Below are 57,671 nucleotides of genomic sequence, written 5' to 3'. Positions count from 1 at the left end.
GCTAAGTAGGAGTAATCTATATGTTAAATTTAAGGAGTTAACAGGGCTATCATCTAGTGCATTTATTAGAAATATTCGTCTTAAAAGAGCTGTTCAACTTTTAGAACAAAGTGATTTTTCTGTAAAGGAAATTATGTATATGACTGGATTTAATACCTCTTCATATTTTTCACAATGCTTTAAGAAACAGTTTGGTATGCTACCTAGAGATTATATCAAAAAAATTAAGTCTGAAAAGGCGCAATCCCTAGAGTAATTTCTCATATTTATTTTTGTTTTATTAGCCCTATTTGTTTAGGTTCTATTTTTTTGAAATTTGAGGTATTTAAAGGGTTTAAATCCTAATAAACCCATTTGTAACAAAATTAAATTCATATCTAAAGTTCGATAGTGGTTAAAATTTAAACATTTGCTACACTAATATTAAACGAACTAAATAATGAATTTAAAATTATTCTATTATTGCAAGTCTAAACTCCTTGTTGCACTGACCATATGCTTTTTGAGTTTTAGCTTTGCAAATGCGCAAACTATTACTATTAATGGAAATGTGGTGGCAGAAGGCCAACCACTTCCAGGAGTAAGTATTTTAGTAAAAGGCACTAATAAAGGTGCTGTTACAGATTTTGATGGAAACTATACTATTGATGCCAATTCTAATGCAGTTTTGGTGTTTAGTTATTTAGGGTATGAAACCAAAGAAGTTTCTGTAAACGGACGTACAACTGTTAATGTAACGCTTCAAACAGATTTATCTACGTTAGATGAAGTGATAGTAGTTGGATACGGTACACAAAAGAAAAAGGAATTAACTGGTGCGGTGGTGCAAGTAAAAGCCGAAGTGTTAGAGCAAACAACCACCTCTGATATTGGAGCAGCACTTCAAGGTCAAATTTCTGGGGTAAATATTACTTCTAGTTCTGGTGCACCTGGTGAAGAAGCTAATATTTTAATTCGTGGATTCAGTTCTCTTATAGATGGACAAAATAGTCCACTTTATGTTGTAGATGGTATTCCTTTTGATTCAGATCCTCAATTAAGTATCAGTGAGATTGAATCTATTGATGTATTAAAAGATGCTGCTTCTGCTTCTATTTATGGTACACGTGGAGCGGGTGGTGTAATTTTAATTACAACTAAGCAGGGTAAAGTTGGTCAAATGGATATTCGTGTAAATTCAGAATACGGTCAACAACAAATTGCATCTACTTTCCATAATATGACAAAGGAAGAGTATACATATCTTCATTTGTTAAGAGGAGCCTTAAACACAGATAAATCACAAGGTGGGGTAGATGGTGATATTCATAGAAATTCAAGTTACTTTACTAATAACACCGATATTGGTGACGTTTTATTAAATGATAATGCGGTTATTCAAAACCACTCTGTTAATGTATCTGGTGGTAAAGAAGGCTTAACATATAACTTTAATGCTAACTTCTTTCAACAAGAAGGGGTTTTTTATAATTCAGATTATAAAAGATTCAATGTGCGTTCTAATACCAAGTTTACAAAGGGTAGATGGACAATAACCACAGGTTTAACATTTAAAAGAGATGATAAATTGGTGCCATGGCCTGGAATGATGAATAGAATTAGAGATTATCAATCGTTTAAGCCTGCAGTAGATTTAGATGCTAACACCATAGCAAATATTTCAGAGGTCAGTACAGAAGATCCAACAGCAGATTGGAGACTTAATGAAGCTAGAGCTTTGGCTAATGCCTTAAGGAGTATTAAAACTGAGGAAAATAGAGCAGGAAATAGTCATGCTGGAAATATTCAGTTTGAATTAGATTTGAGTGATGCTTTAAAAGTTACTGGTCGTTTTGGTATTACATATAATGATCAGAAATGGGTAAGAATCGTACCTAGATATGATATTTATAATACAGAAGGTAATCTAATTAATAACCCTAATAATGTTACTTCTCAAAGAGTTACAGATCTTACATCCTCAAAATTAACTTCAGAGCAGTTTGCTACTTATAATAAACAGTTTGGAAATCATAACTTTACTGTTCTATTGGGGACGTCATTTGAAAAATCTGAAAATGAACGCTATCAATTAGAAGTTAGAAATAATTTAAACCCTGCAATTACGGTTTTAGATAATTACGAATTAATTTGGGATATAGGCTCAGGAGGTCAAGATTTCACAAGAACCTTAATAGGCAACATTGCTAGATTACAATATAATTTCGCTGGAAAATACCTTTTAAGTGCCAGTGGTAGATATGATGGGTCTTCTCAATTTGGTGAAGATAACCGTTGGGGATTCTTTCCTTCAGTTTCAGTTGGGTGGAATGTTGATGAAGAACCATTTTGGGATTCTTTTAAGCATGTAGTTAACTCATTTAAAATTAGAGCGGGTTACGGTACAACAGGTAATGACAGGTTCTCGCCATATAGTAATCAAGCCGTTGTAGAGCCTGCTAGAGATTATGTGTTTGGAAGTAATAGTCCATCAGGTGATTTAAACAATGCTGGTAATGAACAAGGCGCATTGGGTACTACGCAATTAGAATATGCCAATCAAAACCTTAAATGGGAAACCAATGTTGAGCAAAACTTAGGGTTTGATTTTGGTTTGTTTAAAAACAGATTTACTATTTCGGCCGATATTTATAAAAACGAAAAGAAAGATTTATTATATCAAATTGTTAATCCACCATCTACGGGTGTATCTGGTGCATTCAGAAACACGGTGTTTAATGTTGGTAATATGGAAAACAAAGGGTTTGAGCTTGCCGCAAAATATAACCATAGAGGTAATGGAGGCTTTAGTTGGAATGTTTCAGGTACGTTTACTACAAATGAAAACGTGGTTACAAAGACCAGTATAAATAATCCAATCATTTACCTAGATAGAGGTTATATTTCAGACAGAGGTACTAGAGAAATAGTTACGGTAATTACAGAAGGGTATGAGGCTGCAGCTTTCTTTTTAAGAGAAACAGCAGGTATTATAAAAACACCTGAACAATTAGCAGAATATAGGCTAATAGAACCTAGTGCTCAAATGGGTGAGTTAATGTATGTAGACCAAAATGCAGATGGAGCCATTGATGATAATGATAGAGTATATGCCGGTAGTGGTACACCAGATTTTGAAACGGGTTTAAACTTCTCTGCCAGATATAAAGGCTTTGATTTTTCTATGCAATGGTACGGGGCTTTTGGAGCAGAAGTAATGAATGGTAGTAAAGCTTATTCTTATCAAGGAGGTGTACATAGAGATTTATTCTATTCTTGGACAGAGCATAACACAAATGCTAATATTCCTTGGTACAACGGAAACAACACCAGGTCTTATAGGGGAGGTTCTGACTTTTTCTTGGAAGACGGTGATTTTGTGAGACTTAGAAACTTGTCATTAGGGTATTCTATACCAAAAAAGTTGCTTAAAGATATAGGATTAAGCAAATTGAGATTATATATACAAGGACAAAACTTGTGGACTATAACAGACTATACCGGTTTTGATCCGGAAGTAGGAGGTAACGGATTAAGTACTCGTGGAATTGACCAAGGAAGATATCCATTATCTTCTCAGGTTAAGGCAGGAATCCAACTTCAATTTTAATTTTAACAAGATGAAGATGGAAAATATACATATAGAATTTAAAAAAATAGTTTTAACGATGAAAAAGACATTTTTAAAAGGAATAATTCCTCTACTTGTTTTTGCCTGTGCATTTCAGGCATGTGTAGATGAATTAGATCAAGTGAACCCAAATGCTTTGACATTGGGTACGTTTTGGCAAAGTACAGCAGATTTAAACACAGGTTTAAATGCAGTATATGCAGCCATGAGAGACGAGGATATTTTAGGAATTTTATGGGATTATACGCGTACTGATATTGCAGTGCCTTTTTCTCATAGAAGTAATGCAACTGGTAACCCTATACACGACCAAACATTTGATTTATCAACAAACCAAGTTCAAAATAAATGGGATGCTTGTTTTTTAGGTGTGTTTAGAGCAAATCAGGTGATTGATGCTTATGATAGATTGAGCCCATCAAATGATGAAACTGCCGACTTAATATTAGCACAAGCAAGAGCATTAAGAGGATATTTTTATTATACCTTGCATCACTCTTATAATAATGGTTCAGTACCTATATTTAGATCTGTTCCAAAAGATTTTGATGAGTTTCAATTAACATTCTCATCATCTGACGAGGTACAAGCATTTTACAGAGAAGATCTTCAATTTGGGTTAGATAATTTACCAGGAACCTATAATGCGTGGCAAGCCGATGTTGGTGGTGGTAATTTAGGCAGAATAACTGGTGGTTTTTGTGAAGCCCTAATAGGTAAAAGTTTTGTGAATGACAATGACTTTGCAAGTGCAGAGGTGTATTTAAGAAATGTCATGGATAACTATACTTATGAATTGCAAGATGATTTAGCCAATTGTTTAACAGGTCAAGCCGAGTTTAATAATGAATCTATATATGAGATTAATTATTCTTATGATGCCAATCCTTTAGGTCTTGATGAGCAAAACTTGGCACAAAGAATCAGTCATAGTTTAAACGATGGAAATCAGGTGCAATTAACGTCTTGGTTAACTCAGAAATATAGAAATGAAAGACCGGACCCTGCAGACCCAGCAAATTTGGTGAATAGAAATATTTATGACAGTAGTGGTGACTTAATAGGAGTACACGAAAATGTAGTGAGAATGTATAGTTGGCGAATGGCTAATTCATTATCTTCTGTTGATGATAGAGATACACCAATGTACGGTGTGGAGATGGCAGAATATGGTAGAGAACAAATGGCAGCTACTCATGCTAGACAATATCCAAACTTTATTAAGAAGTTTACAGGATGGACTACTAATAATGGGGGTGTTGGTGAATTAGAGGGACCTGAATATGATAATCGGTCTGATATTAATATCCCAATAATGCGTTTGGCTGAGGTGTATCTTTTATATGCCGAGTGCATGATAGAAAAAGGAGACCTTTCAGAAGCTTTAAGATATATTAATCGTATCAGAAAGCGTTCGCACTTAATATTACTAGGAAGTTCTTCAGACCCTAGTGCAGAATTTGCAGGTTCAGCTACTTATTACAATGATATTGATTTAGATCTTACAAATGGAGAAGAAGCGGTAACATTAACAAACTTAATGGAACATTTAAGGTTTACAGAGAAACCATTAGAGTTAGCTTTAGAAGGAGATAGAACCATTGATTTAAGACGTTGGGGTGTTTGGAAACAACAGCTAGAGTATATAGCACAGTTCCAATATGATGCTTGGCATTTTAGAAATAACAGAATGGGAAAAAACCCAACCAGATGGCGTTGTTTTGCTATGCCTGCAGGTGTGATACCTTCTTATGACTCTTTTGCCGATAGTGAATTTATTCCTGATTATGCATTTAGGGTACCAACAAACCTTCAAATAAATGGTAATAGAAGAACTAATGAACCTTTTTTAAGAGACCACTTAATTGGATCACAGAATTTCATTGAAGATGTACACTCTTATCTTCCAATTCCGCAAGATGAGATTAATGCTAACTTAAATTGGGACCAATAATTTAAAGTTTCAGATTAAAAAACTGAAAGTTTAAAACAAAATATAAGATTATGAAAAAAAATAAAAATATATTAAAATCATTGTTCTTGTTATTATTACTTCTGGTAGTTTCTATAGGGTGTAGTAAGGACGAGGAATACGAAGCACCAGGTTCTTTTGTAGATTTATCAATTACCTGGACATCCGGAGCATCGGCAACAAGAGAATCTGAGGTGAATAGATTTTTCTCCTTTTCTGATTTATCAGCTGGAGCAGAATATCAAGAATGGAGAATTCCAGATAATGCGTTTTTCTTAGAGGGACCAATACCTAATAATTTGGATAACCACGATGCATATATAGCAGAACCTTCAAATGAAAAAATTTCTACTGAAAAAACAGTTCATGTATTATGGAAAAAAGGGGATTCTTTGACGCAAGTAGGGTATTATGGTGTGTTTCCAGATTCTACATCTTTCAGATTTCCTGCTTATTGGGATTCTGCAACAGCAAGTACAATAGAGGATACCATTAAAACCGTTAAAATAAATAACAAATGGGTTGCAGAATACTGGTTTACCATTGATGTTTATGATACGGTAAGGGCTACACCACAAGTAAGGTATTTAGACGAGACCGTTTTAGATCACGAAAATACGGAGGCCATTACGGTTGTATTTGGAGATAAAATGATCTTTGAAGATTTAAGTGGTTTGTTAGCAGACAATAATGCAAGGCCTAATACAGCAGTTTGGAGAATGCACACGCTTGAAGAAGATGAAGAAAACCAAACTAATGTACAAAGAAGAACCCATGAAAGGGTAGTGTTAGATGAACGCGTTATTGATACCATAACCTTTAATGATTTAGGTGAGTTTCGTGTAGAATTAAAAGCGACTAGGGATAGAACACAAACGCTAAGACAAAGCGAAAATTCTTATGATATTCCAACAATATTTAATGTTGTGCCATTATCTGTTCCTTTAACACAAACAGGAACTGTTGTTGAGACTGATATGGATGTGGTAGAGGTAACTTTAAGCCATAAAATTATGCCGCTAGAAGGAGCTGTTGTAGATAATTTTATTGTTGAAGTTGATGGTGTAGAAAAAGTAATCACATCAATTACAAGAAATGCAAATGGTAATAAATTATTGGTTGATTTAACAGATGACCCTATACTTCCTGAAGATGCTAGTAAAACGGTTACTATTTCTTATGATGGAGCAAGTGATTTACTTAAATCATTTGATTTAAGACCACTTGAAGCATTCTCTGATGTTGACATTGACGTGTATGTGCCAACACCTATGATTCAAATGGGAAGCATTGTTGAAATTGATGGAGATATTATCCAAGTTGGTTTTGATCAAGAAATAGATCCTGCTTCAATCTCTGGTTCTGCAGATCCTGCAGCAGGTTTTATTGTAATGCTTAACGGAGGTGCTGCAACAGTAAACTCAGTTGCTGTTAACGGTTCAGATCCAATGATTCTAGATATTACAATTGTCGAAGGTGCATACCAAGATGATTTTATTACAATGGCGTTTACAGGTCCAGGAGACATAAGATCTATTGGTGGTGGTGCTATTTCAGATTTTACTGCTGTAACTATTGAGCCTTATATTATGAATCTGTATACAGATGGAGGGCTTGAAGGAACATTAGGAGACTATTGGTTTGAAGGAGCTAGTGGAGCCGGAGCTACGGTAGAGTTTAGTACAGAACAAGCTTACTCAGGTTCTCAAAGCCTTAAAATGACTAATGACAAACCAAGACTTGAATCTGGCAGGGATCTTAATTATGAAGCAGGAGAAACTTATATCATCTCTTATATGAGATATATCCCGTCAAGTGTTGATTTTGATGCCGGTTTTAGAGCTGCAGATGCAGGCGAAAAAATCTGGTATGATTTAGGAAGTGGTAATAGAGCTATAACCCCTAGATGGTTTACAACGGGTGATCCGGTTAAGGATACTTGGGAGCTGGTTGAAGTTGAAATTACTCCAGGTGCATTAAGTAATGTTGGTATAAGATTCCAACCCGTACCTACTTCAGGAACAGTTTATTCATTATACTTTGATGACTTTAAAATTTATAAGAAAGACTACAGACCATAAAATTAAATTGTATAGTTTTTGTAAATAATATTAAAACCCTTGGGAATTGCCTCAAGGGTTTTTTTAAAGTATCTTTCGGCATCAATTAAACACGTAATTAATACAATGAAAACCGCTTTTAAATTATTATTTTTCTTATTAATTCTTCTAACAATTCAGAGTTGTAAAACGCAAGTAGCAGAACTGCCAGCTCCAAATATTGTTTGGATTACTTCAGAAGACAATTCAAAACATTATATAAAACTTTTTGATGAAAATGGTGTTGCTACGCCTAATATAGAATCATTAGCTAGTCAAGGCGTGGTTTTTAATCATGCCTTTTCAAATGCACCAGTTTGTAGTGTGGCGCGTTCAACACTTATTACAGGTAGTTATACACCAAGAATTGGGGCCCAATTCCATAGAAAAATTCAACAAGTACCTATGCCAGAAGGATTGGAAATGTTCCCAGCTTATTTAAGACAAGCGGGGTATCATACAACAAACAATTCCAAAGAAGATTATAATTTGGTTAAAAGTGATAGCGTTTGGGATGATTCTTCAAAAAATGCTACTTGGAAAAATAGAAAAGAAGGGCAGCCATTTTTTCATGTTTTTAATTTAGGTGATTCACATGAAAGTAGACTTCATTTCACTGAAGAAAAGATGAAGAATAACCCAACTGTAACAGATGTTAATACTGTTTTTGTACAGCCAAATCATCCCAATACAGATTTGTTTAAGTATACCAACGCTTTTTACAGAGACAGAATGGTTCATATTGATAAGCAATTAGGAGATGTAGTTAAGGAACTTGAAGATGCCGGTTTAATGGATTCAACCATTATATTCTATTACGGAGATCATGGTGGTGTTTTACCAGGTAGTAAAGGTTATATTTATGAAACTGGTTTACACGTACCACTAGTGGTAAGAGTTCCTGAAAAGTATAAACATTTGATTAATGCTGAAATAGGAGGAAGAGAAGATGCCTTTGTAAGTTTTAAAGATTTTGGTCCTACCGTGTTGAATTTGGCAGGAGTGGATGTTCCTGAAGGGATGGACGGAAAACCATTTATGGGTAAAAATGTAACTGAAGACTATCTAAATACTTGCGATGAAACCTATGGTTATGCCGATAGATTTGATGAAAAGTATGATATGCTTAGAACCCTTAGAAAAGGAAAATACAAATACATGCGTAGCTATCAGCCATTTAATTTTGATGGTTTGATGAATAATTACAGATATAAGCAATTAGCATATCAAGAATGGGCAGATTTGTATGAAGATGGAAAACTTAATGATGTACAATCAGCTTTTTTCAAAGAAAGACCAGTGGAGTTATTATTTGATGTAGAGGCAGATCCTTATGAAACAAAAAACCTTACCAATAATGAAAACCTTAAAGAAACTTTATTGGAATTAAGAGGGAAATTAAATAATTGGGTGGAGAGCATGCCTGATTTATCATTCTATCCAGAACATTTTTTAATTGAAAATGCTTTTGATAACCCAGTAGAGTTTGGACAAAAGCACAAGGTAGATATTAAACGTTATATAGATATTTCAAACCTAAGTTTATTAGACTTTGAAGAAGCCAAATCAGGAATAGATGCAAGCTTAAAATCTAGTGATCCTTGGGAACGCTATTGGGGTTTAATTACTTGTAGCATCTTTAAAGAACAGGCTAAAGATTTTGTATCTACTATTATTGATATTTCAAAAAATGATTCAGAATTAATTAATAAAGTTAGGGCTGCAGAATATTTAGGTTTAGTAAAGCATACAGAACCAGCTGAAGTTATGACTAAAGCACTATATGAATCTAAACAAGCAGCAGAAGCATTACTGATAATTAACTCAATTGTTTTTATGGACCAGGGAGAACATAAATACAAGTTTAATATTGATATTGAAAAAATTGATAAAGATATTCTTAAGGTAAAAGAGTTAGAAAGAAAACTAGATTACATTTCTAACGTAATAAACTCTTAAAAATAAATCTGCATATAAAAGATTAATATATTTTAAAAGCCTATGAGAAATCATAGGCTTTTTTTAACCATATCAAATAGTTATTAAAACATTTGATGCATTACTAGCAGTTCTAAATTTTTAGTTTTGCTAAAAGCCTAACATATTTATCAAAATAACTACTCATGAAGTATATAAATAGTCTATTTGCAATAGCCGTTATATTAGTAAGCTGTTCAGATAAAAAATCTAAAATAGTTAAAGAAGAATTTAAAAAACCTAACGTAATCATTGTCATTACAGATGATCAAGGCTATGGTGATATTGGAGCGCATGGGAATACCGTTATTAAAACGCCTAACATGGATGAAATGTATAATGAGAGTTATAGGTTTACAGACTTTCACGTAGGGCCAACATGTGCACCAACTCGTTCTGGTTTAATGACTGGTAGATATGCTAATGCTGTGGGAGTATGGCATACCGTAGGAGGTTGGTCTTTATTAAGAGAGCAAGAAAAAACTATGGCAGATATGTTTACCGAAGCTGGTTACGTAACAGGTGGATTTGGTAAATGGCATTTAGGTGATAACTATCCGTTTAGACCAGAACATAGAGGTTTTCAAGAAACAGTGATGCACGGTGGTGGTGGTGTTGATCAAACCCCAGATTATTGGGGGAATACTTATTTTGATGATACTTATTTCCATAACGGAAAGCCTCAAAAATATGAAGGTTATTGTACCGATGTGTTCTTTAGGGAAGCGACTAGGTTTATTGGAGAGAATAAGGAAAAGCCATTCTTTTGTTATATATCAACTAATGCACCTCACGGTCCATATCATGTACCGTTAAATTATTATAATATTTATAAAGATTTAGGTGATGATGTTTTGGCAGATACTCAAAAGCGTTTTTATGGTATGATTACTAATGTTGATGATAATTTAGGAAAACTAAGATCAACTTTAAAAGAATTAGAGATTGCTGATAATACCATTCTGATTTTTATGACAGATAATGGAACATCAGCTGGGTATTATAATAAAAAAGGGAAAGTAACCGGTTTCAATGCTGGTATGAGAGGTGCCAAAGGAAGTGAATATGAAGGAGGTCATAGAGTCCCATTTTTTATCCATTGGAAAGATGGCAATATTTCCTCGGGTACAGATATCAATGAGTTGTCAGCTAATTTAGACGTTATGCCTACGTTGGCAGAGTTGTGTAGAATAGATCTGCCAAAAGGCCATTTGGAATTGGGAGGTCAAAGTTTGGTGTCTTTCATTGAAGACCCAAGCAAAAGAGATAATAGAATGTTAATTACCGATTCTCAAAGAATTCAAGTGCCTGAAAAATGGAGGAAATCTTCAGTAATGCAAAATAAGTGGAGATTAGTTAATGGTAAGGAATTATATGATCTTGGAATAGATAAGGGTCAAAAGCGCGATTTGGCGGAAAGATATCCTGAAAAAGTAGAAGAAATGAGGGCTTACTATGAAAACTGGTGGAAGGAAGTATCCGTTCAGTTTGATGAAGAAATCTATTTTAAAGTAGGAATTCCAGAAGAAAACCCTATTACGCTTACATGTCATGATGTGCATGCCGATAATGGTAGTCAACCATGGAATCAAAGATATATTAGAAGTGGAAGCAAAGGAAAGGGGTATTGGAGTATTGACGTAAAAGAAGAAGCCGATTATGAGGTGTCTTTAAGACGATATCCAATTGAAGCTGATGTGTTAATTAATGGAACGGTTCCGGCAATTACCAAAGAGGAAAAACCAGGGTTACATAATGACTACGTTGAAGGTGTAAAATTAAATTACATCAAAGCATCTATAAAAATTGGGGATGGCATTAATGAAACTGTAGCGGTTTCTAATGAAGACAAATCGGCTGATTTTAGAGTGCACTTAAAAGCAGGTAAAACTAAAATGAACGCAAGTTTTTTCAATGCTGAAGGCGAAGAAAATGTAGCTTATTACGTGTATATAGAGAAGAAATAAGAACAATAATATTTCTGATGAATAGAGTTTAAAGGCATCCGAAAAGGATGTCTTTTTTAGTTCAAAATAATTAAAAAACCCATTTGTTATATTTTTCATTCATTTTCCTGCTTTTTAAGGTTTTTGTAAGTATTAATTTTACATCAATTAAATTAAAAATAGATTAATGGCTAAGATTTTTACGTTTTGCAAGAGTATTGGTTTACTTCTTTTTTTATTGCCAATTTACGGTTCTTCACAAATATTTAGCAGTGGATTTGAAAATAGTTTAGCAACAGAGTGGGATGTGGCTACAAGTGGTACAGGGTTGGACGTTTTTGCTATAACAACTGCATCAAAAAGAACAGGTAATAATGGCTTTCACGTGAAGTTTAGTGCTAGCGGACAAAAAGGGAATTTATGGACATTAAAGAATATCAATTGGGAACTTGGAAAAACTTATAGAGTTTCATATTATTTCAAAGTGATTTCTCCTGATAATGGTAACGATTCACATATAAAAACATTTGAAGGTGGTGGAACTAAGTTTGGAGCTCATCTTTATGGAGATAATGTAATTAATAATGCCACAACAGCTACAGATTGGGTAAAGTTTGAAGATATCATTAATCCCGAAAAAAATGATACGGGAGGTTATATATTGTTCACGTTTAGACCAACTGCAAGCGGAGAAGGAGAATATTATTTTGATGATTTTTTAATTGAAGAAATAGTGCCTCCATCAGGTTTCTTTGTGGATATTAAAACAATAGATGTTGTTTCAGAGCCTACTATTGAATGGGTGCAGTTTGGTCCTGGAATGAGTGGTAATAACAGGTGCTTTTATACCCATCCCACAGATCCAAATACGCATTATACAAGTCCGAATATGGGGAATTCATATCGCTCAACAGATAAAGGGTTTACCTATGAAACCATTATGAATGAGGATGCCCGTTCGTACAACTCGGTATACCGTGGCCCTGTTGAAATGTACTCATTAGATTTTTCAAGGCAAGATGCTGATTTTGGATTTTGTACGGGTAAATATAAAGGAAGCCTTTACTCTACAACAGATAAAGGGAAAACTTGGACGCTTCTGGAATCGACAACCATAGATTCTAATTATTTATCTGTTGTGGCAGTAGACCCATCCGATGAAGGTATTTGGTTTTTAGGTGCTGGAAGAATACGAGATTATGCTCGTTTATCCTATCCTCAATCTAATCCAAAAGGAGCTTATCTTGATGGTTCTGCAAATGGTAAAATTTGGAAAAGTACAGATAAAGGTCAAACCTGGACTTTATCAAATACTGGAATGAATACCAGTGCGGATACCGAAATAGAAACCATTTTAGTAGATCCAGTTGATAATTCAATTATATACGCTGGTACCAATTACGGATTCTATAAAAGCACAAATGGTGGTGCTACGTGGTCTTTAAAATCCAATGGTATAGATAATGACATGATACGTTCTATGGATTTACACCATGACACCACAACCAATCAAATAACTATTTATGCTTTAAGCAATATTACTTGGAAAGCTACCTCAGGAGGGAATTCCGTTGAGAATGATCAAGGTGGGGTTTTTAAAAGCACAGATAGGGGAGAGACTTGGACTAATGTAAGCAGTAATTTAGCTCTTGACTTAAACACTTTTAGTGGTGATGGTGATAGTAATGTTGAAACAGATTATTATCAGTCTGTGGCCCATTATTTCGGTCTAGCTTCAACAGCTGCTGCTGAAGCTGCTTATCCAGTTTTACCAACTAATATTACCTCAAGATTCAATATGATTACCGTGGATCCAAATGATGTAAATAATGTCTATTTGGTTAATGATTTTTCAAATGTATCCAAAGGAAATTTTGGTCCAGGACAAATATGGAGAACAACAAACGGCGGAACTAGTTGGATCGTGACTTTTAGAAATGGTAAAAACTGGAACAATGGAATACATGATGCTTTTTGGGTAACGCAAAGGAACAACCCCATAGGAACCAATATCACCATGAAATATAAAAGTGATTGGATCAATAGAGATAACTACGAAAGAAAAGGCTGCAATTTCACAAAGTTTAACGCAGATGGTACGGTCCTTTATACACAATTAGCTAAGGTGGGTTTTGTATCATATGATAAAGGCGATACTTGGGTGGATATTGATGATGAAGAAGCAGATGAAGCTGGGTCAACTTTAAATGGTTGGGTTGGCGCCGGAAACAGTAATGTGCCGGGGCACGGGTTTTACCAATCGGCTTTATGGCCGGGGAAAGTATTTTGTCCTTCTGGTGAAAATAGTTTGTGGATTACCAATGATGAAGGAGAAACGGTTAGATTTGGTGCGCAAGGTGGGTCAGTGATGCATCTTGTTTATAATAACAATGGCGTTAGGCAAGAACATTCAGTAAGCTCAGTAACCGTACATCCAACCGATAAGGATACTTGGTTTGCAACCTTCTTTAGGCAAGCTGGTAGAGGAGAAGTATATAAAACCACCAATGCCGGTGAAGATTGGACCTCTATTGGTACTCCAATCCCGCAACCGTGGGACCCAGCACCTCCAGGAAGTGGTGATCAGGCCGTACATCAATTAGGCTTAATGATTGATAAGAATAACCCAAATAACATGTATTTCTGTGTACCTAAATCCAGTTTAAAGTTAGAATGGGTTGGTGATAGCTGTCAAAGTTGGGGTGTCCATAAATCATCAGATGGGGGAGTAACTTGGTCAGAAATAAACACAGGCTTGCCAACTTCTTTAGATGTGGCCAGAATAGCTTTCGATCCTAATGACAGCAATACTTTGTATGCTGCTGTTATAGATAGTGGTGGCGGATTGTTTAAATCTACCAATGGCGGAACTTCTTGGGCTGAAGTAGTTTCAACTACAGCAATATCTGGTGCCTCGGGTATCAATGATATCCATTTTGATGAAGATGGTAAGGCCTATATCACCGCTGGTTTTAAAAATGTTGGTGTTGACGACGGCGGTTTATGGGTGAGCGATGATAATATGGCTACTTGGACTAAAATATTTGATTACCCTTGGACCAATAGAGTTGAAGTGTCAAAATTAGATACACAGACCATAATGGTGTCTACCTTACCCAATACGAATGTTGATAGAAGAAATGCCGGTACTTTCTTATCTAAAGATGCAGGACAAACTTGGGTAAAGTTTAATAAAGGAAATGGGCAGTCAGACCGCGTTAATGATATTGCCATAGATTATACCATTCCCGGTAAATATTATGCCTCTACAAGAGGTAGTGGCTGGTATATGGCCATGGATCCTAATCCTAATTCTTTAAGTACAGAAGATGACTTTAAGACTAACGAAGTTTTTGTTTATCCAAATCCTACCTCAAGAGAATTAAACATTAAAGGTTTCAATGGAGATGTAAATGTGAATATTTATGCCATTGATGGAAAACAGTTGCTTAGTTTTAAAGGTGCTGCAAGTAATTCATTTGATATTTCATCACTTACTCAAGGATTATATATTTATTCAATTTCTAGTAGTGGGGTAAAAGTAAAGTCAGGAAAAATTATTAGGAAATAATAAATCAATAATTAGTAAGTGGTTTTGGGTTTTCTTAAGCCCTATTTCGTACTGTGAGGTACACTTAATTTACCATTAAATACCTGTTTTTTACATTCATTATAGATATTTGATTATTCAACAAATTGTCTATATGAAAAAGTACTACATTATAGTTCTTCTTGTTATTTCTATATCTTCCTGCTTTGCTCAAAAAGTAAAGGAGTTGGGGTTTGAAAACAATGGTGATAACTGGCAAAGTGACTCTTCTAACTATTGGAAAGTAACTACAGAAAAAGCTTCAAGTGGTTCAGGTGCTCTAAAATTTGAAATCCCGGAAGACCATCAGTTCCAATCGAGTGCCCTTTACAGTATTGAAACTGGGCATACTATTCATAAAATAAGAACTGCAAAATTTAATAGTGAAGATTACATTATAGCAAGCTCCTACGACGGAATTGTTATGGCGGTAGCTTTTGATGGTAATATTCTATGGAAGAATAAGTTGTCTGGTTTTATGGTTCATGATATGTGGTGTGAGGATATTGATGGTGATGAGCATGAAGAAATATTGATAGCCAATGCCAATGGCACTATTTATTGTTTAGATCAGCAAGGAAAAGTGGTATGGGAATATAGTAAAAATGAAGTACCCATGTATTCGGTATGTGTCGTTAAGAAAGATGGTACACCCTATGTAGTATCTGGTAGTTTAGACTTAAATGTATATTATCTTTCCGCATCTGGTGAATTGGTAAGGGATTTAAAGTCAGAATCTTATTCACAGGAAAAAACTTGGGGAACTACAACGGCTAAGGATTTTGTTCATTATGCTAATTTTTTAAGAAAATATCAGAAGGATGATGATAACGATATTTTGGTAATGCATGTCAGCAACAATCCTTCTCAGGACAGAGGGGCTATTTATCTTTTCGACCCCTTGGCTGATAATCCTATAAAACGTATTGAAACTTCAAGCTCAGGCCCTATTGGGGAATTAAGAATATCAGATTTTAATAATGATGGAAACAAAGAGATTCTTCTAGGGGTTTCAAACCATCAAAATAACGCCGGCGTTTCAAGGGTAAATTTGATAGATGATTCTACGGATCAATATGATATAACAAAACTTGGATTCGGGTATTCTGTCGTTCAACCTGAATTAATCCTAGATGGTTCTAATCAAAAATATATGTTTTTTGTTGGAAATCATATCGTATTACTTGATACAGATTTAGACCCTAATTCTGAAGTGAAGCTTGTGTCCAAATATTCTTATTACGATATGTGGAAACTAACCGGAACAAGTAAAATAGTATTGGCTAGTTGTCAAAGCGGAGGAAGTCAAATACATATTTTAAATACAGAACAATCAGGTTGGAAAGAGGCTTATAAAGATTTAATTCCAAAGGGGAAACTTCAGAAAATAAAAGATAATACGCAGTCAATACGTTCAAATCTGGCAGCGTATCAAGCTCCTGTAGAGCAAAGAGATTTGCTTCCAATTTATTTCATGACTGAAAGCACTGGTTCTGGCTTGGCTAAATCTGTGGCCGATAATATTAGGAATAATCTTGATTCACCTATGTTTTTAGGAGGAAGTCATATGGGGCAAGCAGAAGATTGGGATAGATCTGGTATGGCAAATGCAAAATATAGGGATAGAAGAGATAGTAGGAGAAACTATAATATGACACAGCAGGAAGCCATTGATCATATTACAGATTGGTATGATGAGGTGCCAGATGGAGAGGATGGTATTGCCTATTGGGGTGGTCATGGTAATGATCCGTATATGTTTCAATTAAGTACTACACAGCAAATTTTAGATTATGCCAACGGTAAAAAAACAGTACTTATTTACCCTGAATTAGAAGATCATTCTAGCGATTTTGCCTGGGTAATGGAGGATTTGTTTTATCCTTTGGCAACCTATTCAGAAACTAGAAATTCTAATATTTTTGTTAGAACAAAGCACAATTTTTGGCAAGGAAATGTGTATTTACCCATGTGGAGTAGATTGCTATCTGGTGAATTTTCTAATGTTATTGTACCCTCCATGGAAGAAACTACAGATAAGGCTATGGATATTAGTATAGCAAGTAGAGCTGGTATTTGGGCAAGTGGAGCAGTTGATAGTTGGGGAACTAGAACTGTGCCTGATAATCCAAGTTATGATAGGTCTAGACAGTTTTGTCACCAACGCTTACCAAACCACTTTTTAAGACATTTAATCTATCATATGGCCAATGGTGCAACTTACCTTAATAATTTTGCCATAGATCCAGATTATATGAGTATTGTTTGGGAGTTAACTGCTAAAGGAGCTCTTTATGTGCCTAAACCTGATGAGATTGTAAGTTATTCGCCAGTGCATTTAAGTATGTTTGAGCCAGATGATGATTTTCTTGTTGAGGGTAGTAGTTTAAAATGGGCAACCCATTATGATGAAGATTTTATTGAAAATAATGCCTTTGTTTTTAGCAGACAGAACGCCAATTGGATGGGGGCTCAAAATACAACTTGGGATTTTTCAACTTATGCAGGTGGAGTTAAGGATAGAAGACAAAATTATTTGCCAAATTACCCTAATGGGTTAGTTTTAATAACACCACCACAAATGGGGGCTAAGGCAGATTTGTCAGCTCCTAGAGGATTATTAAAAGACAAGTTACATCCATTATATAAAGATATTTTAAAGGAGTATTATACAGACGGACGATATTACTACAACGCAGATGGAACCCAGCAATATGACGCGAGTACTTATGCTTCAACAATAGAGGATGAGATCAAAGAAGCTGCAAAACAAATTCCACTAACCGTAACTGGAGACGTGGCTTGGGTAGTGGCTCAAACGTCACCTACAAATTTGCGCTTAACTATTTTAGATGGTGGATATCTAAATCCCGAAGATAGAGAAGCTACAGTCTCTTTTCAAACCATAACCCCAGTATCTATGACAGATATTATAGATGGTAAAGCATTTAATTTATCAGACAAGGCAAATGTAAAGGTTGATATACCATGCGGAGCTTTCAGGTTTATTGATATTAAATTAAATGGCCCACTCAACTAATTATGAAAAGTAGAAAGATTACAAATACGTTTTTCTGTCTTATTGCCTTATGTTTCATATTGAAGTTAAACGCACAAGGAGGTCTCATTAATATCCTTAATGAAGATTATTTTGGGTTTGAAGTGAGTTCTGGAGATGATGGCTGGTGGATGCAACAGCCTGAAAATTTTTCAATAGTAAATGATAAGGGGGCCAATGGTAGTTCTCGTTCGTTAAAGTATACCAATGCAACTAGTTTTTCAGGAAGTAAAAAGGCCTTTGGAAGTACTTCTATTGAGGACATGCTTATAGATTTAGAACCCGGTACTTACGATGTTAAGGCTATGGTTTGGTTAGAGGCAGGTTCACAGATTTCAAACATTAGAATAAATTTTAGAACGGATGGACAAAGTGAGCAAAATGTGTTTCTTAATATATCAAGTATTGCTACAGGCCAATGGGTAGAAGTTACAGGAACACTTAATTTAGGTTTTAATTTTAGTGATACCAATATTAGAGTTTTGGTTCATTCTGCCGATATAGGCATTGGTACTTTTTATTTAGATGACCTTCAGCTATGGGCAGAACCTCCCACAGAAATTGTTCAAATACCTGTGAGTTCTAAAATTGAAACTATTAATAAGAATAATTTAACCTTGAAAAAAGGATCCTATGAGATAAGTTTAAAACTTTGGTTAGATTCCAATTCTACTATATCCAATTTCTACACATTAATAGATGAACCCTGGGTGTCTACTAAATGGGATTTAAGCTCAATAGCTAAAGATGAATGGGTGGAATTAAAAGAAGAATTTCAAATTGATGAACCTGCTTCTCAGGCTAAATTCAGTTTAAAAGTGAATAATAATCCAGATTTAGGGGGTGGTAAGGGCTTTTTCTATATTGATGATATTATCATAGATAAAAAGAAAAGTGCTTATGAAGAATATGATAATTTTACGGTTAAAATGATTGGTGAAACTTGTCCTGATAAGGGAAACGGACAAATAATTATTACTGCCAAAGCGCAAAAAGATTACGAAGTTGAATTTAATGGAAGCATATATGACTTCAGCAATGAACTTACTATAACCGATATAGTACCAGGAGAATATGATTTATGTATTCTTGTGAAAAACACCACATTTAAGTCATGCTTTAAAGTAAGTATTGAAGCTTCAGAGAATATTAGCGGAAAGGTGGTGTCTTCCAAAGGAAATGAGGTTAGTGTGAATATAGTTTCGGGAACACCGCCGTTTAATGTATCTGTTAATGGCCTTAGTCTTTTTGAAACTCATCAAAATTTATTTAACGTAAGTGCGAATAATGGTGATGTTTTAGAGGTTAAAACTTCAAAAGATTGCGAAGGAGTTTTAAATGAAGAAATAAAACAAATAAAAATATATCCTAATCCAGTTAATAACCTTTTGAACATAATAACTCCAAAGGATAGTGATGTTATGATGTTTGATGTGTTAGGGAATCTTATTTGGTCAAAAGAAAATACGTCTAAGCAAATAGAACTGCCTATATCTGAAGTTAAATTGAGAACCGGAATTTATATCATTAAGGTTATTACGTCAGATGGTGTTTATTCCGAAAAGGTTGTAATAAATTAGGGAGAGCCCTTAAATTATAAACAAAACCTATATGTTGTATTTTTAAAATCTTTTGTCACGTTTCTTTCAATGTATAATCATGAAATTTGCTTAGTTCAAGTAAATTCAAGATATGAAGTTGAAAATTGATTTTAGCACTTTGCTTTTTGCACTTATGATAGGAGGGTGTATAAATGCTCAAAATGCCACTAAAGCCAAACCAAATATAATTGTTGTTCTAGCCGATGATGTTGGAGTAGGCGATATTTCAAAATACAGAAGACTCCACAATCCTAAAATAATTATTGAAACCCCTAATATTGATAAACTAGCCGAAAACGGCATGATGTTTACCAATGCTCATGCACCAGCTTCGTTATGTGCCACTTCGCGGTATTCCATTATGACTGGGAATTACAATTACCGTAGTCCATTACCATGGGGAGTTTGGGGTGGATATTCAAAAGGGGTATTTACTGAAGAGAGCTTAACTTTAGGTAGGCTGATGAAAAAAGCCAATTACAATACAGCTTTTATCGGGAAATGGCATTTAGGAACTGGATTCAGTGATAAAAGAAATCCTAATAAAACCTATGATGCAAAATCAGATAAGGACAAATTCAACATCGATGTAGATATAACTAAGATTGTGAGTGATGGACCTAAACAAAATGGCTTTGATTATAGTTTTAATTTACCATCAGGAATTCAAAACGTGCCTTATGCAGCCTATGAAAATAATGAATGGTACCCGTTAAATAAACATTCTTTAATAGGGATTATTGATAAAGAGTATGCCAAAAAACATGATTTCACTTTTAATAAAAAGGAAGGTTATGGAGATTCAATGTGGCAGCCCAGTGAAATAGGACCTCTTATAGCTAATAAAGCGGTAAGCTACATTAGAGAAAATGCTAATAAGATTAAACCATTTTTTATGTATTACTGTTCTCAAGCTGTACATAGTCCGCATGCGGCACCTGAGGAATTAGATGGCATAAAGATTAAAGGAACAACGCCATCCAAACATTTGGATATGGTGAAGGAATTGGATGTTCAAATGAAGATGTTGGTAGATGAATTAAAACACCAGGGAGTTTATGAAAATACCGTTTTTATTTTTACTTCTGATAACGGCGGACTTCATGTAGATGCTGATACTTGGGATGCTAGGCATGAACCAAGCGACATTTATAGAGGTTGTAAGAATGACCCTTATGAAGGCGGGAGCAGAGTGCCTTTCATTGTATCATGGCCAAATAAAATTAAAGGACAAACTAAATCTAATGTACCGGTTCTTGGAACTGATATTATGGCAACTATAGCTGCGATTTCCGAAACAAAAATTGATAAAGGCGGTGCTTTAGATTCTTATAATTTATTGCCGTTTTTAAATCAAGAAAGAGGAGCTAAATCGCGTTCGCATATTATGTTACAAGGTGGTTCCCAAAAAGAGGTTATGATTATTGAGGATGGTTGGAAACTCATCATTCAGGTTGATAAAAAAGACAAAACGAACAAAGCAAGAACACCTATTGCGCTATTCGATTTGAATAAAAACATTTGGGAACATGAAGAGTTCAATTATATTAATAATCCTAAATATAAAAGCAAAGTGAAAAACTTATTAAATTTATATAATGAAACTAGAGATGGGGCTATTCCAACTGGGAGTCATTTTTAGATTTTGTTTGTAAATTCAATAAAATATTAAATAAATGAGAACTAAACTATTTCCACTTTTATTTCTACTCTTAGCCATTTCGTCTTATGCTCAAGAAAAACCTGATAGGCTGAGCGAGTCGAAGCCAAACATCATCTGGATTTTTACGGACGACCATTCCTATCAGACCATTGGGGCTTATGGCGGACGCTTACAAGATTTGAATCCAACACCAAACCTTGATAAATTAGCTTCAGAAGGCATGATTTTCAATAAATGTTATGTTGAAAATTCCATTTGCGCACCCAGTAGAGCGGCTTTGTTAACGGGAAAAATGAGTCATTTAAATGGCAAGTTTACAAATACTAAAAAGCATCCGTTTAACCATGACCAACAGCAGTTTCAAAAGATTTTGCGAAAGAACGGATATCAAACCGCTATGATAGGTAAAATCCATTTAGATGGAAATATGCAAGGTTTTGATTATTGGGAAGTATTATTGGGGCAGGGGTCTTATGTGAATCCCGTGTTATTATCAGATAATGGGAAAAATCAGTATGAAGGATACACCACCGATATTATAACCGATAAATCTTTGGATTGGTTAGAAAACAAAAGGGATAAAGACAAACCCTTTATGATGATGTTACATCACAAAGCGCCACACCGAGCTTGGGTTCCCAAAAGAGAACATCTCAGTTTATACGAAGATATTGAGGTTCCAGAACCAGATAATTTATTCGATGATTATAAAACCAGAACTTCAGCAGCGCATGGGCAAACCATGAGCATTTTAAAGGATATGAATTTGAACCGTGACTTAAAAATGACACCAGCTGAAAATGAGTATTGGGCTAAAACTAAAGGTATAGACGACAGATTTGATGCCAGACGAGAAAAGTACAAAGACTTGGATTTAGAAGGTGATGAATTGTTAAAGCTGAAGTACCAAATCTATATGAAAGATTATTTACGCTGTATTTACAGTGTAGACGAAAATATCGGTCGTGTATTGGCATATTTAAAAGAATCAGGTTTAGATAAGAATACTATTGTAATGTACTCGTCAGACCAGGGATTTTATATGGGAGAACATGGATGGTTTGACAAACGATTTATGTATGAAGAATCTTTTAGAACACCATTAATTGTAAAATGGCCAGGACAAACCAAAGCAGGAAGTGTGAATTCAGATTTGGTACAGAATATCGATTTTGCTGAAACATTTTTAGATATTGCTGATGCTCCAATTCCAGAGGATATGCAAGGAAAAAGTCTGGTTCCAATTTTAAAAGGGAAAACCCCTAAAGATTGGAGAGAAAACTTGTACTATCATTATTATGAATATCCGGGAGCGCATTCTGTACGTCAGCATGAAGGTATCGCAAATAAGCGCTATAAACTTATCAGGTTTTATGGTAAAGATGTGAAGAATGAAGAAGAATGGGAGTTTTATGATTTAAAGAAAGACCCTTCTGAAATGAATAATCTGTATCCTAAACTTAAAAATAGCAGTAAAATTTCAGAAATGAAAAGAGAGTTGTTGAAACTCAAAAAACATTATAAAGTAATATAAATTCAATATTAATAAAATGAACAAACTATTTGGTTTACTATGTTTTGTGGCAATAGGTTTATCTAATCTGACCGCGCAAAATCTAAACTTTAACGATTCGTGGAAATTTTTCAATGATAAAGCCGTAGGAGCAGAACATGTATCTTTTGATGATTCGAAATGGCGAAATCTCAATTTACCACATGATTGGGCCATTGAAGGTCCGTTTGATGTAAAATATAATGCCCGTGCTGGTGGATTACCATTTCATGGAACTGGTTGGTACAGAAAACATTTTAAAATGAATGCCGATGCCAAAGGTAAAGTAGTGCGTTTAGAGTTTGAAGGGGCTATGTATAATGCCAATGTTTGGGTTAATGGTAAATTTGTTGGAAAGCGACCTTATGGATACATCGGCTTTGAATTCGATGTTAGTAAGTATTTGAAATATGATGGGTCTGACAATATTGTTGCTGTACGATTAACACCAGAAGATTTATCATCTAGATGGTATCCTGGTGCTGGTTTATATCGTTCGGTTTGGTTGAAAATTGATAACCCAATCCATGTGGGGCAATGGGGAACTTTTATAACAACACCAACAGTAACCAAAGAAATAGGTGTTATTCAAAATGAAACTACGGTTGTAAACAAAAGTGGTAAAGACGAAACTGTAACAGTTAAGCAAGAATATTATAATTCAGAAAATAATTTGATAGCCTCAGAAAAAGAGGAGTTAACTGTCAAGGCAAATGGTTCAGCAGTTTCTGAATTATACACTAAAATTAAAAAGCCACTAATATGGGATTTGGATACGCCACATTTATACAATGCGGTTACTACAATTTCAAAAGGAAACAATGTATTGGATACATATAAAACACGCTTTGGAATGCGTACAATTGCCTATACTAAAGATGGTTTCTTTTTAAATAATAAACCAGTACGTTTTAATGGAGTGTGTATACATCATGATAACGGTTCTCTAGGTTCAGCGGTTTATAAAAGAGCCGATGAGCGCAAACTTCAAATTATGAAAAGCATGGGGGTTAATGCCATTCGTACCAGTCATAATCCACCATCAAGAGAGTTTTTAGAGATTTGTGATGAATTGGGGTTATTGGTTCAGGATGAAGCTTTTGATGTTTGGAAAATGAAAAAAGTACCAAACGGTTATAATAAGTTTTTTGATGAATGGGGAGAGCGTGATTTAAAGGATATGGTGCTCAGAGATAGAAATCATCCATCTATAGTCATGTGGAGTATCGGTAACGAAATTATTGAGCAAAAAGACAAAAAGAACGGATGGCGAGTTGCTAAAAGGTTGAATGACTATGTGAAAGAAATTGATTTAACCAGACCAACTTCGGCTGGGTTCAATAATTATTCAGGGCCTTATGATAACAATATGGCGCAACAAGTTGATATTGCAGGTGTAAATTATAAGCCAACAAAATATAGTGAGTTAAGAGAAAACTATCCAGAGTTAGCACTATATGGCTCGGAAACATCTAGTTGCACAAGTAGTAGAGGGGTGTATCATTTACCAATTGAAAAGTATAAAACCCACGAATCTAAACATGTAACTAGTTATGATTTAATTGGCCCTCCATGGGCATATCCGCCTGATGTGGAGTTTCATTTTCAAGAGCAAAACCCACATAGTATGGGGGAGTTTATCTGGACTGGGTTTGATTATTTAGGCGAACCTACACCTTACGGAGGAAAGGATAATTCTACCAATGGGTATTGGAATGCAGATTGGCCGTCTCACAGTTCGTATTTTGGAGCGGTAGATTTATGCGGATTTCCAAAAGATAGATTCTTCCTGTATCAAAGTCAGTGGACAACAGAACCAATGATTCACCTATTGCCACATTGGAATTGGAAGGGTATGGAAGGACAAACCATTCCCGTGTATTGCTATACCAACTGTGATAGTGCTGAGCTTTTTGTAAATGGAAAGTCTATGGGTAAACGTGTAAAAGGGAAAGATTTAACAGAGTTAAAAGTAAACTTTTTAAGATACGAGCCTAAGACGTTCCAATCTAAATACAGGTTGTCCTGGGATGTCCCTTATGAATCTGGAAATATTAAAGTGGTTGGTTACAAAAACGGAAAGCAAATTTTAGAGGAGCAAATCAATACGGCAGGAAAACCAGCTAAAATAAGTTTGTCTGTTGATAGAAAAGAAATCAATGCAGATGGAGAGGACTTAGCTTATGTAACTGTTAGAATTGAAGATAAATTTGGAAACCTTTGTCCGAATGCAGATAACCTGGTAAACTTCTCAGTTAAAGGAGCAGGGGAATTATTAGCAGTAGATAACGGAAACCAAACCAGTGTAGAGTCTTTTCAGGCTAATCATAGAAAAGCTTTTAGCGGTATGTGTTTGGCCATTGTTAAAGCAGATGACGTTTCCGGAAAGATTACACTTTATGCAAAATCAAAAAAGTTGAAGTCTTCTAAACTAGAGATAACTTCAAAATAAAATATTAAAAAAACATAGTTTAACGTCTAAAGTCGGTAACTTGGTTACCGACTTTTTTGTTTTTATAAATACCCTGCAGAAGAATTCTTGACTGAAGATTTTCGAATGGTAAACTCTCCATTCATTATAATAGTTTCAGCAGGTGCATTTTCATCTTCAATATGTCTAAGAAGTAATTCTCCCGCTTTTTTCGCCATATCATAGGTTGGTTGCTTTACACTGCTCAGTTGGGGTGAAACTAACTCTGCCATTCGTGTTTCGGTAAAACCAACAACAGCAACATCTTCTGGAACTCTATAGCCGTTATCCTTAAGTTTTTTAATGGCTCCCAAAGCAACCATATCATTCACGCAAAAAATGGCATCAGGAATATCATGATGAAAAATTAAGTCTTCAATTACTTCCATACCTTCTTCAGGTAAAAGGCCCGCCTCAATAATTTTATAGTTTTCCTTAGAGATTTTGTGTTTATTCATGGCTTTTTTAAACCCTTGAATTCGTTCTTGGGAAACACACATGTCCAAGTATCCTGAAAAGTGGTATATTTTATTAAGGTTTTGTCTTATAAGGTGTTCTGTAGCAAAAAAACTCCATTTTTCGTTATTGAAAATCACCTTTGAGCCTGGTGCAGAATCATCCACACGGTTCAAAAAAACGATCGGATAGCCATCATTAATTCTTTGTCGGTAAAAGTCCATATTTGAATTGCCCGTTGTTGGAGCAATTATGAGGCCGTCTACCATATTATTAATTAATGTTTTTACGTTTTTTAATTCCTGCTCACCATTTTCATCCGATTGCATCACCAGCACTTGATACCCCTTATAAATCAAAAACTCTTGTAAAGCAATAATCACTTCAGAGTAATATTCGTTAATTATTTCCGGAATTACAACACCTATATTCAGAGACCTGTTCTGGCTTAACTTTTTTGCTATAGGGTTAGGATGATACCCCATTTCCTTAGCAGTTTTTAGTATGAGCTCTTTTGTGTCTTTCCTTATATCATACTTGTCATTAAAAGCTCTAGACACAGTGGAAACAGATACATTTAAGCGTTTTGCCACGTCTTTAATGGTTACATGTTTCATTTTTATAGTTCTTGGTTGACTTGTTCAGACAACAGGTTAATGATTGATATTTATAGTTTTTAGAATTTCCGAAAATTTTTCGAAATATCAAATATTTATAGTTTAAAAGCTACTCTGGGAAACGAAATCGCGAGTTTTTAAGTTTATGATTCAATTACCGAAATCTGGTTAAAATACTTTAATAAAGACCAAAAATAGCCATATGTTATATTAAATATTCCATTTGTTTTATTTAAAGGTAGGTTACTATTTTAAAAGTACCATGTCTTTTACTAAAATGTTAATTTCGGAAACGTTTTCGGTTTTCGGAAACGTTTTCGGAAACGGTTTTATTTTTTTCTTTTCGTGAAAATTACTCTTCTATTTCAAGTAAATATAATTTTAGACTCAAATTATTTAACTAAACTTAAAAATTCATGAAACTAAATTACATTTTAGTAATGGCTCTGTTAAGTTTTTGTTTGTCTGGATGGGCACAACAAAAAAGCGTTACGGGTACTGTTACTGATGAACAAGGTGTTCCGCTTGCAGGAACAAACATTTTAGAGGCAGGTACTTCCAATGGGGTGCAGGCCGATTTTGATGGTAACTATTCAATTAGTGTGGGTGAAAATGCTACATTAATATTCTCTTATGTGGGAATGTTAACTCAGAACATTAGTGTGTCAGGTAAATCTGAAATTAATGTCACCCTAATTGAAGATGCTGCACAATTAGACGAAGTAGTAGTTGTGGGTTACGGGTCTCAGAAAAAGGTAAATCTTACCGGTTCTGTTGAAACGGTTAAGGCTGATGAGATTACTAGACAACCAGTGGCACAAGCTTCTCAGGCACTTGCTGGTTTGGTTCCGGGGCTTACAGCGGTTCAATCCAGTGGACAACCTGGTAGGGATAATGCAACTATTCGTATTAGGGGTATTGGTACCTTAGGGTCAGGAGCAAAAAACAATCCTCTTATTTTAGTGGACGGTATTCCTGATAGTATTAACGGGTTAGATCCTAATGATATTGAATCCATATCCGTTTTAAAAGATGCTTCGGCTGCTGCCATTTATGGGTCAAGGGCAGCCAACGGGGTTATATTAATTACTACCAAGCGTGGTAAAGAAGGTAAGATAAGAGCTTCTTATAATTCATATGTAGGTGTTCAAGATCAAACACAAAATCTGGATTTCCTTAACTCTTTAGAGTATATGGAAGCATTTAATGATGCGGAACCGGGGTCTTTTCCAGACTCTGTTTTAGATCAATATAGAGCTGGTGTAGGGTTAGGTACTGAGGCGTTGCCAAATACTGATTGGGTAGATTTAGCATTTTCAGAACCTGGTTTTCAACATTATCATAATTTAAGCGTGAATGGAGGTTCAGAGAAAGCAAGAGTAGCAGCTTCTATTTCTTATTTGGATCAGGATGGAAATATTGCAAACTTTAACTTTAAAAGGTACAGTGGTAGATTTAATACGGATTTAAAAATAGGTGAGAAATTTGAAGTTGGGTTTGATCTTAACTTTAGAAAGGAAGTTGATAGAGCTCCTGGGGATCTGCAACAAACAACCAAACAGATCAATAGATTGCAGCCTCTTTTTAATGCTTATAATGATGATGGCACTTGGGGCGCAGGTTTTAATGGTGGTAACCCCATTGCTAGAATCCATTCAGGTTCTTTAGACGAAAGAGTAACTAATTATTTTAGAGGAGTGCTTAAGTTAAAATATAAGCCAACTGATGATTTATCGATAGCAGCTACGTATTCTCCTCAATACAATGATTTTGATAGAGATAATTTTAACGCTACATGGGTATGGAAAGATGGTTCAAACGCAGAACCTGAAACAGACCATTTGCTGAATAACAGTTTATTAAAACAAACAAACCAATCTTTTACAGATAACTTTAATGTGGTTATCAACTATAGTAAAGATTTTGGAGACCATAGTGTATCAGCTCTTGCTGGTTATGAATTTTTAAAGTTTCAATATGAAACTTGGAATGCGAGTAGAAGACGTTTTGTATTACAGGAGTTTAGAAATTTAAATAATGGAGATTCTGATACTCAATTAAACTCGGGGTCTTCTACCCAAAATGGACTGGAATCCGTATTTGGTAGAATTAATTATGCTTATAAGGGAAAGTATTTATTCGAGGCCAACGTAAGACGTGATGCTTCGTCTCGTTTTGCCGAAGGTTTTAGAGCTTCTACATTCCCATCTTTTTCATTAGGTTGGAGAGTTTCTGAAGAGGACTTCTTTCTAGATGATTCTTTTATCAATAATTTAAAAATCAGAGGTTCTTGGGGACAATTAGGTAATCAGTTTATATATGATAACAATGGTAACGCCGTTAATTTTGCTTATGCTTCTTTATTCGGAGTTGGAAATGCTAACCCTACATTAGGAGGGGTGCCAATTGTAGGAGGAGCACAATCAGTTTTAGCTAACTCTGAATTACAATGGGAAACAGGTGAAACTGCAAACATTGCAGTAGATGCCGGTATGTTTAATAACAGACTAACCTTTACCGGTGAGTTTTATGTTAGAAAAACAAAAGATATTTTATTGGATGTTACCATTCCAACATCAGTTGGTTTTGGCGCACCAACCCAAAATGCTGGTGAAGTAAAAAATACCGGATATGATATTTCCTTAGGATGGCAAGATAATATTGGTGACGTTAAATATGGTATTAATTTTAATTACTCAGATTTCAAAAATGAAATAACGGATTTGGGAGGATTAGATCAATTGCCACCAGGTAACACCATTAACCGTTTAGGTGAAGAGATTGGTGCTATTTATGGTTTAAAAGAAGAAGGTTTATATCAAGAAAGTGATTTTACAGGAGGGGTTTTAAATGCAGGTTTACCTGTGCCGTCCTTTGGAGCTATTCAAGCTGGAGATATTAAATATGTAGACTTAAATGATGATGGTGTTATAAATAATGATGATAGAACGGTTATTGGAAGTGCTTTGTCTACAAAAAACTGGGGCTTTGATTTCTTTGTAGAATATAAAGGTTTTGACTTGTCTGCTTCTGTTATAGGTGTAGGAGGTAGAGACGTTGTATTACAAAGCGATATAGGTTATTCCTTTTTCAATGCAGGTAAAATTCAGCGTTGGCAAACAGATTACTGGACACCGGAAAATACGGATGCATCATTACCTCGTTTAACAGCTTTAAGTGCGCATCACAACTGGAGAGTTAATGAAACTTGGATGCATGATGCCTCTTATGTGAGAGTAAGAAATATTACTCTAGGTTATAAATTGCCTAGTTCAGTATTAGACAAAGTGAATTTAAGTAACGCAAGATTGTATATCTCTGGACAAAACTTATTTACTTTCGACAATATGCCTGACGGTATAGACCCTTTAGTGTCTAATTTTAATCAAGGGCATTTTTATCCTATTTCTAAGGTATTCACCCTTGGAGTAAATGTTGGATTTTAATTTTAAAAAAAACAAAATGAAAAGAGTAAATTTAATAATATTAACTTGTTGTGTTATAGCTACAATATGCGTTAGTTGTACAGACAATGTATTAAACTTAGATGACCCAGGTAGTCCAAATAGTGCTACATTTTTTGAAACCGAGTCCCAATTAGAAGTTGGTCTTGCAGGTGTTTATGAAAGCTTAATTTATGATGTTGGTGGAGCCGGACCTACATTTCCGCAAGTACTAGATCATTCTACTGATTTAGCCTTTAATAGAGGGAATGTGGCAGGAACAGCAGAGGCCACACAAGGAGGATTATCTTCAACAAGTGGACTTCCAAATAATTTTTGGAATAGATTTTATACCGGTATCCAAAGAGCCAACAACCTCCTTGGGAATATGGAAAAGGCACAAGCCGTTACAAATCCAACTAGATACAGTGAGATTAGAGGGGAAGCCTTGTTTTTAAGAGCTTTGTTTTACAGTTATTTGACTGAGTTGTATGGCGATATTCCATTTAGGAAAGAAGCCGCATCTTCATTAAATGACTTGGTAATTCCTAAAACTTCAAAAGCTGAAATTGTTACTGCTATTTTGGCAGATTTAGAGGAAGCTTCGGGGGTATTGCCTCAGACTGCTTCAGCAAGAGGAAGAGCTTCGGCAAACGCAGCAAATGCTTTAATAGCAAGAATAGCATTGCATAATGGAGATTATACATTGGCAGCCAGCAAAGCGCAAACTGTTATGAATTCTGGATTAGCTTTATATCCAGACTATGAGGCTTTGTTTACTCAAGATGTTATGCAGGCTAATGGAAATCAAGAGAATATTTTAGATATTTCGTTTACCGAAGGTACACAGGTTCATGGTTTATCTGTGAGACAAGGAAGTCGTTTTGGTGGATGGTGTCAATTTGTACCAGTTCAGCAAACAGTTGATAGTTATGAAACAATTAATGGACTGCCAATTGATGAAGACCCAGCGTTTGACCCAGCAAATCCTTTTGATGATAGAGATCCTAGATTAAAAGCTACTATTGCTGTACCTGGAGAAGTTTGGTGTGAGCATATCATACAACAACATAGTGATAGTATTGCTACTTGGGAAGTTATTGCTGGTGTAAGAACAAACCGTGTAATGAATCCGAATTCAGCAAATCCAGGTGGATTGAAAAAAACGGACCCTATAAGTGGTGTTGAATATACAACAGGCGGAGCAAATCGTTTTACATCCTTTACGGGGTATTTCTGGAAAAAATTCTCAGATGAACCAGCTCTAACAGGTGAAAAAGGTTTATGGGCAGGTGCTGCAGATCATCCAATTTATATCATCCGATTAGCAGAAATGTATATTACCTATGCCGAAGCAAAAATAGAGGCTGGAAATATAGATGCTTCTGTATTAGATGCTATTAATGCGGTTAGGGAAAGAGCCTATAATGGTTCTGGAGTAGCCTATCCTGCTGTTACAACCATGGATCAAGGAGAATTAAGAAAAATTGTTCGTCGTGAACGTAAAGTAGAGTTAGCTAATGAAGGCTTGCGTTTATTCGATATTCGAAGATGGGGTATAGCAGAGAAAGTAATGAATGGTAAGGCTATTGGAGGACCAGCTAATGGATTTAGTAAAATAGGTGGAGACTTAGGTTTAGTTCCAGATATTGATGAAGATGGTTATGTAACCTATCCAGGAGCTCCCATTGAGCCAAGAAAAGAATTAGGTGACCTTAATTATAGAGATTTAGAGACTAGGGTGTTTAACCCAGTAAGAGATTATCTGTGGCCAATACCGCAGGCAGAAATCGATGCTACTGAAGGCGTGGTTGAGCAAAATCCTAATTATTAGAATTTATTAGAGTTAGTTTGTTTTAGTTTATTTAAGTCAGAGTTATTGATTTAGTTTATGATTGGGGGGCAAATTATTTTGTCCCCCAATTTGAATTTATATGTTAAATTTGGAATATGAGGGTATACTTCCACAAAGGGAAAATTTCAGTGGTAATCAGTTTTATGTTACTGTTGGTTTTATCTTGTAAAGAAAACAATAGTTCATTAGTTAATATTAAGGGTGAAAAGGCTAAAGAAAAAACAGGTTTGTTTGTAACCTTAAACGACTCTGTTAGTGGTGTTTCGTTTGTTAACAAGCTTCAAGAAAGTTTTGAGATGAATGCTTTGAATTACGACTATATGTATAATGGGGCGGGCGTTTCGGCAGCGGATTTTAACAATGACGGGTTGGTTGATTTGTACTTTGTTTCTAATCAAGGCGATAATAAGCTATATCTGAATAAAGGCCTTTTAAAATTTGAAGATGTAACCAATAGTTCTAATGTTCAAGGGGTTCCAGGCTTTGAACTGGCATCTACCATTGTGGATATTAATGCTGATGGCTTATTAGATATTTATGTTTGCCGCTCCGGACCTTTCATTCAGCCACAAGCAAGGGAAAATAAACTGTATGTTAACCAAGGAAACAATAAAGAGGGTATTCCAGTATTTGAGGAAAAATCGGAGGAATACCATTTAAACTTACCACATTATTCAACGCAATCAACTTTTTTTGATTATGATAGAGATGGCGATTTGGATATGTTTTTGATAAATCATAATACCGATACCAAGGTACTCTATGATTTAGATGGTCAGCAGAAAAAGAAATCTGCTTTAACAAGCGATAGGTTATTTAGAAATGAAAACAACATTTTTGTTGATGTGTCTGATGAAGCAGGTATTTTAAATGATGGAATTGGATTTGGCCTTGGTGTTGGAGTTGGAGATTTAAACAATGATGGGTGGCCCGATGTGCTAGTTAGTCAAGACTTTGCTTCAAATGACAGGATTTATTTAAATCAAAAAGACGGAACATTCAAAGAAGTCTGTAAAGAAGCAACTGGGCATACATCAAACTTTTCAATGGGAAATGATATAGCCGATTTTAACAACGATGGCTGGTTGGATTTCATGACTTTAGATATGGTTTCTGAAGACAACTATGGAATCAAGGCCAGTATGAGCGGTATGAATCCGGAACGTTTCAATACTTACGTCAAGAAAGGATTGCATTATCAGTACATGTATAATACCCTTCAATTAAATAATGGAGTAAAACCAGATACAGAAACAGCTGTTTTTTCAGATGTTGCTTTTCTTTCGGGAGTTTCAAGTACTGATTGGAGTTGGGGACCCTTGTTTTTTGATATGGACAATGATGGAGACAAAGATCTTTTTGTTTCTAACGGTATTAAAAGAGATTTTAGGAATGTTGATTTTATTCATTACCGAAAAAAAGCTGAGGCTTCTTATAGTGAAAAAATAAAAAAAGCACCACAAAATGTAATTCCATTATTAGAAAGGCAGAGGGATGAGGAAATTCTACGTAGGATGCCTTCAAGAAAAAAGGAAAATTATTTTTTTGAAAATTCAGGAAACCTGTCTTTCAATAAAAGGAATGGGGTTTGGAGTTTAGAAAAATTAACAGCATCTAACGGTGCAACCTATGCTGATTTAGATAATGATGGAGATGTTGAAATTATCACAAATAATATGGATGAGGTTGCTACTATTTATAAAAACAATAGTACTGAACTTGGCTTAGGCAATTTTTTAAAAATACAACTTAAAGGACCAAAAAATAATGTAAAGAGCATAGGAACTAGAGTTAGTTTAAAAACTAAAAATGGTCTACAGACTCAGGAACAGTATTTCACAAGAGGTTTTCAGTCTTCTGTTAGTTCAATTTTGCATTTTGGCTTAGGAGATTCTAAAGAGATTGATATGTTAGAGGTTTTTTGGCCAGATGGTCATAGACAAAAACTTAATAAAGTTAAAGCTAATCAAACTGTAGTACTTGATTATGAACAGGCTTCTAAACTGATAGAAACTAATAAAGCGGATACAAATCTGTTTGAAGATATTACTAAGCAAAGCGGAATTAATCATATTGTTTTACAAAATGCGTTTAATGATTTTGAAAGAGAATCATTGTTACCACATAAAATGTCTGAAGAAGCCATAGCATTATGTGTTGGAGACTTAAACAATGATGGTCTTGATGATTTTTATGTAGGTGGTGCAAAGGGTTTTGCAGGTGCTTTATTTATACAAAGAAATGCAGGGAAATTTACAAAAACTAACTCCAAACTTTTTAATACCGACAAAAAATACGAGGACGTTGATGCTTCCTTTTTTGATGCCGATAACGATGGAGATTTGGATTTATTTGTGGTTAGTGGAGGAAATGAACATGAACCTAATTCAGAGTTTTATTCAGATAGATTATACATAAATAATAAAGGTACTTTTCAAAAAAGTAAGTCTCCGTTTGAAAACAACTTAAATTATAGTGGTTCTGTTGTTAAGCCTTATGATTTTGATAATGATGGAGACGAAGATCTATTTATAGGGGGAAGGCAAAACCCAGGGAATTATCCATTTCCAGGAACTAGTTACTTGTTAAGAAATGATACCTCAGAAAAGGAGGTGAAGTTCACCAAGCTAGAAAATGAAATACTTGAAAATATTGGAATGGTGACTAATGCCATATGGGTTGACGTAGATTCAGATACAAAAAAAGAATTGGTTGTAGTTGGAGAATGGATGCCAATAGTGATTTTTAAAAATGATAGGGGAGTTTTAACAGAAAGTTTGAACAGCACTGATTTACAGGAAAGTGTAGGCTGGTGGTTTAGTTTAACTAGTGCAGATTTTGATAATGATGGTGATATGGATTTGATGGTTGGTAATTTGGGTTTGAACTCAAAATATCAGGCAACAAAAGAGAAACCTTTCCAAATTTATGCCAATGATTTTGATAATACAGGTTCTTTAGATATTGTTCTGGGCTATAAGCAAAACGGAAAAAATTATCCACTTAGAGGTAGAGAATGTAGTTCTCAACAAATGCCTTTCATTAAGGAAAAGTTTCCAAATTATCACGACTTCGCCATGGCTGAATTAGAAGATGTTTATGGTGATGAAAATATTGAAAAAGCTCTAAAATATAAAGCTACAACATTTGCTACTAGCTTACTTATAAATAATGGCAGTGGTAGCTATTCTATAAAGCCTCTAAATAATTTGGCACAAACTACAGCTGTTAAAAGTATGATCACACATGATTTTGATAGTAATGGCTTATTGGATGCACTACTATTTGGAAACATGTACGGTTTTGAAGTAGAAACTCCACGGCAAGATGCTGGGTATGGAATCTATTTGGAGTCAGATAATGGAAATTTTAGGAGAAAACCACATAAAGGTCTATTTGTTAATGGTGAAGTTATTAATGCAAAGAAATTAAAAATAGGAGCAGACAGATTGGGGGTTTTGGTATTAAAGAATAATGATTCTCTTCAACTCTTAGAAGTGAAATAAAAGCGAATTTCGACTTGTATTTTAAAATTACGGAAACGTTTCCGGTAATTTTAAGTGTTTTCGGAAACGTTTTCGGAATAAAAATTAATGTCTTTCAATATCCTTTGAAAACCAAGATGTATCTTTAAATAATTTTAAATATTTCTACAATGAATAATATCGATATCATCGTTATTTTAGTGTTTACAGCCTTGGTTTTTATTTGTGGAATGAGTTTCTCAAAATCAGGCAAAAACATGAAATCTTTTTTCGCTGCAGGAGGTGCGTTACCATGGTGGATGAGTGGTTTGTCCTTATTTATGAGCTTCTTTTCAGCAGGTACTTTTGTAGTCTGGGGGTCTATTGCTTACTCTAGTGGTTGGGTAGCCGTTAGCATTCAATGGACCATGTGTATAGCTGGGGTTATCATTGGGTTTTTTATTGCACCAAAATGGCAAAAGACCAAAGCTTTAACAGCTGCTGAATTTATAGCAGATAGATTAGGAGTTTCAACTCAAAAAATATATACATATTTATTTTTATTCATCTCCATTTTTACAACAGGAGCCTTTTTGTATCCGGTTGCTAAAATCGTTGAGGTTTCTACAGGTATTCCAATATCAACCAGTATCATCGTGCTTGGGATTCTAATATTGATTTATACAGCTGTTGGCGGTTTATGGGCGGTAATTGTTACTGATGTATTGCAATTCATAGTTTTAACTGCAGCAGTTTTAATTGTCCTTCCATTATCATTCGATAAAATTGGAGGTATTGACAATTTTATAGCAAAAGCACCCGAGCATTTCTTCGATTTTACAAATTCGGAATATACCGGTCTATTTATGGTGGCTTTTGGGCTTTACAATTTGTTTTTTATAGCCGGAAACTGGGCTTATGTGCAGCGTTATACTAGTGTGGCTACACCAAAGGATGCAAAAAAAGTGGGATGGTTATTTGGAGCACTTTATACCATTAGTCCGTTAATTTGGATGGTACCACCAATGATTTATAAAGTGCTAAACCCGGACTTGGGTAATTTGGCCGATGAAGGCGCTTATCTTTTAATGTGTAAAGAGGTATTGCCGGTTGGTATGCTGGGACTTATGTTAGGAGGTATGGTTTTCGCTACTTCAAGTTCTGTAAATACTACATTAAATATATCTGCTGGTGTTTTAGCAAATGATATTTATAAAAATATGTTCCCAAAAACTACCAATCAAGGTTTGGTTAGAGTTGGAAGAATAGCTACTGTTTCTCTTGGGGTTTTAACTATAATTATTGCCTTGTTGGTGCCTTATTTTGGCGGGATTGTTGAAGTTGTTATGAGTTTGGCTGCTTTAACGGGAGGCGCAATGTTTTTACCACCACTTTGGGCGCTATTCTCAAAGCATCAAACTGGGAAATCTGTTCTATCTGTTACCATTATTTCATTGGTAATTAATGCGTTTTTCAAATTTTTTGCACCTGATTTAATTGGAATTACTCTAGGAAGAGCGATGGAAATGGTAGTGGGAATGGGAATTCCAATTCTACTGCTAACCATTCTTGAAATTTATTTGATTCAATCTAAAAGTAAAACTTCTCAATACGATGATTATCAAAAATCATTTGAGTTGAAAGAAGATGTGAGTGATGAAGAAGAAGACGATAGAAGTAACAAAAAAGGAACAAGAGTTATTGGTGTTGGTGTAGCTTCAACAGGGGTGCTGATTATAATTTTATCATTTATGGCAGAGTCTGCAAAATGGTTAGTAGGAGGCATGGGATTAGCCATTCTTCTTTTAGGAATATTCATAATTAGAAAATCTAAATAGTTTAAAATAAAAATTGTGTTTTAATGATTGTAAAAACATTCAATAAAGAAAAAAGAGACTGTAAAACAATAGAATTAGTTTGTGATTTAAGTATTACCGGAGGTGGTACTGCAGGTGTTTGTGCCGCCATTACCGCTGCGAGAAAAGGGATAAAAGTAGTACTGATTCAAGACCGACCAGTTTTAGGGGGTAATGCTTCCTCAGAGGTAAGACTTTGGATATTAGGAGCTACTTCACATATGGGGAATAATAACCGCTGGTCTCGTGAAGGAGGTGTGATGGATGAAATTCTGGTAGAGAATTTATATAGAAATCCAGAGGGTAATGCTGTTGTTTTTGATACCGTTTTACTAGATAAAGTTTTAAATGAAGAAAATATCACCCTGCTTTTAAATACCTGTGTTTATGATGTAAATAAATCCAGTGACACGAAAATTGAATCTATAAAAGCATTTAATTCACAGAATTCAACCGAATATGTAGTAAAAGCGCCATTATTCTGCGATGCATCAGGTGATGGTATTGTGGCTTTTAAAGCAGGAGCATCGTTTAGAATGGGAGCTGAACCAAAGGAAGAATTTGGAGAATTGTTTGCACCTGATAAATCTTATGGTGAATTGTTGGGGCATTCTATGTATTTCTACAGTAAAAACACCGATAAACCTGTGAAATTTAAAGCACCAGAGTTTGCATTAAAAGACATTAAACAAATTCCTCGATACAAAGCTATTGGAAAAGATGACAAAGGGTGTCGGTTTTGGTGGTTTGAATACGGGGGACGTCATGATACCATTCATGATACGGAGCACATTAAATATGAACTTTGGAAGGTGATTTACGGCGTATGGGATTATATTAAAAACTCTGGAGAATTTGAGGATGTTGATAACATGACTCTAGAGTGGGTTGGTACCATTCCAGGGAAACGTGAAAGTCGTCGTTTTGAAGGTTTGTATATGATGAAACAACAAGATGTGATTGAGCAGCAAGAGTTTGACGATGCTATTGCTCACGGAGGTTGGGCTATAGATTTACATCCAGCAGATGGTATTTATAGTAAACTTTCGGCCTGCACGCAGTGGCACTCAAAAGGCGTCTATCACATACCTTATCGTTCGTTCGTTAGTAAAGATATTGACAATCTGTTTTTGGCCGGAAGAATTATCAGTGCTACCCATGTGGCATTTGGTTCTACGCGTGTAATGGCAACCACTGGGTTGTGCGCACAAGCGGTTGGAATGGCCGCGGCTTTGTGTACTGAAAAGAGCATGAAACCAGCTGATATTCTTGAAAATGGGGAGATTAAAAATCTTCAGAATGAGTTAAATATTGTGGGTCAAAGTATCCCAAATATTCCAATAAAAACTTCAACGAATCTTATAAGTGAGGCTAATGTTCAAGCTTCTTCCACTTTAGAAATTTCAGAAATCCCGTTTGATGGCAATTGGTTCTCGCTAAATATTTCCGCAGCACAATTGTTACCATTTAAGGCCAACCAGAGTTATAATTTTAAAATGTTGGTTAAGGCAGATGGGGCTACTGAATTAAAAGTGCAATTACGAACATCAGAAAAATCTAAAAATTACGCGCCAGAGGTGATTTTAGAATCGAAAACCTTCAAATTAGAACAAGGTGAACAATATATAACGGTTGAGTTTTCAAACGGAACACCAAATGATCAATACGCCTTTGTTACATTTTTATCAAATGATAAGGTTAGTTTGAAAACTAGTAATAAGCGCTATTCAGGAGTGTTATCTGTATTTAACGGTGTAAATAAAGCCGTTTCAAATAATGGAAAACAAGTGCCACCTGCAAACATAGGTGTTGACGAATTCGAATTTTGGACACCACACCGTAGACCAGAAGGTCAAAATATTGCAATGAAAATTTATCCAGCAATTCAATCTTTCAAAAGTGATAATATAGGAAATGGTTATGTAAGACCTTGGGGAGAAGTAAATGCTTGGGTAGCCGATTTAAATGATGAAAACCCAACACTTAAAGTTGAATGGGATGAAACTAAAACCATTTCAGAAATCAAATTGTTTTTAGATCCAGATTATGACCATCCAATGGAATCAACACTTATGGGGCATCCAGAAGAAGTTGTACCTTTTTGTGTTCGTAATTATACCATTAAGGATTTAGATGGTAATGTGCTTCATGTAGAGAAGGGTAATTATCAAACTATAAATACTTTTAAACCGAATGAATCTTTAAATTTAAAAGGATTTACAATTGAGTTTGTACATCCTTCAAAGGATGTGCCTGCCGCAATATTTGAAATTTTATGCCAATAAACCATAAATTATACCTTTTAGTAGTAACCATTTTTTTATACGTGGTTTCAGTTTCATGTCAAGAAGATAAAGACTTGAATTTGGGTGCTATGGTGCAACCTGTTCCTGAGGGACATAAAAAGATTAGTCAAGATTACCATATTTGGGGAGCTTCAGTAGTAAAAGGATATGATGAGAAATATCATATGTATTATTCAAGGTGGAAATATGACCTAGGGCATATGGGTTGGGTAACAGACTCTGAGATTGCTTATGCCGTGGCAGATAAAGCAGAGGGGCCTTATAGAGATTTAAATGTAGCTCTTTCGGCTAGAGGGAAAGAATTTTGGGATGGCACAACCACTCATAATCCAACTGTAATTAAAAAGGATGGTAATTATTATTTGTACTACATGGGAACCACATCACATGTGAAAGCTGAACAACCAACCACTATGAAGAACAAGGATTGGTGGATTTACCGAAATAATCAACGTATTGGAGTGGCTTGGTCTAAAAACCCTGAAGGGCCATGGCAGCGACTTGATTATCCAATAATTGATGTTGATAAAAATCCGAAAGCTCCAGATGCATTAATGACATCAAACCCTGCTATAAACATTGGGCCCAATGATGAAATATTTGCTGTTTATAAAGTTGTTGGAAAGCAAAAAGGCTGGAAACCAATTGATTTAAATAGTAATGAGAGTTATCAAGTGTCAAAAGGAGACCGCGTGCGTTACATGATAGCGTTTGCTAAAAACCCTTTAGGGCCATTTAAAAAACACAGTGAGACGATTTTTGAATTGAAAGGTGCCGAAAAAGAACATATGATTGCAGAGGACCCATACGTTTGGAGTCAGAATGGAACATATTATACTGTTGTATGTGATATTCAAGGGCGTTTTACAGGAGACAAAGGAGCCTTTGCTTTAATGACTTCTGAGAATGGTTATGATTGGAATCAAGCCAAACACCCATTGGTATTACCGAGTAGAATCCTTTTCGCAGATGGTACAAAAACAGATTATAAATTGGAGCGCCCGCAATTATTAATAGAAGACGGAATACCAACCTATTTGTTTGGCGCTTTGGGTATTACAGTTAACGGAATTCATAGAGGGCATGCTTGCAATCTTAGAGTTCCTCTTAAATAAGATTTATTATGAAGCATATATATTTAGTTCTAATCTCCATATTACTCATTGGGTGTAACTCTAAAGAGGATTTTTCGGCTAATGGTGAGTTATCGTTAAATGGTACTTGGAAATTCCATACAATCTATGGAGAAGGTTCAAATTATTTAAATATACAAGAAACAGAAAAAGACCTTGTTATTGACAATAACCACCCTAATGTAGAAAAGAGGGGTAAGTGGAGAACGGTTAAAAGTGCAGCTAGGTTCACAAGCTTCTACGGAGATGATTATTTACAACATAATTTTTCCATTACAGACCTTAAGGGAGGCAATAAAGCTGATAGTTCTTATGTTAGATTCCATCCTAATTTTAAAAAATCTGGTTATTATGAGGTGTTTACAATATTTCCGTTTGCCTCTCACCTTACGGCGCAATACAATGTAAAACACACTGAAGGAATTACAACAAAATACGTAAGCCAAAGAACCTATTGTAATGAGTGGATAAGCTTAGGTGTTTTTGATTTTAATAGTAATGACAAAAATTATGTGGAGTTAACAGCCATTGTAAGTGGTTCTGTTGCTGCAGATGCTGTTATGTTCAGAGAGATTTCAAAAGAGAAATACTTGGGGGCTAAAGATGAACCCAAACAGGTGTTTAAGACTGATTTTGATGATTCAAATTGGTATGACTTAAAGGTACCAGGGCATTGGGCCATGAATAATGATTTTTCAAACTACACCGGGAAGGGCTGGTATAGAAATACGATTGATATTCCGCAAGGTTGGACAAATGCGTCAAGTAATAGATATTATTTAAAATTTGGAGGGGTATATCATCTGTCCAAAATATATCTTAACGGTAAATTCATTGGCAAAAATAGAGGTGGTTTTACACCATTTGAATTTGATGTCACAGATGCTTTAAACTTTTACGGGAAGAATGTCATCGCTGTTCAAGCTGATAATACTGCTATTGTTGGTGCTACTTGGAATTGGGGTGGTATCATTAGAGATGTTGCGCTATCAAAAACCAAAGACGTTAGAATAGATTATCAATATGTTCATACTGAACCAGATTTAAAAACGGGGAATGCACAGTTAAAACTAAAGGTTAGGATTGAAAACAATTCATCAGAAACGAGAACCATAACGGTTAATTCTAAAGTTTTAGATGAAAACGAAATAGGAAGCTTAGAAGGGACAATTGAAGTTGAACCAAACGCTTCAGAAGATATTCATTTGGAAACCAATTTATCAGCCAAAAATGTTAAGCTCTGGCATTTTGACGACCCGAACCTATATAAAATAACAACTACCATTTCGGAAGGAGAAGCTTTATTAGGAGAAATGACAGATAACTTCGGTATTCGAAAAATTGAATTGACAGATTCTCAAATGTTATTAAATGGAGAACCTGTGCGTTTAGCTGGATTTAATAGAGTTAGTGAGAGTAGATTTTGGGGGTCATCAGAACCAATTCAAATTTTGGAGAAAGACGTTGATTTAATGAAAGAAGCCGGGGCTAATTTCATGAGAATTATGCACGGGACTCAAAATGAAAACCTCATTGATTTATGTGATAAAAAGGGAATTCTCCTTTTTGAAGAAGTAAATGTAAGAGATTTAGATAATGATGAGTTTAGAGCCAATTATTATCCGCTGGCAAAGTTTGAAAAGGAAGCTGGTGTTGAAATAAATCCAAAGGACGAAGAAATTCTTATGCTTGATGAACCGTATATTAAGGTTACAGAAAAACATAATTTTAAAGTTTCTGAAAAGAACTATTTTTTATCTAAATATTGGCTTAAAGGTATGATTGAAAGAGATATCAACCACCCCAGTATTATTGGTTGGAGTGTTGGCAATGAGTTAAATAATCACTTTGAATATGGTAAAGCCGCTATTGATTATGTGAAACAAGAATTAGACCCTTACAGATTGGTGACTTGCGTAAGCAATTCTGGCCAAAAGGAAGAATATACACCAGAAACCGACCCCAATACGTTTTCAGATTTGATTATGCACAATATGTATCGTTGGCAAGGGGAACCACAAGAAATTTTAACGACACTAAGAACCAAATGGCCTAATAAACCAGTGTTTATTTCAGAGTACGGTTTTGACCCATTTCCTTCAACTGAGATAGATGGTGATAAAGAAATATTTTCGGAATGGATGGGTCATTTTAAAAATAAAAATGAGTTTGTAATAGGAACGTCTATGTGGACTTTTAATGATTACAGAAGTGGATATGCGGCTACAACTGCTGAGGAAAATAGAGTTTGGGGTATCATTACCACTTGGAGGCAAAAAAGACGCTTATTTGATCGTATTAAGAAAGAGCATGCGCCCATAGAGAATCTTGAAATATTAAATGTTGATTTTAAAAAGAAATCGGCTGAAATACTAATTCCCATTAAAAGCAGAAGAGACTACCCAAGCCACAGTATGACGGGGTATCAATTGAAATATCAGTTTACGGATACCAATGGGGACATAGTCTTAAATGAAGCTATTGATTTACCAATTTTAAGACCTGAAGATAATTATTGGAAAGGTGAAGTTATCTGGGACGATTTACCAGAAAATATTTTGGATTTAACAGTTCGTTTAATGACGCCAACTGGATATTCAAGGTTTGATAAAACGGTCTCTTTCCAAAACGCCATCACACCACAAATCAAAGAACTAATTGCAGGAAAAAATGCAGTTAGGGTGTTATTTGATAAAGTTCCTAATGCATCTGAATATTTCGTGTCCTACAAAAATGAAGATGGAAAAGAGGTTCAGTCAAACAAAACCATAACTAATTATATTGATATTGACAGTTTAGGTGAAGGTAAAGCTTATAGTTTTAAGCTTTATGCAATTAATGATAGAGGAGTGAGTAATCCTTCGGAAGAAGTAGAATTAACAACTAATAAAAAAATATTACCACCAATAATTTGGGACGCTTTTATAACAGATAACAAACTGGTTATTGGTTATTCTAGTGATTTTAAAGATGGTAACTATACTGTGAAATACGGTACTTCTAAAAACAACTTAGATAAAGAGTTTGTTTCAAATGTAAGAGGCATGGTGTCTATAGATTTGAATGGCAATCATGAAGTGTTTTTCAAAATGAATAGAGAATACAAAGGTCAAGAAAGTAATTGGTCTCAAATAGTAAAAGCAACTAAAACTAAATAATAAAAATGAAGTATAATATTTCAATTCTAATGGTCTTAATATCATTATTAATGGCTTGTTCAGGTAAAAAAGACACAAAAGAGCTGGTTAAAAAGTCAGAAGCAAAAATTGAACACTACAAAATTGAATTGGGAAAAGTATCTCCAAAATCGGTTTTTAAGAATGACACCATGAGTATTTGGGGTGGTTCTTTGGTAAAGGGTGAAGATAACTTGTACCATATGTATTACGCTAAATGGCCAAAAAACATTGGATGGGAATGGGTAAACTATTCAATTATTTCTCATGCAGTATCTGAGTCTCCATTTGGACCTTTTACTCATAAAGATGATGCCTTACCAGACCGTGGATCCGAATTTTGGGATGGTTCAACCACTCACAACCCAACCATTCATAAGGTAAATGGCAAATATTATCTCTATTATATGGGGAATACAGGAGACAAGAAGATTGTAAGCGTACCCGGAAAAGCCAAAATACATTGGGGTCATAGGAATAAGCAGAGAATAGGTGTAGCAGTAGCCGATAGTCCAGACGGACCTTGGAAGCGTTTTGATAAACCGGTCTTAGATATTACTGAAAACGATTCATTGGGACATGATGCTCTTATGACATCCAATCCTTCAGTTTGCCAAATGGCCGATGGAAAAATTTTAATGGTTTACAAAGCGGTTGGTCTCAAATATCCTTTGCCTCAGGGAGGGCCAGTAGTTCATATGGTTGCAATTGCAGATACACCTACAGGTCCCTTTAAAAAATATCCAGACCCCGTTTTTACTGTTGAAGGAGAACGTTTTCCAGCAGAAGACCCTTATATCTGGTATCAGGATGGAAAATATCGGGCTATAGTAAAACGTATTAAGTTTGAAGGGAAAAAACGTATGTTTTCTCTTGTGCACTATGATTCTGACGATGGTATTAATTGGAATGAAGCCAAATATTATGAATTATCAGATAGAACGGTTACATGGGAAGATGGAACTACCACAAAATTTGATCACTTAGAACGCCCGCAAGTATTTATTGAAAACGGAGAACCTGTAGCTCTTTTATGTGCAGCAGATTCAATTGATGTTAACAATGTAAGACAATCATTTAACATACAAATACCTTTAAAAATCACTAAGCTTAACGAGTAAAAATATGAAATTAACTCAATATATAGTATTTGCATTTTTAGTGCTTTCAGCATGTACAGATACATCAATTAATCAATATTCTAAGGAGATGTTTTTGAATGGGTCTTGGCAATTTTTAGCATCAAATGAAATTGATGATAAAGCAGTTTTAAAAGAAGATTTCAACAAATGGGATACGCTTCAAGTACCAGGAAATTGGGATACTAGAAAGCGTTATTCAGAATATGTTGGAAAGGGTTACTATCAAAAACAGTTTGAAATCCCTAGAAATTGGAAAGATAAACAGGTAAGATTAAAATTTGATGCCGTTTATGAATCTGCTAAGGTTTGGTTGAACGGAGAATTTTTAGGAGAACACGTTGGAGGTTATACGCCATTTGAATTTAATATTACAGATAAGGTTGATTTCAAAAAACCGAATTCGGTTGTGGTAATGGCCGATAACAGCTATAAAAGAGGTGCTTGGTGGGCATGGGGAGGTATCAGTAGAAATGTCTCACTTATCGCTAATAATGATATTAGGTTTGTGTATCAGCATATAACCTCAGAACCGGATTTTGAAAAGAACGAGGTTAATTTTACTGTAAAATACAAGCTTGAAAATAATGACGAATCGAAAGCTTTAGTTAAAATTAACACCAATATTGAAGGTGTTCACACAGATTCATTAAGTATTCAGGTTGAAGCAAATTCAACGTCTGTTTCCTATTTAAAATTTAAAAAGAATTTATCCGAGGTTAAACTATGGCATTTCAATACGCCAAACCTTTATGAATTGAATAGTTCAATTTCAATTAATGATTCTGAGATCGATTCGGCATCCGATAAGTTTGGCATCAGAAAATTTGAAGCTAGAGGAGAACAATTCTTCTTAAACAATGAGGCCGTAAGAATGAACGGTGTTAATAGAGTTCATGACCATCCGGATTATGGAAATACGGAACCAGACCATTTAGTGAGGAAAGACATGTTCGATATTAAATATAATTTGGGTTGTAATTTCTCAAGACTAATGCATGCACCCTTACCCAAAAATCTTTTAAAACTTTGTGATAGTATAGGGTTCTTAGTAGTTGAAGAAATACCAGTTTGGGGAGATGATGACCCCCAATCATTTCCAAATAATCCACAGACAAAATTGTGGTTAAAAGAAATGATAGAGCGTGATTATAATCATCCATCGGTTGTGGCGTGGAGTGTTGGGAATGAGTTAAGAAATCAAGGCAACGATTGGAAAACCAAAGCTTTAACAAAAGAACAATATGGGTATGTTAATTCTATGTTAGATTATGTAGATGAGTTGGATACAACCAGACTAAAGACCTATGTAACCATAACCTCCTACAGAAAAGGAGAAATAGGAACTGAGCCTTACGAAAAAGTTGATTTTATTTCAATGAATAGTTATGGTAAAGCCCCAGAACTAGCAAAGAAAACCAATGAAAAGTTTCCTAATAAACCCATTTTCGTTTCTGAAATTGGTATAGGGCAGATAGGGCCTGCACCAAAAGCTGTCTTAAGTGATGAGTTAGTTGGTTATCTCCAAGAATTAAAAGACTTACCTTATATAACAGGCGTATCTATTTGGAGTTATAACGATTACCGTAGTAATTACAAAGGAACACCAGAATCTGGTTTTAGAGAATGGGGTATTATTGATGAACGCCGAAATAAAAAAGAAGCATATATACAGCTTAAAGAGATTTATAAAGAATGGGAAGATTAAATATTTTAAGTTTTCTATTTCTCTTGATTTTTGGTGTTGTGTCTGCCCAATTACCCCATGGAATTAAAGAAAACTATAGGTTGTTTTGGGAAGATGATTTCAATTATGAAAATAAACAATTAGATAATCAATGGGAGTCTGCAAATCATTCAAGTTTGAACCTTTATTGTAGTAGATGGCGGGAAAATGCGGTTGTAAGAAACGGAGAATTGCACCTCGATATTAAAAAAGAGCAACGTGGAGGTCAGGATTGGACAGCGGGAAGTGTTTGGACCAAACGTAAATTTAAGTATGGTTATTTTGAATGTCGATACAAATATGCTGGAGGAGAGGCCACAAACAATTCTTTTTGGTTAATGACTAGACCAAGAAAGGAACCTAATGAAGGCAAAATATTTGAAATAGATATTAATGAGGGGCATTATCCCAATGAGATTAGTACCAATATCCATAACTGGTCAGATATTGAAGAGATGCCAAATGGCAAAAAAAAGCACCCAAGCTATAATAAACAATTCTACTTTGGAGCAAAGCCAGATTATTCCATTCAATTAGAACTACCTATAGAAACTAAAAAAATACGTTTTGTCTCAAATTCTAGCTCAAGATTCAATATAGGAGAATTTAGAGTCTATGGAGTTAACGAATCGGGAGAGTATCCTGAAGTATTGTCTGAAACAGCAGATGAAGATATTCTAGGAATCATTAATTATTCTAGGGCTAAAAACGTTAACATTACATCAAGTGGTTCTTTCAATAATAAACCTACGGAAGCAAATTTAGTTGACGGTAACCCCTACACCTCTTGGAGCACGCAAAACGAAGGCCAAAAATGGGTTGAATTTTCATGGGATGCGCTCTTAAAAGTAGGGTGTATTCAATTTGTAAATGGTTGGAGAGACGGTAATAAAAACTGGCGCAGTTTAATTAATGAATACAAAGTGCAATATTTCAAAGATGGAGTTTGGAGTGATATTACGGCATTGAATGCACAATCCGAATATGATTTTTCTGAAGAATTCCACACCTACGGATTAGATTGGACCGAAGATGAACTCGTGTTCTATTTTGATGGAAAAGAAATACGACGGGTAAAAAATGAATTTTGCCATAGCGAGGCACCTATATGGTTAAGTTTAGCGCTTATAAAATGGCATGGGACGTTGAAAGATGACTTAGATGGAAAAAGTATGAAGGTAGATTGCGTAAAATATTATCAATCAAAATAAATAGAATATAAAACTTAATAAAAATAAGGTACAATGAAGACAACAAAGATAATTTTAATATCACTTCTATGTTTCGGCATTTTTTCTTGTGCAAACAAAACTAGTAATCAAGAAGATAAGGATATTCAAAAAGAAACTACATCAACCGAATACATAGGAGGATACCCTTGGGATATCCCGCAAACAAAACCAGATAGACCATTAAGTACTGCCAATGAAAGGCTTTATGACAGGTATATGGCTCCTAGGCCTCAGGATAATGAGCTGTTTTCTCAATTCAGATACACTGAACTAAAAGGATTTGATTACAATGATGGTGATGGTACCATTTCTAGACGAGACCCTTCAAAAATCATTAAAGAAAATGGAAAATATTATATGTGGTACACGTATAGGAATACAGTACAGTCTCCAGTAGGTTTTACACGTGCACATTTAGCAACAGATGTGATTCCTTCAACAGACTGGGATTTATGTGATATTTGGTATGCAACTTCGAATGATGGTTTCACTTGGGAAGAACAAGGGCCTGCAATTAAAAGACCTAAAAAACCTGCTTTAGGATGGCGTTCTGTTACCACTACAGATATCCTAAAATGGGAAGGTAAGTACTACTTATACTTCCAAGCCTTCAATGAGGCAAGCGGAACTAAAGGAGACCACTGTCCGGTAGCTGCTGCTTATGCAGACTCACCTGATGGTCCTTGGACTATTGTTGACCAAGAAATTATTCCTAATGGAGAACCAGGTACTTGGGATCAATATTCAATCCATGATCCATATCCATTGGTCTATAAAGGTAAAATCTACATATACTATAAAGCTGCTTATGGTGTTCGTCCTGAATATTTGGTGGCTGCTGGATTAGCAATTGCAGATAGTCCTCTCGGGCCATTTAAAAAGCATCCTTTAAATCCATTATTCAACTCAGGGCATGAAACAGCCTTATTCCCTTTTAAAGAAGGAATTGCGGCAATAATTACAAGAGATGGTAATGAAAATAGTACCATTCAATATGCTCCTGATGGCGTAAGTTTTGATATTGCTTCTGTTACTGCGTTGTTACCATTTGCTGCAGGTGCTTATATACCAGATGCTTTTAATAGTAATGGAAATGGAAGAGGAATTACTTGGGGTATTTCGCATTTTACAGGGTCGCAAGGTGGTAATAAACGAAAGTATAGTTTTTTATCGCGTTTTGATTGTGATTTAAGTTTAGACTTAGATGATCCTGAAATGAAAAACACGCGTTTGTATTTAGATACAGATGTGTTCTTTTCAAGGAAACTTTCCAAAAATCAATTGGAAAGAATTAATAAAAAAAACTAGGGAGTTATAATAAAATAAGCATAGTGCAGGAAGATAATTTCAAAATCAAGCGAGTTTACATGTTGAAAAATCAAAAGTTATGAGGTTTAAGAATATTTTTTTCATCGGTATATTGTCAGGACTTTCATTAGCTTGCAATAAACTCGAAAGCTCAAAAGAATTAAAAAAAACAGAAGTAAATAAGGTGTTTCCGCATAAAATGCCTGAAGAAAAGCCAAATTTCCCTTTAAGTGCAGCCGCCGAAAGGATGTTTGATTATCCAGCTCCGAGAGTACAGGATAACGAATTGTTTTCACAATTTAAATACACTCGTTTAGAGGGTTTTGATTATAACGGAGGTGATGGCACTATTTCACGACGAGACCCTTCGCGTCCTGTACTAATCGATGGGAAATATTACATGTGGTATACCAAACGCCATACTAAAGTGCCACCTGTTGGCTGGAATCGTGCCCATGAAGCTACAGATGAAATCCCATCTACAGATTGGGATTTATGTGATTTGTGGTATGCTACCTCTGAAGATGGTTTTAAGTGGAATGAACAAGGTGTTGCCGTAAAACGTCCTGAGAAACCGGCTTTGGGTTGGCGCTCTATCGCAACCCCCGATATTCTTATATGGGAAGGGAAGTACTTTTTATATTTTCAAGCATTTAATGAACCAAGTGGCACACGAGGCGACTGGTGTCCTATTTCTATGGCTTACGCAGATTCGCCAGATGGACCATGGACTCATGTTGGAAAACCTGTAGTCCCTTTTGGTAAAAAAGGTGAATGGGACCAAGACCAAACTCAAGACCCACATTTGATAAAGTATAAAGGCAAAATCTATTTGTATTATAAAGCGGCTTATAATAAATGGCCAGATAAAAGAGATAAATATGCTGTAGCCCATGGTTTGGCAATAGCAGATAACCCAATGGGACCTTTTGAAAAGCATCCTTTAAACCCAGTTTTAAACTCTGGGCACGAAACCACTTATTTTCCATTTAAAGAAGGTATTGCGGCTTTAGCTATTAAAGATGGTAACGAGGCACAAACGATACAATATGCCGAGGATGGGGTTAATTTTAAAATAGCCTCTACCGTGGAGTTAACACCGACAGCTTGTGGCTTTTACACCCCAGATGCCTTCACAGGATCAGACTATGGAAGGGGTGTTACTTGGGGCGTTTGTCATTTTATAAATGCAGCCAACTCAAGAGATAAGAAACACTCAATTATTGCACGAGTAGACTGTGATTTAAGTTTAGATATTCATGATCCTTCAATGAAAAGTACAGGTGTTTGGCACAGACCAGAAGTTTATTTCAGACAAGGTCTAAATATTAAGCAGCGTGAGCGTATTTCTAAAGAAAATAAAAAACTCGAGAATGAATAAACTGAATTCTAAATTATTTGCCAGTATTGTGTTTATATTGTTTGGATTTTACATTACAGAAGCACAAGAAGATTTCAATTTCGCAGAATTACTTCCAGAGAAATTCGATAAGGCAAACATTATTGAAGAAGAAGACTATAATGTATGGGGGACCAATATCCTAAAAGGAAACGATGGTAAATATCACGCTATTTATTCGCGTTGGCCAAAATCAAGAGGGCACTTAGGTTGGGTAACACATTCTGAGATTGCCCATGCAGTTTCAGAAAACTTAACAGGACCATATAAATTTAAAAATTTAGTACTTCCACCTCGTGGAAATAAATATTGGGATGGCGACTGTACTCACAATCCGCATGTTATAGAACACGATGGGAAGTATTATCTGTACCATATGGGTAATCGAGGTAGTGGTTATTGGAATAAAACACCAGATGATCGGAAGCCTTCATATAATGACGATGAATGGTGGGTAAATAGAAATAATCAACGTATTGGTATAGCCGTAACTAATGATTTAAATGGAGAATGGGAACGTTTCGATAAGCCATTAATTGATGCCACCAACGGGCGTTGGATGACATCTACACCAACTGTAACAAGACGTAATGACGGAAAGTTTTTAATGGCCTATAAATATGTAGAAGCTCATCCTAAATTTAAAAACGGAAAAGTGGTTCATGTAACGGCGACATCACGTTCTCCTTTAGGGCCTTTTGAGGATACTAACATACCTTTTATTACACATCCAACAGCATCATTTGCAATAGACGATCATGTAGAATGGGTCTATAATGGTAATTATTACTGCGTAGCGAAAGATTCTCGTGGAGCGTGGAGTGATTATCCTGATGGCTCCACCATGTTATTTGAGGGAGACGATATGGGCTTAAATTGGAAGCCTTCAAAAAACTTTTTGGTTATTAAGGCAGGTAAATTAGAATGGACAGATGGTACCGCAACCAAAACTAAACGAACTGCCGATATGCCAAAATTCTATATGGAAAATGGAATACCTAAAGCTTTAATTATTGCTGTGCTTCCAGAAAATAGTGAAGATTCATTTTCTGTCGTTATTCCATTAAAAACCCCAATGCCCAAAACCAAAGCATTTCCATATCAGGTTACAGAGTATTCTGATGATTACAAATTAAGTGCTGCTTTAAACAGAAGTTTTAATCAATATCCATCACATGTAAATGCAGAGAATGAATTGTATAGTCAGTTTAAGTACACTAAATTAACTGGTTTAGACTATAACGATGGTGATGCTACGGTAACTCGACGTGACCCATCTAAAGTACTTTTTGAAGATGGAAAATACTATGTTTGGTACACCAAGCGTCATACGCCTATTCCTCCGGTTGGTAAGTTTTCAAAAGATTATAAAATCATGGTAACAGAAGGCGATAAGATTGTTTGGAATGACACCATTCCAACAACCGATTGGGATTTGGCTGAGGTGTGGTACGCTACCAGTAAGGACGGTTTCCACTGGGAAGAACAGGGTGTAGCAGTTACAAGACCCGAATACCCAATACCTGGTTGGAGAGCTGTAGCCACTCCTGATATTCTAAAGTTTGAAGGAAAGTATTATATTTATTATCAAGCCTTTACTGAGCCTAGTGGAGTTAGAGGAGATTACTGTCCAGTTGGAGTGGCTTATGCAGATAATATTAATGGACCTTGGACACATGTGAATGATGTGGTTATACCTACAGGAGCCAAAGGAGAATGGGATCAATTTGCCATACAAGCACCAACACCATTGGTACATAATGGACAAATATATGTGTATTATAAAGCGGCTTTTAATAGACCTGGAACAGTTTGGAGTGGAATAGGTTTGGCAATTGCTGATAATCCGTTAGGGCCATTTAAGAAGCATGAGTTGAATCCGGTTCAAAATTCTGGTCACGAGATTTGTTTCTTCCCTTGGAAAGAAGGAGTGGCATCTTTGACCATTCGCGATGGTTCGGAGCATTTTACCATCCAATATGCTAAAGACTGGGTAAACTTTGATGTTATGGCTATTACTGAGTTTATGCCAACAGGTCCGAATGCATACATTCCTGATGCATTTTTAGATAATAAAGACGGACGCGGAATCACATGGGGTATTGGGCATTTCATCAATTTTAAAGGTAAAAATGCTAAGAGAACGCATTCGGAACTCTATCGTTTTGACTGTGATTTAAGTTTGGATGTTCACGACCCTGAAATGAAGTACCATAATTATCGATTGGCCCCTCAGTTTTATTTTAATTTAGGCCTAAGTGATAAACAAAAGAAGCGCATTAAAGAAGAAAACCAGAAGGTAAAAGCTAATAATTAGTGCAATGGGTAAAAGTGGCAATAACATAAAAAGTATAATAACTATTCTTATAGTTTCGGTATGGTTTAGTACCACTTTAGCTCAATCTAATCCAGAGCTGTCAATAAAGCCCATAAAATGCGTATCCGGATATGGTAAAGCAGTAGCACTTACTTTTGATGATGGTTTAAGGCCCGAAATTCATAAGCAATTATTGAATCTCGCTAAAAAGGAATCCGTTCTGGTTACCTTTTTTCTCATCGGAAATACGGTTGATAAAAATAGACTTTTAAAGCGCACCATTAGAGAAGGTCATGAAATTGGAAACCATTCTATGACACACAGTGTGCTTACCAAATTATCTGATTCGGAGCTTCGCTCTGAAATTCTTGATTTTCAGATGATGTTTAAAGAAGATTACGATTATGTGCCTACGGTTTTCAGAGCACCAAAATTACAATACGATGAGCGTGTTATGAAAGTTTTAAAAGAAAGCAATTTAATTCCAGTAAATGCCACGGTGGGAACCAAAGACTGGGCAGAAGATACCACCAAGGAATATATTTATAATAAGGCAATCAGCGCTATGAAAACATGTGATGGATGCATTATATTAATGCACGAGGTTAAAAAAACAGTTGATGTGTTGCCCCAGATCATCAAATATTACCGAGACAATGGTTACAAGTTTGTAACAGTATCGCAATTACTATCAAATAAAATCCAATAAAAATAAACAGATGAAAAAAGTCATAAAGCTAATCTGGGTATTACCCATATTAATTTTTGGTTGTAAGGAAGTTAAAGAAGAAAAACCAATCACACCTCCAAACGTTATCTGGATTAATGCTGATGATTTGGGACGAGAATTAGCATGTTATGGTAATCCTGATATAAAAACCCCAAACCTTGACCAGTTAGCGCAACAAGGAACCTTATACACGAATGCTTATGCCAATGCTCCTATTTGTTCCTCAAGTAGATCGTCTCAAATTGCTGGTATGTATCCTACAACCATTAATTGTCTAGATCACAGAACTATTAATATGACAGAACTACAGGATGGTATTAAGCCTATAACAGAATACTTTAAGGAAGCTGGTTATTTTATTGCCAATGGTAGTGGAAGGGATTATCTTAAAAAAGGAGGTAAACGAGATTATAATTTTATTCCAGATATTAAATACCCGGCTAATGATTGGAGCGAACGTGCTAAAGGTCAGCCCTTTTTCGCTCAGGTTCAAATTAAATATCCACATCGCGTATTTGAAAGACATGAACAAAATCCAATTAATCCTGAAACCGTTACACTTCCAGGATGTTATCCAGACCATCCCTTGCTTAAAGCTGATTGGGCCTTATACTTGGAGTCTGTTCAAAAATGTGACGATATTGTTGGTTGGGTAATGAAACGATTGGAAGATGAAGGTTTAGCAGATAATACGGCTATTTTCTTTTTCGGTGACCACGGGCGTCCGCATTTAAGGGATAAGCAATTCTTGTATGAAGGCGGACTTCAAATTCCTTTAATAGTAAGGTTGCCAGAGCATGTAGATGCTGGTAAAATTGATAAGCGTTTGGTGAGTTTAGTTGATGTAGCTGCTACTAGTTTAGAATTAGCTGGGATAGAGTCAAAACACAAAATGCATGGTAAAGTTTTTATCGGGGACGAACAGGAAAAAAGAGATTATGTTTTCGGATTCCGCCAAAGAGCAGGAGATGCACCTGATGCTATTAGAAGTATCACTGATGGTCGTTATAAATTAATCTGGAATCAAGAACCAGAAAGACCTTGGATGCAATTATCAAGTTATAAGCGTAGTGAATATCCAGCTTTCACAGTGTATAGGGTATTGCATAAAAATGGAGAACTTAAAGCGCCATACAATCAATTTATGGCCGATAGCAGACCGGAATTTGAATTCTTCGATTTGGAAACAGACCCTCACGAATTTAATAACCTGGTCAGCAACCGAGATTATCAAGAGCATTTCAATAGATTGAAATCTGTACTTCAAAATAATTTAAAGGAATACGATAAGAATCAAATTCCTGAGTCTGAAGAAACTATTCAAAAAGGTAAAAATGGTTCTCAAAAATATTTTAAGACGAAAATGAAAAAATTGGGACTTCCTGAAGCGCCTTCGGATGAAGAATTATTGCTATACTGGAATAAAACACTAATTAAAGCGAATTAACAACCATATCTTACTTTTTTAAATTCATATCAGTATAAGAAGTTTTGATCTTGATTCTACTTTTACATAGGTTCAATTTACACTGATAAAATATTACCTAAATACTATTCTTTTGATGAAGCATAACACGGAACTTTAACAGAAGAGTACAAAATGAAAATCAAGGAAATAGAGAGAAACTAAAAAAGCTAAAAAAGAGGTGTTTAAGGCTACAAAATGGAAAAAAAGAAAGAATATAAAATAGTTGTTTAGAAAACCATTTTATATTCTTCTTATATTGCTATTTGAATAGAAATTTAAAAGAACCCTCCAACTAATGAAATCTAAATTCGCAATTATTCTAGTAGGTTTATCTGTATTATTTTCTTGTAACACAGATAAGAAAAAAGTAATAAAGGATGTTGAACCAGAAAAGAAGAACATTCTGTTCATCCTTGCCGATGATTACGGGTATAATGATTTGAGTTATAGAAACAATACCTTTTACGAAACGCCTAATATAGATGGGATAGCCCAAGAAGGTACCGTATTTAATAGCGGATATGCCACTTGCCAAGTATGTAGTCCGTCTAGAGCGAGCATTATGAACGGAAAGTTCCCAGCAAGACATGGTATTACAGATTGGATAGGAGCTAGGGAAGGCGAGAAATGGCGCGAGAAAAATAGGTTTAACAAATTATTGCCTCCAAAGTATAATCACAATTTGGCTCACGACGATGTTACCTTGCCAGAAGCACTAAAAGAAGCAGGGTACACCACGTTTTTTGCAGGAAAATGGCATTTAGGCAGTCAAGGGTCATGGCCACAAGATCATGGTTTTGATATTAATGTTGGAGGTTGGGATGCTGGGTCTCCTAAAGGTGGTTTTTTCTCTCCTTATGATAATCCAAATCTTGAGGACGGAAAAGATGGTGAAAATTTAAGTATGCGGTTAGCTCAAGAAACAGTTAGGTTCATGGAAGCTAATATAGATGGTAAATTCTTAGCGTATTTATCGTTTTATGCAGTACATGGACCAATTCAAACCACAAAAGAAAAATGGGCTAAATATCGTTACAAAGCAGAAATGAACGGTATTGAAGAGAGCTCTTTTAAAATGAAAAAGTTTCTGCCAATGAGAGAAACACAGGATAATCCAATATATGCTGGACTAGTTGAGTCTATGGATGATGCTGTGGGTGTTGTATTAAAAGGTTTAAAGGATTTAGGTTTAGACCAAAATACCATAGTTGTATTTACTTCAGATAACGGTGGTGTTTCAGCTGGTGATGCATTTTCAACTTCAAACTTACCTTTGAGAGGCGGTAAAGGATATCAATACGAAGGTGGTATTAGAGAACCTTATTTTATAAAGGTTCCTTGGTTAAATAAGGTAAAAGAAACCGATGTGCCCGCCACCGGAACTGATTTTTATCCAACACTATTAGATTTAGTAGGTGCAGATTTAAAACCCGAGGTGCATGCAGATGGAGTAAGTTTGTTACCTGTTTTAAATGGAGGTGAAATTGCAGAACGACCTCTAATTTGGCATTACCCACACTATGGTAACCAAGGGGGAGAACCGTCATCAATTATAAGAAAGGGTGATTGGAAGCTCATTCATTATTATGAAGACAATAGACAAGAACTTTTCAATTTAAAGACAGATTTAGAGGAACTTCATGATTTGTCTGTTGAAAATAATACTAAGGTTGAAGAATTAAAAAGGATTCTTTTTGATTATTTAGAAGAAGTGGGAGCTAGGTTTCCGATTAAGGATCCTCTGTATAAAGTAGAATTAGAAGAAAGGCATTTAAAAAATATGGCAACCAAAAAACTGGAAAGTTTAGAGAAACAAAGAATGCAGTTTTTATCTCCCGATTTTGATCCAAAAAATGATTGGTGGGGAAGCTTTCAAACAAACGATTAAAAACATTAATTATTAAAAATAAATGATGAAAAGTAAATCCAAATTATTACTAAGTTTTATAATAATTGCATTATTCTCATGTGAAAGGAAAACGGTTTGGGATGTAAGGGAATTTGGTGCTATAGATGATAATAAAACAATTAATACTGAAGCTATTCAGAGTGCAATTGATGCTTGTAATGAAGCAGGAGGTGGCACGGTAACTTTAGATGGAGAGACTTTTATTTCAGGAACTTTGTTATTAAAAAGCAATGTGACTTTAAACGTAACTGAAAATACTGTTTTATTAGGAAGCATCAACCCAAATGATTATCCTGTAGTTGATCCATTTATAGACGCCACCGGTCAGTTTAGAGGACAGTGTTTTATTGGGGCTATAGATGTTGAAAATGTTGCTATAACTGGTAAAGGAACAATTAATGGGCAGGGAGAAATGTTTACTCCTAAAAACGTAAAAGAAACAATAAAAAAGCTTGGTATTGAAATAATAAAACCGGACTTCTCAAATTTAATAGCGAAAGATAATAAATACGTAAATAACAACATTCGTTATTCCAATCGACCATTTTTAGTAAGAATGGTGCGTTCCAAAAATGTGAAATTAAAAGATATTCATTTACG

The 57,671-nt window shown here is 35.2% G+C and carries 30 protein-coding genes (2 of these 30 only partly in view); 29 read left to right on the top strand and 1 reads right to left on the bottom strand.

What is annotated here, in order from left to right; genetic code table 11:
* The 12 genes from FUA22_RS13600 to FUA22_RS13545 all read left to right on the top strand — a co-directional run.
* A protein-coding gene (locus FUA22_RS13600; RefSeq protein WP_241664831.1) for a hybrid sensor histidine kinase/response regulator transcription factor crosses the window boundary here: on the top strand, positions 1-256 show its final stretch. Its footprint begins 4,016 nt before the window's first position; 256 of the gene's 4,272 nt are visible here — the last part of the coding sequence; its start codon lies beyond the left edge, outside the window; it ends in the stop codon at positions 254-256.
* 246 nt (positions 257-502) lie between these two features.
* The gene (locus FUA22_RS13595) at positions 503-3,589 is read left to right on the top strand and encodes a SusC/RagA family TonB-linked outer membrane protein (protein WP_170309923.1); all 3,087 of its coding nucleotides are present in this window, start codon (positions 503-505) and stop codon (positions 3,587-3,589) included.
* 58 nt (positions 3,590-3,647) lie between these two features.
* Positions 3,648-5,564, top strand: a complete 1,917-nt coding sequence (locus tag FUA22_RS13590; protein ID WP_170309922.1) for a RagB/SusD family nutrient uptake outer membrane protein — start codon at positions 3,648-3,650, stop codon at positions 5,562-5,564.
* Positions 5,565-5,614: 50 nt separating this feature from the next.
* Entirely contained in the window at positions 5,615-7,663 is a 2,049-nt protein-coding gene (locus tag FUA22_RS13585; RefSeq protein ID WP_147769144.1) for a hypothetical protein, read from the top strand.
* A gap of 105 nt (positions 7,664-7,768) precedes the next feature.
* On the top strand, positions 7,769-9,640 hold the full coding sequence (locus FUA22_RS13580; RefSeq protein ID WP_147769143.1) for a sulfatase family protein: 1,872 nt from the start codon (positions 7,769-7,771) through the stop codon (positions 9,638-9,640).
* A gap of 164 nt (positions 9,641-9,804) precedes the next feature.
* Positions 9,805-11,625, top strand: a complete 1,821-nt coding sequence (locus FUA22_RS13575; protein ID WP_147769142.1) for an arylsulfatase — start codon at positions 9,805-9,807, stop codon at positions 11,623-11,625.
* A 166-nt stretch (positions 11,626-11,791) separates the two neighbouring features.
* Entirely contained in the window at positions 11,792-15,175 is a 3,384-nt protein-coding gene (locus tag FUA22_RS13570; protein WP_147769141.1) for a T9SS type A sorting domain-containing protein, read from the top strand.
* Positions 15,176-15,308: 133 nt separating this feature from the next.
* Positions 15,309-18,233, top strand: coding sequence for a PQQ-binding-like beta-propeller repeat protein (locus FUA22_RS13565; protein WP_147769140.1), 2,925 nt, complete (start codon positions 15,309-15,311; stop codon positions 18,231-18,233).
* Between the two features lie 2 nt (positions 18,234-18,235).
* Positions 18,236-19,831, top strand: coding sequence for a T9SS type A sorting domain-containing protein (locus FUA22_RS13560; RefSeq protein WP_147769139.1), 1,596 nt, complete (start codon positions 18,236-18,238; stop codon positions 19,829-19,831).
* A 112-nt stretch (positions 19,832-19,943) separates the two neighbouring features.
* Positions 19,944-21,494, top strand: a complete 1,551-nt coding sequence (locus tag FUA22_RS13555; RefSeq protein ID WP_147769138.1) for a sulfatase family protein — start codon at positions 19,944-19,946, stop codon at positions 21,492-21,494.
* A gap of 34 nt (positions 21,495-21,528) precedes the next feature.
* On the top strand, positions 21,529-23,049 hold the full coding sequence (locus tag FUA22_RS13550) for a sulfatase family protein (RefSeq protein ID WP_147769137.1): 1,521 nt from the start codon (positions 21,529-21,531) through the stop codon (positions 23,047-23,049).
* A gap of 16 nt (positions 23,050-23,065) precedes the next feature.
* Positions 23,066-25,519, top strand: a complete 2,454-nt coding sequence (locus tag FUA22_RS13545) for a glycoside hydrolase family 2 TIM barrel-domain containing protein (protein WP_147769136.1) — start codon at positions 23,066-23,068, stop codon at positions 25,517-25,519.
* Positions 25,520-25,581: 62 nt separating this feature from the next.
* Here FUA22_RS13545 and FUA22_RS13540 read toward each other — a convergent pair whose 3' ends face one another.
* On the bottom strand, positions 25,582-26,610 hold the full coding sequence (locus tag FUA22_RS13540) for a LacI family DNA-binding transcriptional regulator (RefSeq protein WP_147769135.1): 1,029 nt from the start codon (positions 26,608-26,610) through the stop codon (positions 25,582-25,584).
* A gap of 416 nt (positions 26,611-27,026) precedes the next feature.
* On the opposite strand from FUA22_RS13540, the gene FUA22_RS13535 reads away from it, so the two are divergent.
* From FUA22_RS13535 to FUA22_RS13455, 17 genes are all read left to right on the top strand, one after another.
* Positions 27,027-30,056 carry a SusC/RagA family TonB-linked outer membrane protein gene (locus FUA22_RS13535; protein WP_147769134.1) on the top strand — a complete coding sequence of 1,010 codons (3,030 nt, stop codon included), beginning with the start codon at positions 27,027-27,029 and terminating at the stop codon, positions 30,054-30,056.
* A 16-nt stretch (positions 30,057-30,072) separates the two neighbouring features.
* Complete coding sequence (locus FUA22_RS13530; protein ID WP_170309921.1) at positions 30,073-31,887, top strand: RagB/SusD family nutrient uptake outer membrane protein; 1,815 nt, start codon at positions 30,073-30,075, stop codon at positions 31,885-31,887.
* Between the two features lie 116 nt (positions 31,888-32,003).
* Positions 32,004-35,414 carry a VCBS repeat-containing protein gene (locus FUA22_RS13525; protein WP_147769132.1) on the top strand — a complete coding sequence of 1,137 codons (3,411 nt, stop codon included), beginning with the start codon at positions 32,004-32,006 and terminating at the stop codon, positions 35,412-35,414.
* Between the two features lie 149 nt (positions 35,415-35,563).
* A complete protein-coding gene (locus FUA22_RS13520; RefSeq protein WP_147769131.1) occupies positions 35,564-37,210 on the top strand; it encodes a sodium:solute symporter family protein in 1,647 nt (548 codons plus the stop codon).
* Between the two features lie 23 nt (positions 37,211-37,233).
* Positions 37,234-39,513, top strand: coding sequence for an FAD-dependent oxidoreductase (locus FUA22_RS13515; RefSeq protein ID WP_147769130.1), 2,280 nt, complete (start codon positions 37,234-37,236; stop codon positions 39,511-39,513).
* Positions 39,504-40,649: a glycoside hydrolase family protein gene (locus FUA22_RS13510; RefSeq protein WP_147769129.1), complete on the top strand. Its 1,146-nt coding sequence runs from the start codon at positions 39,504-39,506 to the stop codon at positions 40,647-40,649. The genes FUA22_RS13515 and FUA22_RS13510 overlap by 10 nt, the downstream gene beginning before the upstream one ends.
* 8 nt (positions 40,650-40,657) lie before the next feature.
* On the top strand, positions 40,658-43,825 hold the full coding sequence (locus FUA22_RS13505; RefSeq protein WP_147769128.1) for a glycoside hydrolase family 2 TIM barrel-domain containing protein: 3,168 nt from the start codon (positions 40,658-40,660) through the stop codon (positions 43,823-43,825).
* 5 nt (positions 43,826-43,830) lie between these two features.
* Positions 43,831-44,964 (top strand): glycoside hydrolase family protein, encoded by a 1,134-nt coding sequence (locus FUA22_RS13500; RefSeq protein ID WP_147769127.1) that lies wholly within the window; start codon positions 43,831-43,833, stop codon positions 44,962-44,964.
* 4 nt (positions 44,965-44,968) lie between these two features.
* Positions 44,969-46,690 carry a glycoside hydrolase family 2 protein gene (locus FUA22_RS13495; protein WP_147769126.1) on the top strand — a complete coding sequence of 574 codons (1,722 nt, stop codon included), beginning with the start codon at positions 44,969-44,971 and terminating at the stop codon, positions 46,688-46,690.
* Positions 46,678-47,919, top strand: coding sequence for a family 16 glycosylhydrolase (locus FUA22_RS13490; RefSeq protein WP_147769125.1), 1,242 nt, complete (start codon positions 46,678-46,680; stop codon positions 47,917-47,919). Before FUA22_RS13495 ends, FUA22_RS13490 begins: the two co-directional genes overlap by 13 nt.
* A 33-nt stretch (positions 47,920-47,952) precedes the next feature.
* Positions 47,953-49,248: a glycoside hydrolase family 117 protein gene (locus tag FUA22_RS13485; RefSeq protein ID WP_241664830.1), complete on the top strand. Its 1,296-nt coding sequence runs from the start codon at positions 47,953-47,955 to the stop codon at positions 49,246-49,248.
* 79 nt (positions 49,249-49,327) lie between these two features.
* On the top strand, positions 49,328-50,629 hold the full coding sequence (locus FUA22_RS13480; RefSeq protein ID WP_147769124.1) for a glycoside hydrolase family 117 protein: 1,302 nt from the start codon (positions 49,328-49,330) through the stop codon (positions 50,627-50,629).
* Positions 50,622-52,964, top strand: coding sequence for a family 43 glycosylhydrolase (locus FUA22_RS18605; protein ID WP_241664829.1), 2,343 nt, complete (start codon positions 50,622-50,624; stop codon positions 52,962-52,964). Before FUA22_RS13480 ends, FUA22_RS18605 begins: the two co-directional genes overlap by 8 nt.
* A gap of 4 nt (positions 52,965-52,968) precedes the next feature.
* Complete coding sequence (locus FUA22_RS13470; RefSeq protein WP_147769123.1) at positions 52,969-53,673, top strand: polysaccharide deacetylase family protein; 705 nt, start codon at positions 52,969-52,971, stop codon at positions 53,671-53,673.
* Positions 53,674-53,683: 10 nt separating this feature from the next.
* On the top strand, positions 53,684-55,141 hold the full coding sequence (locus tag FUA22_RS13465; RefSeq protein ID WP_147769122.1) for a sulfatase family protein: 1,458 nt from the start codon (positions 53,684-53,686) through the stop codon (positions 55,139-55,141).
* Between the two features lie 316 nt (positions 55,142-55,457).
* A complete protein-coding gene (locus FUA22_RS13460) occupies positions 55,458-57,050 on the top strand; it encodes a sulfatase (protein WP_147769121.1) in 1,593 nt (530 codons plus the stop codon).
* Positions 57,051-57,072: 22 nt separating this feature from the next.
* On the top strand, positions 57,073-57,671 hold the start of the coding sequence (locus FUA22_RS13455; protein ID WP_241664828.1) for a glycoside hydrolase family 28 protein. The gene runs 826 nt beyond the window's last position; only the first 599 of its 1,425 coding nucleotides appear in the window; it begins with the start codon at positions 57,073-57,075; its stop codon lies beyond the right edge, outside the window.

Source organism: Seonamhaeicola maritimus, from assembly GCF_008056315.1.
Taxonomy (GTDB): Bacteria; Bacteroidota; Bacteroidia; order Flavobacteriales; family Flavobacteriaceae; genus Seonamhaeicola; species Seonamhaeicola maritimus.
This window is presented reverse-complemented; position numbering and strand designations above follow the sequence as displayed.

Coding starts and splice junctions, on each gene's coding strand:
- FUA22_RS13590 (WP_170309922.1), top strand. CDS start 3,648: ATGAAAAAGACATTTTTAAAAGGAATAATTCCTCTACTTGTTTTTGCC.
- FUA22_RS13585 (WP_147769144.1), top strand. CDS start 5,615: ATGAAAAAAAATAAAAATATATTAAAATCATTGTTCTTGTTATTATTA.
- FUA22_RS13580 (WP_147769143.1), top strand. CDS start 7,769: ATGAAAACCGCTTTTAAATTATTATTTTTCTTATTAATTCTTCTAACA.
- FUA22_RS13575 (WP_147769142.1), top strand. CDS start 9,805: ATGAAGTATATAAATAGTCTATTTGCAATAGCCGTTATATTAGTAAGC.
- FUA22_RS13570 (WP_147769141.1), top strand. CDS start 11,792: ATGGCTAAGATTTTTACGTTTTGCAAGAGTATTGGTTTACTTCTTTTT.
- FUA22_RS13565 (WP_147769140.1), top strand. CDS start 15,309: ATGAAAAAGTACTACATTATAGTTCTTCTTGTTATTTCTATATCTTCC.
- FUA22_RS13560 (WP_147769139.1), top strand. CDS start 18,236: ATGAAAAGTAGAAAGATTACAAATACGTTTTTCTGTCTTATTGCCTTA.
- FUA22_RS13555 (WP_147769138.1), top strand. CDS start 19,944: ATGAAGTTGAAAATTGATTTTAGCACTTTGCTTTTTGCACTTATGATA.
- FUA22_RS13550 (WP_147769137.1), top strand. CDS start 21,529: ATGAGAACTAAACTATTTCCACTTTTATTTCTACTCTTAGCCATTTCG.
- FUA22_RS13545 (WP_147769136.1), top strand. CDS start 23,066: ATGAACAAACTATTTGGTTTACTATGTTTTGTGGCAATAGGTTTATCT.
- FUA22_RS13540 (WP_147769135.1), bottom strand. CDS start 26,610: ATGAAACATGTAACCATTAAAGACGTGGCAAAACGCTTAAATGTATCT.
- FUA22_RS13535 (WP_147769134.1), top strand. CDS start 27,027: ATGAAACTAAATTACATTTTAGTAATGGCTCTGTTAAGTTTTTGTTTG.
- FUA22_RS13530 (WP_170309921.1), top strand. CDS start 30,073: ATGAAAAGAGTAAATTTAATAATATTAACTTGTTGTGTTATAGCTACA.
- FUA22_RS13525 (WP_147769132.1), top strand. CDS start 32,004: ATGAGGGTATACTTCCACAAAGGGAAAATTTCAGTGGTAATCAGTTTT.
- FUA22_RS13520 (WP_147769131.1), top strand. CDS start 35,564: ATGAATAATATCGATATCATCGTTATTTTAGTGTTTACAGCCTTGGTT.
- FUA22_RS13515 (WP_147769130.1), top strand. CDS start 37,234: ATGATTGTAAAAACATTCAATAAAGAAAAAAGAGACTGTAAAACAATA.
- FUA22_RS13510 (WP_147769129.1), top strand. CDS start 39,504: ATGCCAATAAACCATAAATTATACCTTTTAGTAGTAACCATTTTTTTA.
- FUA22_RS13505 (WP_147769128.1), top strand. CDS start 40,658: ATGAAGCATATATATTTAGTTCTAATCTCCATATTACTCATTGGGTGT.
- FUA22_RS13500 (WP_147769127.1), top strand. CDS start 43,831: ATGAAGTATAATATTTCAATTCTAATGGTCTTAATATCATTATTAATG.
- FUA22_RS13495 (WP_147769126.1), top strand. CDS start 44,969: ATGAAATTAACTCAATATATAGTATTTGCATTTTTAGTGCTTTCAGCA.
- FUA22_RS13490 (WP_147769125.1), top strand. CDS start 46,678: ATGGGAAGATTAAATATTTTAAGTTTTCTATTTCTCTTGATTTTTGGT.
- FUA22_RS13485 (WP_241664830.1), top strand. CDS start 47,953: ATGAAGACAACAAAGATAATTTTAATATCACTTCTATGTTTCGGCATT.
- FUA22_RS13480 (WP_147769124.1), top strand. CDS start 49,328: ATGAGGTTTAAGAATATTTTTTTCATCGGTATATTGTCAGGACTTTCA.
- FUA22_RS18605 (WP_241664829.1), top strand. CDS start 50,622: ATGAATAAACTGAATTCTAAATTATTTGCCAGTATTGTGTTTATATTG.
- FUA22_RS13470 (WP_147769123.1), top strand. CDS start 52,969: ATGGGTAAAAGTGGCAATAACATAAAAAGTATAATAACTATTCTTATA.
- FUA22_RS13465 (WP_147769122.1), top strand. CDS start 53,684: ATGAAAAAAGTCATAAAGCTAATCTGGGTATTACCCATATTAATTTTT.
- FUA22_RS13460 (WP_147769121.1), top strand. CDS start 55,458: ATGAAATCTAAATTCGCAATTATTCTAGTAGGTTTATCTGTATTATTT.